This is a genomic window from Asanoa sp. NPDC049573 (genome assembly GCF_040676615.1).
In the GTDB taxonomy this organism is placed as follows: Bacteria; Actinomycetota; Actinomycetes; order Mycobacteriales; family Micromonosporaceae; genus Asanoa.
This window is the reverse complement of record NZ_JBFAPI010000016.1, coordinates 112,223-167,384: the sequence shown is the minus strand read 5'-3', so window position 1 is coordinate 167,384 and position 55,162 is coordinate 112,223. Positions and strand designations below refer to the sequence as shown.

Genomic DNA, 55,162 nt, shown 5'->3' with positions numbered 1-55,162 from the left:
AGCAAGGGCGGTGTCGACGTGAGCCGGGTGGCCGTGGCGCTCGGCGGCGGCGGCCACAAGCTGGCCGCCGGCTTCACCGGCCGCGGCACCGTCGACGAGGTCGTCGACGCGATCCGCGCCCAGCTGGGGTAGCCGCTCCGGTGTGACACCGGACACAATCGACGGATGGAGCAGTCGCGGACCGAGGTCGCGACCGATGCGCGCGGCGGCTCCGCTCCGGCGCTCCTGGTGCTCGCGTTCCTCTCGCTGGTCGGTGGCCAGTTGCCGTCGTTCACCACGCGGGCCAACCTCTACACGATCTGCCTGGGCGGCTCGCTGCTCTGGCTCGGGCTCGCCGGCCGGGGCCGGCGACCGGAGCCGGCCCGGTTGGGCCCCGGCACGGCCTGGTGGCTGGTGCCGGTCGCGATCTTCGTGCTGTTCGAGGCCAGCACGTTCGTGCTCGGCTCGATGGCCGCATACCCGACCTTCTCCAAGCTGGCCGACCCGCTGCTGGAAGACGAGGTGCTCCGGTCGGCCGCCTATTTCGCCTGGCTCACCGGCTTCTGGGCGCTGGTGCGGCGATGAGCCTGACCCGCTCGGTCGCGATCGCCGGCTTCCTCGCCGCGATCGTCGCGTTCGCGGTGGTCGAGGTGCTGGCCCGGCGCAAGGGGTCGACGATACCGACGCTCGGCGATGTGTGCACCCACGTGCTGGCCTACGAGGTGGGCCGGATCCCGGTCGGGCGGATCGGTTTCCTCGGTTTCTGGTGGTGGTTGGGCTGGCACCTGTTCGCGCGCTGAACGATCGTTCCGCCTTTTGGGAACGTGGCGCGAAATCTGGGACCTGAACGTTAGCTTGGGTGGTGACACGGCAGTAACCCGCCGTGCACCCGCGCACCGCCTCCAGGGTCCCACCAGACCCGGGGTTGACGTTGTGACGCGCTCCGCGCCGGCGATCCCGGCGCCGCCGTCCGGCGACCACCGGCCACACCGCCCTGGAAGGACCCTGCAATGAGCTCGAAGCGCAAGCACGAGAAGCAGACCGACGAGGCCCGCGAAGCCGCCCGTCGCGCCCTGCAGACGTCGATGGACACCCGCCAGTAAGGGGGTTTCCCGCACGCTCGCCCCAAGGACCTGCTGTCGCCGTTCGCCACCGTCGACGAACCGCGACAACAGGTCCTTGTGCTTTTCTCCCCTGTAAGGCACGTGTCGCGCTTGCGTTCCTTACAACGCGCATGCCACGATGCCTCCCGATGGACACCACCGCCACCGCCACCACCTCGGCCGCACCGCGCCGGATCGCCGCGCTGGCCCTGCCGGCCCTGGTCGTGCTGGCCGCCGAGCCGCTCTACGTGCTGGTCGACACCGCGGTCGTGGGGCACCTGGGCAGCGTCCCGCTGGCCGCGGTCGCGGTCGGCGGCACCGTGCTCACGATGGCCGCCTGGCTCGGCACGATCCTGGCCTACGGCACCACCGGCCGGGCCGCCCGCCGGTTCGGCAGCGGCGACCGCACCGCCGCGGTCGAAGAGGGCCTGCAGGCCTCGTGGCTGGCGTTCAGCGCCGGCCTGGTGATCGCGGTCGGCATGCAGTTCGCGGCCGGGCCGCTGGCCGAGGCGCTGGCCGGCAACCCGGAGATCGCCGGCTCGGCCGCACGCTGGCTGCGGGTCGCCGCGCTCGGCGCACCCGGCCTGCTGCTGGCCGCGGCCGGCAACGGCTGGATGCGCGGCGTGCAGGACACCCGCCGGCCGTTGTTCTTCGTGCTCGGCGCCAACGTGTTGTCGGCGGCACTGTGCCCGATCCTGGTCTACCCGGCCGGCCTCGGGCTGATCGGCTCGGCGATCGCCAACATGGTCGCGCAGACGGTGGCCGGCGCCTGTTTCGCGGTCGCCCTCTTCCGCGAGCGGATCGCCTGGCGGCCGCGCCCCAGCGTGATCGGCGAGCAACTCCGGATGGGCCGCGACCTGCTGATCCGCGGCGGCGCGTTCCAGCTCAGCTTCCTGTCGGCCACCACGGTGGCCGCCCGCTTCGGCACCGCCACCGTGGCCGGGCACCAGATCGCGATGCAGCTGTGGTTCTTCACCGCCCTGGTGCTCGACGCCGTCGCGATCGCGGCTCAGTCGCTGGTCGGCGCGGCGCTGGGTGCCGGTGACGCCGACCTCGCGCGGGCGCTGGCGCGGCGGATCGCGCTGATCGGGGTCGTCTGCGGCGTGGCGTTCGCGGTGGTCATCGCGGCCGGCACCGGGATCGTGCCGCGGCTGTTCACCTCCGACGCCGCCGTGCGCGACCAGGCCGCCGTCGCCTGGCCGTGGTTCGTGGCCATGCAGCCGATCGGCGGGCTGGTGTTCGCGCTCGACGGGGTGCTGATCGGCGCGGGCGACGTGCGCTACCTGCGGGATACCACGGTGGTGGCCGCGCTGGGGTTCTTCGTTCCGGCCATCTGGACCGCGTACGCGCTGGACTGGGGTCTGAACGGGATCTGGGCGGGGTTGACCTTGTTCGTCGTCGTCCGGTGCGTAGCGCTGCTGCTGCGGCTGCGGTCCGGGGGTTGGGCCGTGGTGGGTGCCGTCCGGTGAGCGTCTGGCAGGCTTGACCGCCGTGAGTGGTGACGGGTTGATCGTGGTCGACAAGCCGGGCGGGATGACCTCGCACGACGTCGTGTCCCGGGTGCGGCGGTTGGCGCGCACGCGGCGGGTCGGTCATGGGGGCACGCTCGACCCGATGGCCACCGGGGTGCTGATCATCGGGGTCAACAAGGCCACCCGGTTGCTGACGTACGTGATCGGCGCCGACAAGTCCTACGTGGCGACGGTTCGGATCGGGCAGGCGACCGTGACCGACGACGCGGAGGGCGAGGTTGTCTCGTCCGCCTCCGCCGCCGGAATCAGCGACGCCGCGGTCCTGGCGGCGCTGCACGCGCAGCGCGGGGAGATCGACCAGGTGCCCAGTGCGGTCAGCGCGATCAAGATTGACGGGCAGCGGGCCTACAAGCGGGTGCGGGGTGGGGAAGAGATCGCGTTGCCCGCCCGGCGAGTGACGATCTCCCGGCTGGAGGTCCTGGACGTCCGCCGGGTCGGCGATCTTGTCGACGTCGACGTGGACGTGACCTGCTCGTCCGGCACCTATATCCGGGCGATCGCCCGGGACGCGGGCATCGCACTCGGCGTCGGTGGTCACCTGACCGCGTTGCGGCGCACCGCCGTCGGCGGGTTCTCGCTGGCCGAGGCGCGCACGTTGGCGGAGCTCGAGGCCGTTTCGCCCGACGTGGTCAACCTGCCGATGGCCGATGCGGCGCGTCGTTTTCTTCCGACGCGGTCGGCCACCGACGAGGAGGCCCGGGTCCTGTCACACGGCGGCCCGCTCGTCGCCGCCGGCATCGCCGGGCCCTATGCCGTGCTCGGGCCGGCGGGTGACCTGCTGGCCGTGGTCAGCGAGCATGGAGACAAGGCCAAGCCGGAGATTGTGCTGGCGGCCAGCTGACCGGGATCCGACCCTTCGATCTAGGCTTTCCCCCATGGAGCGGTGGCGGGGTTATCAGGCTGTGCCTGGGGGGTGGGGGCGCTCTGCCGTCACTATCGGGGTGTTCGACGGGGTGCACCGGGGGCATCAGGCGATCATCGGGCACCTCGTGAAGCGGGCCCGAGATCTCGGAGTGCGGTCCGTTGTCGTGACCTTCGACCCGCATCCGGCCGAGGTGGTGCGGCCGGGGTCGCACCCGGCGGTGTTGACCGAGCCGGCCCGCAAGGCTGAGCTGATCGAGGAACTCGGGGTCGACGTGCTCTGCGTCGTGCCGTTCACGCAGGATTTCTCCCGGCTGCCGGCCGAGGAGTTCGTGCACGACGTGCTCGTGGAGAGCTTGCACTCCTCGCTCGTGGTGGTGGGGGAGAACTTCCGGTTCGGGCACAAGGCCGCCGGCGACGTTCCGCTGCTGGAGCGGCTCGGGCGCACCTTCGGGTTCGCCGTCGAAGGAGCGCCGCTGGTGTCCGCTGATGACACCGTCTTCAGCTCGACCTACATCCGCAGTTGCATCGACGCCGGCGATGTCCGGGCCGCCGCCTCCGCGCTCGGGCGACCGCACCGGCTCGAAGGGATCGTGGTTCGCGGTGACCAGCGGGGGCGGGAGATCGGCTACCCGACCGCCAACCTGAGCGTCCACCGGTATGCCGCCGTTCCGGCCGACGGGATCTACGCCGGGTGGTTGTGGCGGCGCGGCGGTGAGCGGCTGAGGGCCGCGATCTCGATCGGGACGAACCCGACTTTCTCCGGCCGAGAGCGGCGGGTCGAGGCGTATATCCTCGACTTTGACGGTGACCTCTACGGCGAGCGGGTGGCTCTCGACTTCGTCTCCCGGCTGCGCGAGACGCTCCGCTTCGACGGTGTCGACCCGCTCGTCGCGCAGATCGGCGAAGACGTCGTGCAGACCAGGGAGGCGCTGGCCGAGTGACGTCCCGGAGGCCGATCGATGCCGGGCTGGTAACCTGATAGAGACGTCGGGTCACCGACGCCCGGCCTCGCGTGCCTGCACGACGCCGCGGGTGCGAGGTTCGTCACCATCACAACGAACGCAGGAGATCATGGCGCTCGATCAGGAGCAGAAGAGCAAGATCCGCGCGGAATACGCGACCGCCGAGGGCGACACCGGTTCGCCGGAGGTCCAGGTGGCCGTTCTCACCAAGCGCATCGCCGACCTCACCGAGCACCTCAAGGTGCACAAGCACGACCACCACAGCCGGCGTGGCCTGCTGTTGCTGGTCGGCCGTCGGCGGCGGCTGCTCAACTACCTGCAGAAGACCGACATCAGCCGCTACCGGGCGCTCATCGAGCGCCTCGGCCTGCGGCGTTGACGTGTGCGGGGGAGTGACCGTCAGGTCGCTCCCCCGCTCCACAACTTCATAACCGATAACGGGCCAGCTTGACCGTCGGCGGAGATGTCGACGCACCGGTCCTCGGTAGTGGCCCCCGGGCCGGCCGGCAACGCGATTGCCGGCTCCCCCGGGCGCTTCGATCGAAGACCGGCCGTCAGAGCAGCTCCCCCTCCACGTGGGGTCGAGCCGTGCCCACGACCGAAGGAGCACAACGCACTCATGACCGAGACCAAACTCGGCGACAAGCAGAGCACCGCGGTGATCGACAACGGGAGCTTCGGCACCCGGGAGATCACCTTCACCACGGGCCGCCTCGCGAAGCAGGCGCCCGGGTCGTGCATCGCCCAGCTGGGCGACACCACCGTCCTGTCGACGACCGCGGCCGGCAAGTCGCCGCGCGACCAGTTCGACTTCTTCCCGCTGACGGTCGACGTCGAGGAGCGGATGTACGCGGCCGGGCGGATCCCCGGCTCGTTCTTCCGCCGCGAGGGCCGGCCCAGCGAGGACGCGATCCTCACCTGCCGGCTGATCGACCGGCCGCTGCGCCCGTCGTTCGTCAAGGGCCTGCGCAACGAGGTCCAGGTCATCGAGACCATCCTGGCGCTCGATCCGGCCCACCCCTACGACGTGGTCGCCATCAACGCGGCCTCGCTGTCGACCAAGCTGTCCGGCCTGCCGTTCTCGGGCCCGATCGGCGCCACCCGCATGGCGCACATCGACGGCCAGTGGGTCGCCTTCCCGACCCACGAGGAGCTCGCCCGGGCGACCTTCGACATGGTCATCGCCGGCCGGGTGCTGCCCGACGGTGATGTCGCGATCATGATGGTCGAGGCCGAGGCCACCGTGAACACCGTCAAGCTCGTCGCCGACGGTGCGACCGCGCCGACCGAGGACGTCGTCGCAGGCGGTCTCGAGGCCGCCAAGCCGGCCATCCGCGAGCTCTGCCGCGCGCAGAGCGAGCTCGCCGACATCGCCGCCAAGCCGGTCGCCGAGTTCCCGGTCTTCCTCGACTACCAGGACGACGCCTTCGAGGCCGTGTCCGGTGCGGTTCGGGGCGAGGTCGCCGAGGCGCTCAAGATCTCCAGCAAGGCGGAGCGCGAAGAGGCCCTCGACCGGATCAAGGACAAGGTCCACGAGCAGCTCGACGCCCAGTTCGAGGGGCGCGAGAAGGAGCTCTCGGCCGCCCTCCGCTCGGTGACCAAGAGCGAGGTGCGCTCCCGCGTGCTGCGCGACCAGGTCCGCATCGACGGCCGCGGCCCGCGCGACATCCGGCCGCTGTCGGCGCAGATCGACGTGCTGCCCCGGGTGCACGGCTCGGCGCTGTTCGAGCGCGGCGAGACGCAGATCCTCGGCGTCACCACGCTCAACATGCTCCGGATGGAGCAGCAGCTCGACACGCTCTCGCCCGAGAAGCACAAGCGCTACATGCACAACTACAACTTCCCGCCCTACTCGACCGGTGAGACCGGCCGGGTGGGTTCGCCGAAGCGCCGCGAGATCGGCCACGGCGCGCTGGCCGAGCGGGCGCTGATCCCGGTGCTGCCGGCCCGCGAGGAGTTCCCCTACGCGATCCGCCAGGTCTCCGAGGCGCTGAGCTCCAACGGCTCGACCTCGATGGGCTCGGTCTGCGCGTCGACCCTGGCGCTGCTCTCGGCCGGTGTGCCGCTGAAGGCACCGGTCGCCGGCATCGCGATGGGCCTGATCTCCGACGAGGTCGACGGCAAGACGCAGTACGTCACGCTGACCGACATCCTCGGTGCCGAAGACGCCTACGGCGACATGGACTTCAAGGTCGCCGGCACGCCGGAGTTCGTCACCGCGCTGCAGCTCGACACCAAGCTCAACGGCATCCCGTCCGACGTGCTGGCCGGTGCGCTCCAGCAGGCACACGAGGCCCGCACGACGATCCTCGGCGTGATGCACGACGCGATCGAGGCTCCGGCCACGATGTCCGACCACGCGCCGCGGGTGACCACGGTGAAGATCCCGGTCGACAAGATCGGCATGGTGATCGGGCCCAAGGGTCAGACGATCAACGCGATCCAGGACGAGACCGGCGCCGAGATCTCCATCGAAGACGACGGCACGATCTACGTCGGCGCGACCAACGGCCCGTCGGCCGAGGCCGCGGTCGAGCGGATCAACGCGATCGCCAACCCGACGCTGCCGAAGGTCGGCGACAAGTTCCTCGGCACCGTGGTGAAGACGGCCGCGTTCGGCGCGTTCGTCTCGCTGCTGCCCGGCCGCGACGGCCTGCTGCACATCTCCAAGGTGGGCGACGGCAAGCGGGTCGAGAAGGTCGAAGACTTCCTCAACGTGGGCGACCGGGTCGAGGTCCAGATCGCCGACATCGACCAGCGCGGCAAGATCTACCTCGACAAGGTCCGCGCCGAGGGCGAGGAATCCCCCGCCGCGGAAGAGGGTTCCGAGCGCCCGCCGGCCCGGTCCGGCGACCGCGGCCCGCGTGACCGCGGCGACCGTGACCGCGGCGACCGCGGCCCGAGCGGTGGCGATCGTCCGGGTGGCGACAGGGGTCCCCGCGGCGACGAGGGCGGCGAGGGCGGCGGCGAGCCGCGTCGGCGGCGCAACCGGCACAGCTGAGATGACGACACGTGAACGGGCCGGCGCTTCGGCGTCGGCCCGGGCCGTCACCCGCACCCTCACCACCGACCCGCTCGGTGGCACGATCCGGCGCACGGTGCTGCCATCGGGCCTGCGGATCCTGACCGAGGCGGTGCCGGCGATGCGCAGCGTCTCGTTCGGCGTGTGGGTGTCGATCGGCTCCCGCGACGAGACGCCGGCGCAGTCGGGCTGCTCGCACTTCCTGGAGCATCTGCTCTTCAAGGGCACCAAGAAGCGCAGCGCGCTCGACATCTCCGCGCAGATCGAAGCGGTCGGCGGTGAGACCAACGCCTTCACCACGAAGGAATACACCTGCTATTACGCGCGGGTGCTCGACGCCGACCTGCCGCTGGCGATCGACGTCATGTGCGACCTGATCGCCGACTCGGTGCTCGACCCGGCCGACATCGAGACCGAGCGGGCCGTCATCCTCGAAGAGATCGCGATGCACGAGGACGAGCCCGGCGACGAGGTGCACGACATTTTCGCCACCGCCGTCTACGGTCGCCACCCGCTCGGCCGGCTGATCTCCGGCACCGAGGAAACCATCTCGCCGATGACCCGGCGCCAGATCGAGACGTTCTACCGCCGCAACTACGTGGCACCGTCCATCGTGATCGCCGCGGCCGGCAACCTCGACCACACCGCGGTCGTCCGCCAGGTGCGGGCCGCGCTGGCCGGCACCCCGCTCGACACCCCGGCCGCGACGCCGGTCGGGCAGCGCCCGTCGACGCCGGCGGTGAAGCTGCGCACCGGCCAGGTCGCCGTGTCCAGCAAAGACAGCGAGCAGGCCCACGTGGTGCTCGGCGGCGCCGGCATCGCCCGGCTCGACCAGCGCCGCTTCGCGCTCAGCGTGCTCAACAACGTGCTCGGCGGCGGCATGTCGAGCCGGCTGTTCCAGGAGATCCGCGAGCAGCGGGGCCTGGCCTACTCGGTCTACTCCTACGCGAGCCAGTTCGCCGACAGCGGCCTGTTCGCGGTCTACGCCGGCTGCGCGCCCGGCAAGGTCGAGGAAGTGCTCGACCTGACCCGGACCTCGCTGGCGACGGTGGCGCGCGACGGCGTGACCGCGGCGGAGATCGCCCGCGGCAAGGGCATGGCCAAGGGCTCCTACGTGCTCGGCCTGGAAGACACCGGCTCCCGGATGAGCCGGCTGGCCAAGGGCGAGTTCCTCTACGACGACCCGCTGACCGTCGACGAGTTGCTGGCCAAGGTCGACGCGGTGACCCTCGACGAGGTCAACACGCTGGCGGCGGAGCTGTGCGGGCAACCGATGTCGCTGGCCGTCATCGGACCCTTCGAAGACGGGGACGTCCGCTTCTCATAGGGTTAGGTCCGTGACTGACGTGCGCGAACCTATCCGGGTCGGTGTGCTGGGCGCCCGCGGGCGGATGGGCGTCGAGGTCTGCAAGGCCGTCGACGCGGCCGACGACATGGAACTCGTCGCGATGATCGACCAGGGTGACGGCCTCTTCAGCGCCTCCGACGCCGGTGCCGAGGTGGTCGTCGACTTCACCACGCCCGACGTGGTGATGGACAACCTGCACTGGTGCGTCGACCAGGGCATCAGCGTCGTGGTCGGCACCACCGGTTTCACCGAGCAGCGGCTCGAGCGGGTGCGCGGTTGGCTGTCGCACAAGCCCGGCGTCGGCGTGCTGGTGGCGCCCAACTTCGGCATCGGCGCGGTGCTGATGATGCAGTTTGCGGCCAAGGCCGCGCGGCACTTCGAGTCCGTCGAGGTCATCGAGTTGCACCACCCGCGCAAGCTCGACGCGCCCAGCGGCACCGCCACCCACACCGCGCGGGCCATCGCCCGGGCGCGGGCGGAAGCCGGGCTCGGTCCGGTGCCCGACGCCACCAAGGACGAGGTCGACGGCGCCCGCGGCGCCGACATCGACGGGGTCCGGGTGCACGCCGTTCGGTCGGCGGGGCTCGTCGCGCACCAGGAGGTCTTGTTCGGCACCGTCGGCGAGACGCTGACGATCCGGCACGACTCCCTCGACCGGGTCTCCTTCATGCCGGGCGTGCTGCTCGCCATCCGCGCGATGCCCGACCGGCCGGGGCTGACGGTCGGCCTGGACCCGCTGCTCGACTGAGCGTGCCGGCTAACGCGTCGGCTCCAGGCGCAGTGTCGCCGGCAGGCCGGAGACGGTCGCCGTGCCGTCGGCCGTGACCGCCACGTCCACGGTCGCCTCGCCCACCCGGAAGCCCTTCGCGGTCACCGCACCGAGGGGTGCGCCAGCGAGCGGCGCCAGGGTCACGGTGCCGGCCGGGACGTCGGGGCGCAGGCCCGTCGCCGCGTGCAGCAGGGTGATGCCGGCCGCGGCCGCCCAGGCCTGCGGGCGGCAGGCGGCCGGGTAGGGAACCGGACGGCCCAGGGAGTCGCGGTCGTCGCCGCCGAAGAGTTCGGGGAGTTGGTAGCCGAACGACTCGGCCGCCGCCAGCAGGCCGTCGGCCAGCGTGGTCGCCGCCGCCGAGTGACCGGCCCTGGCCAGGCGGTCGACGACGATCGCCGTGTCGTGGGCCCAGACCGAGCCGCAGTGGTAGGACAGCGGGCTGAAGGCGGCGTCCTGGGTCGACATCGTGCGCAGGCCGAAGCCGCCCGACATCGCGGGCGCGGCCAGCAGGTCGGCCACCTGGGCCGACTCCTTCGCGGTCAGCAGGCCGGTGCCCAGCAGGTGGCCGATGTTGCTGGTCAGCGCGTCGACCGGGCGCTTGTCGCGGTCGAGGGCCAGCGCCGGGTAGGAACCGGCCGGGCCGTCGACCCAGAACGTGTCGCGAAAACGGGTCGCCAGCGCCTCGGCGTAGTCGCGCCACCGATCGCCGCCGGGGCGGCCGAACGCGTCCAGCAGCGCGGCGCCGTGCCGGGCCGCCTCGTAGGCGTAGCCCTGCACCTCGACCAGCGCGATCGGTGCGGCCGCGATCTGGCCGGTGTGGAAGCGGACCGAGTCGCCGGAGTCCTTCCAGCCCTGGTTGGACAGGCCGCGGCCGGTCTCGTCGATGTATTCGAGGAAGCCGTCGCCGTCGGCGTCGCCGTGGTCGGCGAGCCAGCCGAGCGCTGCCTCCAGCGCCGGCAGCAGTCGCTCGACCGACTCCGGGGCCAGGCCCCAGCGCCACGCGTCGTGCAACAACGAGATCCACAGCAGCGTGGAGTCGACCGAGCCGAAGTAGGCCGCGGGTAGCTGCACACCCGACAGCACCGTGTCGGACCTGCGCAGTTCGTGCAGGATCTTGCCCGGTGCCGAGCCCGACTCGCGGTCGACGGCCGTGCCCTGGTGGCCGGCCAGCACCCGCAGCGTGCCTTCGGCGATGCCGGTGCCGAGCGGCAGCAGCATCCGCGCCGCCCACAGGCTGTCGCGGCCGAACAGGGTCAGGAACCAGGGGACGCCGGCGCCGAGGAACGTGTCGGCCGGTGCGGAGGCCAGCACGAGGCGCAGCGACTCCAGGTCGTCGAGGGAGCGGGTGACCAGGCGGGGGAGGCGGCGGTCGTCGGCGGTCACCGCCGGGCGGGCCCACTCGACCGGCGCGGCCGGGGCGCGCACCAGCGCGGCCGGGTCGGAGACGCGCAGCCGCCAGGTCACCGACACCGACGAGCGCGGCTCGACGGTGACCGACCAGCGCAACGCGTCGCCGTCGGTGTCGTCGCCGGTCACGGTCACCGTCACGCCGCCCGCCGATGACCAGGTCAGGCCGTCGCGGGTGACGGCCGCCGCGGCGTGGCCGGCCTTGACGGCGGCGATCGGGACCAGGTCGGCGTCGAGGTCGAGCGAGACGACCGTCGAGACGGTCGTCGCCGCCGTCGAGGTCACGGTGATGGTCTCGTCGAGGCCATCGTGGACGAGGCGGCGCAGCCGGGTGACCCGCACGGTCGGGTCGGGGCCGGGGTCTCCGAGCCAGCGGGCCAATCCAACGAAGGCCGTCGCGCCGACACCAACTGGAGAATTCGCCACCGGCTCGACAGATCGCCCGTCGAGCGACAACTCGGCGCGGCTCAGCACACGTACGTCGGCGTAGAACATGCCCTGCACCCCGACCGCCCGGATCTGACCCGACGGTTCGCACAGGACGCTCGCCGGCGCCCGCACTGTCGAGATCAGATCGTGGAGCAGCGGCTGAAGGTTGCGGTCTGGCACAGAAAACTCCCCGAAGTAACGGCGCCATCTTGACAGAGCCGGGATGGCGGCGGCAGAGTGCGAAACAACCCTGCAACTTGAACGATCCAATGATGCACTTTCGACTTTGAACGTTCAAGACCGTGGAAGGTACTTAATGGCGGAGAAGGTCACCATTGCCACCGTGGCTCACCACGCCCGCGTATCCCGGCAGACGGTGTCCAACGTGCTCAACAGCCCGCACATCGTGCGGGAGGAGACCCGCCGTCGGGTCGAGGAGGCGATCGCCGCTCTCGGCTACCGGGCCAACCAGGCCGCGCGGCAGATGCGCACGGGTCGTTCGCATCTGCTCGCGGTGCGCATCGAGCCGACCCGCGACGGGATCAACGGCTCGGTGCTCGACCGGTTCCTGCACGGCTTGACGTTCGCGGCCGCCGCCGCCGGCTACCGGGTGATGCTCTACACGGCCGACGGCGACGGCGACGAGATCAAGACCTTCGACGACCTGCTCGCTTCCTACGACCTCGACGGGTTCGTGCTCACCGGCACCGACCACGGCGACGTCCGCACGTTCTGGCTCGCCGAGCACGGCGTGCCGTTCGTGACGTTCGGCCGCCCGTGGGACGCGCCCGAGCGGCACTCCTGGGTCGATGTCGACAACGCCGCCGGCACCGCACAGGCCACCCGCCGGCTGATCGAGACCGGCCACCGGCGGATCGGCTTCATCGGCTGGCCGGCCGGGTCCGGCGTCGGCGACGACCGGCGCGACGGCTGGCAGCGCACGATGAAGGCCCACGACCTGGATCCGGCCGGCCTCGACCGCGGCGCCGACGACGGGATCCCGCAGGGCGCGGAATGCGCCCGCGACCTGCTCGCCATGCCCGACGCGCCGACCGCGTTCGTCTGCGCCAGCGACTCGCTCGCGCTCGGTGCGCTGCGGGCCGGCGGCGGCTCGGCCGTCATCGGCTTCGACGATACCCCGGTCGCCCAGGCGATCGGCCTCACCAGCGTCAGCCAACCGCTCCCGGATGCGGCCGCCCGCTGCATCGACCTGCTCACCGACCACCTCGACGGCGATCCGGTCGGCACCACACAGGTGCTGCTCCAGCCGTCGCTGGTGGTCCGCACTACCGCGTAGTCCCCTTCAACCCCCTCAGGAGTATTCGACATGAGACGTACCCGGTTCCGCGGCGCTGCGGTCGCGGTTCTCGCTGCCGGCACCCTCCTCGCCAGCGCGGCCTGCGGCGGCGACAGCTTCGACGACGGCGGCGGTGCCGCACAGCAGACGTCGGGCCCGGCGTCGCTGCAGATCCTCATCGGCTCCTCCGGCGACGCCGAGACCGCGGCGGTCAAGGACGCGGCACAGGCCTGGGCGACCAAGAGCGGCAACACCGCCACGGTGACCCCGGCGCAGGACCTCACCCAGCAGCTTGGCCAGGCGCTGGCCGGCGACAACCCGCCGGACGTGTTCTACGTCGACGCCGGGCGGTTCGCCGACTACGCGAGCGTCGGCGCGCTCGAGCCCTACGGCGACAAGGTCGACAACCCGGACGACTTCTACCAGAGCCTGAAGGACACGTTCACCTTCGACGGCAAGTTCTACTGCGCCCCGAAGGACTTCTCCACCCTGGCGCTGGAGATCAACACTGACCTCTGGACGAAGGCCGGCCTGACCGACGCCGACATCCCGACCACCTGGGACCAGCTGACCAGCGTCGCCCAGAAGCTCAAGGCCAAGGGCACCATGCCCCTGGCGATCGCGGACACCCGCGACCGGGTCGGCGCGTTCTTCGTGCAGTCCGGTGGCTGGATCGTCAGCAAGGACGGCAAGCAGGCGACCGCCGACAGTGCCGAGAACGTCACCGCGCTGACCTACGTACAGTCGCTGCTCAAGGGCGGGCTGGCCGCCTACCCCAAGGCGCTCGACGCCGGCTGGGGCGGCGAGGCGTTCGGCAAGGGCAAGGCCGCGATGACGATCGAGGGCAACTGGATCAAGGGCGCGATGACCAACGACTTCCCGAGCATCAAGTACACGGTGCACGAGCTGCCGGCCGGCCCGAAGGGCAAGGGCACTCTCTCGTTCACCAACTGCTGGGGCATCGCGGCCAAGAGCAAGTTCAAGCAGCAGGCCATCGACTTCGTCAAGGCGATGACCACGGTCGACCAGCAGATGAGCTTCGCCAAGGCGTTCGGCGTGATGCCGTCCCGCCAGTCGGCGCGCGACCAGTACACGGCCGCGTTCCCGGCGGACAAGGCGTTCATCGACGGCGCCGAGTACGCGCAGGGCCCGGTCAACGCACCGAAGATGGACAGCGTCCTGGCCGACTTCGACGCCTCGCTCAACGGCCTGGCCAAGGGCGACCCGAAGCAGCTCTTGGGGACGCTCCAGAAGAACACCCAGGCGAACCTCGGCGGGTGACCAGATGTCGACGGTGACGACCGCCGCCGCGGACCGGGATGACCGGTCCGCCGGCGGCGGCCGGCCGGCCCACCGTGGCTCCGGTCGCCGCCGGCCCAGGTTCGGGCGGGGCATCCGCGGTAACGAGGCCATGGCCGGCTGGCTGTTCGTACTCCCGATCGTGGTCATCCTGGGTCTGTTCCTGCTGTTGCCGATCCTGATGGCGTTCTGGGTGAGCCTGACCGACTGGCGGGGCCAGGGCAGCCCGTTCAAGTCCGGCGTGCCGTTCGTGGGTGGCGACAACTACACCCACCTGTTCACCCAGGACGGCCTGGCCCGCCGCGACTTCATGACCAGCCTGCGCAACAACTTCTACTACGTGCTGATCGTGGTGCCGGTGCAGACGGCGCTCGCCCTCGGGCTCGCGTTGCTGGTCAACAACCGGATGCTGAAGGCGAAGGGGTTCTTCCGGACCGCGTTCTACTTCCCGTCGGTGACCAGTTCGGTCGCGATCAGCGTGGTCTTCCTGTTCATGTTCGCCAACTCGGGCGCCATCAACGGGGTGCTGTCGTGGTTCGGCATCGACGGCCCGGCCTGGTTCTCCGACTCGCGCGGGCTGATCCACCTGATCCTGGGCCTGTTCGGGGTCGACAGCGCGCCGGCGGCGCTCAACGACGGCGGGCCGCTCGGGCTGAGTTGGTGGGAGTGGCTGTCCGGGCCGAGCGTGGCGATGTGCGCGATCATGTTCCTGGTCATCTGGACCACCTCGGGCACCTTCATGCTGATGTTCCTGGCCGCGCTGCAGAGCGTGCCGGTCTCCCTCGACGAGGCCAGCGAGCTCGACGGCGCGACCAGATGGCAGCGGTTCCGCTACGTGACGCTGCCGCTGCTCAAGCCGACCATGTTCCTGGTGCTCACGCTCGGCCTGATCGGCACCTGGCAGGTGTTCGACCAGATCTACGTGATGAGCCAGGGCAACCCGGCCAAGACCACGCTGACACCGGCGTTCCTGTCCTACCGCACGGCGTTCAAGGACCTGGACTACGGCGAGGGCGCCGCGATCTCGTTCATCCTGTTCGTGATCATCATCGTGCTCACGCTCGCGCAGCGCTGGATCATGCGCGACCGCGACGAGCCGCGCCGGAGGTTCCGATGGCTACGCTGACCACCACGCCGAACAAGCGGCAGCCCAAGGGCCTGGTCACCACCATCGTCGGGTACGCCGTCCTGATCTTCTTCGCGCTGGTCTTCATCTACCCGTTCGTGATCCAGCTGACGAACTCGTTCAAGACCGAACCCGACGCGGCCGGCAACCCGCTCTCGCCGGTGCCGAACCCGGTCAGCACGGCCGGTTTCGAGCGCCTGTTCGACGGCGATTTCGGGCTCTGGATCGGCAACTCGCTGCTGGTCACCGTGGTGGTCACGGTCGGCCGGGTGTTCCTGGACTCGCTGGCCGGCTACGCGCTGGCGCGACTGCGGTTCCGCGGCCGCGGTGCGGTGTTCGCGGCCGTGGTCGCGGTGATGGCGGTGCCCGGCGTGGTGCTCTTCATCCCCAAGTTCCTCGTGCTGAACCAGTTCGGCATCTACGACACGTACGCCGCGTTGATCCTGCCGTTGCTCGTCGACGCCGCGGGCGTGTTCATCATGAAGCAGTTCTTCGAGTCGATCCCGCTGAGCCTGGAGGAGGCGGCGCGGATCGACGGCGCCAGCGTCTTCCGCACGTTCCGGTCGGTGGTGCTGCCGATGGCCCGGCCCGCGCTGATCACCCTGACCATCCTGTCGTTCCAGGGCACCTGGAACGAGTTTCCGCACACGCTGGTCGCCGTGCAGGACCCCAACCTGTTCACGCTGCCCAGAGGCCTGGCCAACCTGGTCTCCGGCTCGCTGGGGTCCGGCACGCAGTACCCGCTGAAACTAGGTGCCGCCCTGCTCGCCACGATCCCGGTGGCGATCATCTTCGCGGTCTTCCAGCGCTATTTCATCCGCGGCGCCACCGAAGGCGCGGAGAAGGGTTAACCGGCCGGGTCGGGTGCGGCCGTCAGGTCGACGTGCAGGCGGAGCTGATAGACCAGCATGTCTTCCACGTCGAGGGCCCGCCCGGCCCCGTCCGGCGCCCAGCCGGCCGAGCCGAGGAACTTGCGGGTGGCCGCGTCGCCGTCGTAGGCCCAGGCCACCGCGCTGGTGAAGCCGTCTTCGCGCCACAGGTCGACGGCCGCCGCCAGCAGCCGGCTGCCATGCCCGCGCCGGCCCCAGCGGGGCTCGACCAGCAGGTCGGTGACCGCCGCCACATCGTCCGGCAGGGCCGGCTCCTCGGGGGCCAACGCCTGCTCGTCGGCGGGTCCGGAGGCCGCAAACCCCACCAGATACGATTGTTCGGCCTGCTCGACAGCCACCAGCACCCGGTGCCTCTGTGACGGCGGCTGTGCGATCGAGGCGCTCCACCGCTCCGCGATCCACGCCTCGTCGAGGTCGTCGAGCACGTGTCGGGGCAGCATCCGGCGATATGCGACCCGCCAGGTCGCGACCTGGATGCGTGCGATCTCGCCGGCGTCTTCGGGACGCGCCGGGCGGACATACCCGAGAGCCATGAGTGGAAAGCCTACGGAGTGGGGTTACGGGGTGATCGAGGGGGCCGCGCGCCGCCAGGCGTTGATCGTCGCCGGCCTGGCCGTCGCCGTCGCCGTGTTCCTCGCGCTCTTCGCCGCGCGACACGGGTTCTTCGATCTCAAGGTCTACTACGGCGCGGTCAACTACTGGATCCACGACCACGGCATGCTGTACGACTTCCTGAAGCCGAATAGCAAATACGGCTTCACCTACCCACCGTTCGCGGCGATCGCCATGGTGCCGATGGCGGTCGTGCCCTGGGCGCTGGCGATCGTGATCAGCGTCGGGCTGTCGCTGGCGGCCACGTACGCGTTGCTGCGTTGGTTGGTGTTGCCCTTGGCGGTGCGTTCCGGTTGGACGCCGTGGTTCGCGCTTTCGGTCGCGTTCCTGCTGGTCGCGGCGTTCGAGCCCTACCGGGAGACGATCACCTTCGGTCAGGTCAACCTGCTGCTGCTCTTCCTGGTGGCGCTCGACCTGCTGGTCGGGGTGGCCGGCGGGCGGCGCTGGGCCGGGGTGGGCATCGGCCTGGCCACCGCGATCAAGCTGACACCGGGCGTGTTCATCCTCTATCTGCTGGTCACCCGGCGCTGGCGGGCGGCTCTGGTCGCGGCCGGCACCTCCGCCGTGGCCACGTTGGCCGCCGCCGCGGTCGACCCGGCCGCGTCGCGCGAGTTCTGGACGTCGGCGTTGTGGGACACCGACCGGGTGGGTTCGCTGGCGTTCATCTCGAACCAGTCGCTGCAGGGCATGGTCGCGCGGCTCAGCCCGGAGCACCCGTCGTCGCTGGCCTGGGCGGTGCTGGTGTTGCTGGCCATCGGCGCGTGGGCCTGGCGGGTGCGCGCCGCGTCGCCGGCCGAGGGGCTGGCGCTGACCGGCGTGCTGGGCTGCCTGATCAGCCCGGTGACCTGGGTGCACCACCTGGTCTGGCTGCTGCCGGCACTGATCCTGCTGGTCGCCGCGGCGGTGGAGGAGCGGCGCCGTCTCTGGTTGGGCTTCGCGATCATCGCGTACGCCGTGCTCTGCAGCCGCCTGGTCTGGGTCTGGGAGCACGGGTTCGGCGGGGTGGGCGGGTTCCTGGGCAGCAACGCGTACGTCTGGGTGAGCGTGGCCCTCCTGCTCTTCATGCCGCTGCGGTCAACTCTCGATCGTCCGGGTGTAGCGGATCTCCGGCAGCCTGAGCGTCTCGCCGCCTGACACCACGTCGTAGGTGTTGCGCTCGCCGTCGGGCTGGAAGCCGGCCTTCTCGTAGAAGCGGCGCGCTCTCGTGTTGTCTTCGAGCACCCAGAGGCGCACGGTCCGGAAGCCGCGGTCGTCGAGTTCGGCCAGGCCGGCGGCCATCAGGGTGCGGCCGAGGCCGGTGCCCACCCTGTTCGGCTCCAGGTAGATGGCCAGGACCTCGCCGACGCCGGGCACCAGGTCGGTGCGGTCCTGCTGGTTGCGGTACTGGCCGACGGTGGTGAACCCGACGATGGCCCGGTCGTCGACGGCGACCAGGGTCTCGAACTCCTTGGCTCCGTGCCACTGCCGCCGTCTCGCGGCGAAGGTGTCGGGGTCGAGGGCGTCGAGCACGTCTTTCGGGATTATCCCGGCATATCCGGCTTGCCAGGCGCGGACGTGCACGCCGGCGACCTCGGCCGCGTCGTCGAGCCGTTGCCGGCGGATCGTCACCATGCGCTGGTTTCTAGCGCACGTCGCTCGCCCTCGCCCTCTCTTTTTTGTCGGTGGGTCCGGTTAGGGTGCGAACCGTGGCACCCGAATCGTTGTCGTTGGCCCAGGCGCGCCGCATCGCGCTGGCCGCGCAGGGCTTCACCGATCCGGCGCCGGTGGGCGTGCCGACCGCCCGCCACCTGCGCCGGGTGGTGTCGCGCACCGGCCTGCTCCAGATGGATTCGGTCAACGTCCTGCAGCGGGCGCACTACCTGCCGCTCTACAGCCGGCTCGGCCCCTACCCGACGTCCCTGATCGACCGGGCCGCCTATCGGCGGCCGCGCACCTTGTTCGAATACTGGGGCCACGAGGCGTCGCTGATCCCGGTCGAGTTGCAGCCGGCGCTGCGCTGGCGGATGGCGCGCGAGCACCAGTGGGGCGGCCTGCGCAAGTTCGCCGACGAGCAGCCCGACCTGGTCAAGTGGGTGCTCGACGAGGTCCGCGCGTCGGGCCCGCTGACCGCGGCCGAGATCGAGCGCGACGAGCCGCGCGACAGGTCCAACTGGGGCTGGAACTGGTCGAGCGTCAAGCAGGCCCTCGAATACCTCTTCTGGTCAGGCGAGGTCTGCGCCGCGTCCCGCAACTCGTCCTTCGCCCGGGTCTACGACCTGCCCGAGCGGGTGCTGCCGGCTTCGGTGCTGGCCGCGCCGACCCCGACCGATATCGAGGCTTGGCGCACGCTGGTGCTGGTGGCCGCCCGGTCGCTGGGCGTCGCGGCCGAGTTCGAGTTGCGCGACTACTTCCGGTTGCCGGTGGCGGGCGCCCGGGCGGCGATCGCGTCGCTGGTCGACGACGGTTCGCTGCTCCCGGTGCGGGTCGAGACCTGGAAGCAGCCGGCCTACCTGCACCCGTCGGCCAAACTGCCCCGCCAGGTCCGCGGCGACCGGTTGATCAGCCCGTTCGACCCGCTGGTCTGGGAGCGGGCCCGCACCGAGCGGCTGTTCCACTTCACCTACCGCATCGAGATCTACGTGCCGGCGCCCCAGCGCGTCTACGGCTACTACGTGCTGCCCTTCCTGCAGGGCGACCGCTTCACCGCCCGCGTCGACCTGAAGGCCGACCGCAAGGCCGGCATCCTGCGCGTGCCGGCGGCCTGGGCCGAGCCCGGCGTCGACCGGGTCGCGACGGCGCGCGCGCTGGCCGTCGAGCTGTCGCGGCTCGCGGGTTGGCTCGGCCTGGAGTCGGTCGCGTCGCCCGAGGGCGGCGACCTCGGTGGTCCGGTTGCCGCCGCGCTGGCAAGCACGGCCGGTGTAGCGTGACGCCATGACCCCCGCGCCCAACCCGGCCTCCACACAGGCATTCCCGGGAGCGGAAGCCGACATGTCACCGGCTGGGAACGCGGCCGGGCCAACGCCCCACGCCGACGCCGCGGCGGGGCTGCACGCCGGCGACAGCGCGGTGCCGGCGCGATTTGCCGACGCACCGGCGGGCGCGGTGGCGCTGCACGCCGGTGACGGCGCCGAGCCGGCGCGGTATGCCGACGCGGGCGCGGCGGGGGTCGCCGCCGACGGCAGCGTGCCGCCGGCCTTCCTGGCGCCGTCCTACGCCGAGCCGCGGAAGGGCCGGGTCGGGCGGGCCTACCTGCGGATGCTGGAGCGGGTCCCGGGTTGGCTGGCGCCGCTGGCGGTTTTGGGCTGCATCGGGGGAGCGGTCGGCTACACGCTGATCACCAACCCGACCGACAGTGCCCCCGACGCACCGCCGACCTGCATCCTCAAGCTGACGACGGGCCTCGACTGCCCGGGTTGTGGCGGCACCCGCGCCGCGTGGTACCTGCTGCACGGCGACGTCGCCGCGGCCGCCCGCCACCACCTGGTCTTCGTCTTCGCGGTGCCCTTCGTGGTCTACCTCTACATCGCGTGGGCGGCGAAGCGCTCCTTCGGCTGGAAGCTGCCGCAACTGCGCATCCCACCGGTGGCCCTGGCCATCTTCATGGGCGCCTGGCTCGCCTTCTCCGTGCTCCGCAACCTGCCGTGGGCGCCGTTCAACTGGTTCTACGTCTAGGCCGGTCGCTTCCGCGTGCGGCCGCGAGTCCACCTTCGACGATCGCAACCGCGGGTGGCCGCACCGCATTTCGCGTCACCGCCTCGACCGGCCCGGCGAACACCGCGCTCCGCCATACATCACGAGCATCAGCGGGACCGCGGCCGGCGGAATCTCCAGCCCGAGCTCGCTGTGGTGGCTGAACACCAAGGGACCCGCCAACCGAGTTGACGGGTCCCTTGTGGGCGGTGCGGTCAGCGGTGTTGATGGCCGCCGTCGTCCCGGTCGCGGCGCATGGCCCTGGCCACGCGGACTGCCAGGTGGCGGCGGGCCGCGGCCCGGCGGATGCCGCGCTGGCGTTCGTTGGCGAGGTTGAGGAGGATCTGCGGGTTCTCGTACATGATGCAGTCCTTTCGCGGTCAGGCGCGGTGGATGTCGATGTCGCCGCTCATGGTGCGCAGCTGCAGGCTGATCTGGTTGTCGGTGGCGGCGTCGCCGTCGGGGCCCGGGGTGCTCATGTCCAGGCCGTTGCGGGTCGTGCCGGACAGGGTCTGCACGTCGAACCAGACGCCGGTGCCGGGCTGGATGCCGATGTGGACGTCGCCCGACGCGGTGCTGATCCTGGCCGTGCCGCGCTGGGCCTTGCGGATGGTCACGTCGCCCGAGGCCGACTCGACCGAGATGTCGCCGCCCACCTCTTCGACCTGGACGTCGCCGCTGGCGTATTTGCCGGTGAAGGCGCCACCGACCTGTTGGGCGCGCAGGTCGCCGGACGCGCTCTTGGTGCGCAGGTCGCCGTCGACCTGGGCCAGCCGGACGTCGCCGCTGGCCGTGCTGACGGCCGCGTCGCCGCTGACGTGGTCGGCCCGGATGTCGCCGGACGCGGCGTCCACCTGCACCGAACCGATGCGGCCGCGGCAGGTGACGTCGGCCGACGCCGACTTGCCGTTGACCGCGCTGTCCAGCGGGACGTGCACCCGGATCGCGACCGAGCCGCCGCGCAGCCGGAAGCCGTTCTGGTTGGGGGTGACGATCGACAGGGTCTGGCCCTGCAGCTCGACCGCCGTCTCGTCGGCCAGGCGCTGGGACTCGCCGCGGCGGTCGGCCGGGCCGACCTCGACGTAGGCGCTGGTGCGCTCCTCGGCCACGACGTCGACGGAGCCGGAACCGATCTTGAAGGCGACGGTGATGGGGCCGTCGACCGGGAACTCGGGCATGGGTGGCTGCTCCTTCTGAAGAAGACGAGGGGTGATCAGGCGCGGCCGTAGCCGCTGATGTGTCGGCGTCCCCGGCCGGGAGGGGTGGGCCAGCCGCCGGGTGGGGCGGGCGGCGCGGCGGCGGCACCGGCGACGGCGCTGCCGATCGCCCGGACGAGCCAGGCGTTGACCGAGATGCCCTCGCCGGCGGCGGAGCGCTCGACGGCGTCCTTGAGCCCCTCGGGAAGGCGTAGCGTGATCCGGGTGACGTCACCAGCGGCGTCAGGTGACGTCGCAGTGGCGCCCGGCGGCGTCGGAGGTGCGGGCGGCGCCGGGGGCGCGGGCGGCTGAGGCAGGTGCTCGGTGACCACCAGCTCCGGCTCGCGGCCGCGCAGTCGCAGCTCGACCGAAGCGGAGGTGAGCTTGGTCGTGACCTCGTCGGCGGCCTGCCCGAGCGCGTCGAGCAGGGCCAGCCGGGCGGCCGCGTCGATCGAGCCGGACAGCAGCTCGGCGGCGCGGGCGACGTCGGGACCACCGGGTGCGGCTGCCGCGTTGAGGTCGCGGCGGAGGCCTTCGACGAACGGTGCGATGTCCATGACGTCACTATGCCATCGAAGTGACGTCAACGCAAGACACAATGACGGCATCGTGGTGTCGCGAGCCGTCACGAGACCGCGAGGGTTAGAGTCTGCCGAGTTGCGCGAGGCAGAGGGGGCGCCGTGCCAGAGATCGTTCCGCCGCAGGTCAGGATCATCGCCTGGACCCAGTTCGAGGCGCCCGACGACGTGCCCTGGAGCACCGACGCCGACGGCGGCCAGGCGCTCGCCGAGTTCGCCGGGCGGGCCTGCTACCAGTCGTGGAAGAAGCCGAATCCGGTCACCGCGACCAACGCCGGCTATCTCGCCCACATCCTCGAGGTCGGCCACCTGTCGGTGCTGGAGCACGGCTCGGTGACGTTCTACCTGACCGGGGTGTCCCGCTCGTTCACCCACGAGCTGATCCGGCACCGGCATTTCTCGTACTCGCAGCTCTCACAGCGTTATGTCCCGGGCCGTGACGCCGCGATGGTCGAGCCCGAGGTCATCGCCGCCGACCCCGACCTGCACAAGACCTTCGTGGAGGCCGCCGAGGCCAGCGTGCGGGCCTACAACGAGCTGCTGGAGGGGCTGGAGCAGAAGTTCGCCGACGAGCCCAACGGCACGCTGCGTCGCAAGCAGGCCCGCCAGGCGGCCCGGGCGGTGCTGCCCAACGCCGCGGAGACCCGGATCGTGGTCACCGGCAACTACCGTGCGTGGCGGCACTTCATCGCGCTGCGGGCCACCGAGGCCGCCGACGTGGAGATCCGCGAGGTCGCCGTCGAGTGCCTCCGCCAGCTCCAGCGGGTCGCGCCCAACATCTTCGCCGACTTCACGATCAGCACGCTTCCGGACGGCAGCGAGGTCGCCAGCACCCCTTACGCCGAAGGGTCATAGCAGGAGAAACCAGGTGCCCCGCACCCGACCGGACGAGACCGCCGCCCACCAGGCTTCCGCTAGGTTTGTCAGCATGACGCAGGAGCATTCTGCAGCGCGGCCGTTCGGCGAGCTGATCACGGCCATGGTGTCGCCGTTCACCGCCGACGGGTCGCTCGACCTCGACGGTGTCCAGCGCCTGGCGGTCCACCTCGTCGACGAGCAGGGCAACGACGCGCTGGTGATCAACGGCACCGCCGGCGAGTCGCCGACGACCACCGACAGCGAGAAAGAGGCCCTGGTCAGGGCCGCTGTCGAGGCGGTCGGCGACCGGGCCAAGGTGCTCGCCGGGGTCGGCACCAACGACACCCGGCACACGATCGAGCTCGCTGTCGGTGCCGAGAAGGCGGGCGCGCACGGCCTGCTCGTGGTGACGCCCTACTACAACAAGCCGCCGCAGGAGGGCCTCTACCGGCACTTCACCGCGGTCGCCGACGCCAGCGGGCTGCCGATCCTGCTCTACGACATCCCGCACCGCAGCGGCGTGCCGATCGAGACCGAGACGTTGGTCCGGCTGGCCGCGCACGAGCGCATCGTCGGCGTGAAGGACGCCAAGGGCGACCTGACCGCGACCTCGTGGGTGCTCAGCCGCACCGACCTCGCGTTCTACTGCGGCGACGACGCCACGACGCTGCCGATGCTGGCGATCGGCGCGGTCGGCATCGTCGGCACCTCGACCCATTTCACCGGTCTACAGACCAAGCAGATGATCCAGGCGTACGCGCGCGGCGACGTCGCCGAGGCGCTCGCGCTGCACCGCCGGCTGCTGCCGCTGTTCACCGGTGTCTTCCGAACCCAGGGCACCATTCTGGTCAAGGCCGGGCTTGCCGCTAAGGGCCTGCCCGCCGGGCCGGTCCGGCCGCCCCTCGTCGACGCGACCGCGGAACAGGTCGCGCAACTGCGCGCCGACGCCGCCGCGTGCGGACTGGAGCTTCCTGCATGACACTGGCCCACCTCGAGCTCGAACCGCCACCGCCGCTGCCCGCGGGGGGCCTGCGGGTCACCCCACTGGGCGGCCTCGGCGCGATCGGCCGCAACATGACCGTCTTCGAATACGACGGCAAGCTGCTGATCGTCGACTGCGGCGTGCTCTTCCCCGACGTCGAACAGCCCGGCGTCGACCTGATCCTGCCCGACTTCGGCCCGATCCTGGACCGGCTCGGCGACGTTCAGGCCATCGTGCTCACCCACGGCCACGAAGACCACATCGGCGCCGTGCCCTACCTGCTGGCCCACAAGCCCGACATCCCGCTGGTCGGTTCGCAGTTCACCCTCGCGCTGGTCGAGGCCAAGCTGCAGGAACGGCGGATGGAGCCCTACACGCTGACCGTCGCCGAGGGGCAGCGGGAGCAACTCGGGCCGTTCGACGTCGAGTTCTTCGCGGTCAACCACTCCATCCCGGACGCGATGGCGGTCGCCATCCGCACGCCGGCCGGGTTGGTGCTGCACACCGGCGACTTCAAGATGGACCAGTTGCCGCTCGATGGCCGCATCACCGACCTGGCCGGCTTCGCCCGGCTCGGCTCCGAGGGCGTCGACCTGCTGCTCTCCGACTCGACCAACGCCGAGATCCCCGGCTTCGTGACACCGGAGCGGGAGATCGGCCCGGTGCTCGACGCGATCTTCGCGAAGGCCCGCGGCCGGGTCATCGTCGCGTCGTTCGCCTCCCACGTCCACCGGGTGCAGCAGGTGCTCGACGCGGCCGCGGTGCACGGCCGGCAGGTGGCCTTCATCGGCCGCTCGATGGTGCGCAACATGGGCATCGCCCGCGATCTCGGGCTGCTCCGCATCGAGCCGGGGCTGGTCGTCGGCATGGACGAGGCGATGCAGGCCCCGCCGGAGCGGATCGTGCTGATGTCGACCGGCTCGCAGGGCGAGCCGATGAGCGCGCTCGGCCGGATGTCGACCGGCGACCACCGGCACATCACGATCGCCCAGGGCGACACCGTGGTGCTGGCCAGTTCGCTGGTGCCGGGCAACGAGACCTCGGTCTACCGGGTGATCAACCAGCTCTCCCGGGCCGGCGCCAACGTGATCCACAAAGACGTCGCCAAGGTGCACGTCTCCGGCCACGCGCCGGCCGGTGAGCTGCTCTACCTGCTCAACGTCGTGCGACCGAGCAACCTGCTGCCGGTGCATGGCGAGTGGCGACACCTGCGGGCGCACGCGCGGCTCGGTGTCGAGTCCGGCATCTCGCCGGAGAACGTGGTCCTCTGCGAAGACGGCGACGTGGTCGACCTGGTCGAGGGCCAGGCCCGGCTGGTCGGGCACGTGCCCAACCGCTACATCTACGTCGACGGGTTGGCCGTCGGCGACATCGGCGAGTCGCTGTTGACCGAGCGCCGGATGCTGGGCGACGGCGGCTTCATCGCGGCCACCGTGGTGATCGACTCGGTCACCGGCAAGGTGGTCGGCGGCCCGGCCGTGTCGGCGAAGGGCTTCTCCGAGAACCCGGAGGCGTTCGACCAGGTCATCCCGTTGATCACCGAGGCGCTCAGCCGGGCGGCGGCCGACAACATAACCGACCCGCATCAGCTCCAGCAGATCGTGCGGCGGACGGTGGGCCGCTGGGTCAACGACGCCTACCGGCGCCGCCCGATGATCGTGCCGACCGTCGTCGAGGTCTGACCGGCGGTGCCGATGCACGAGGGCGAGTTCGCCGTCACCGGCGACCTCGTCACGCGGTTGGTGGCCGCGCGGTTCCCGCGCTGGGCGGGGCTACCGGTCACGCCGGTCGCATCGTCGGGCACGGTCAACGCGCTGTTCCGGATCGGCACCGATCTGGTCGTGCGGCTGCCCCGGGTGGACTGGTCGCTCGGCGACATCGAGACCGAGGCGACCTGGCTGCCGCTGCTCGCGCCGCGGCTGCCGGTGGCGATACCGGAGCAACTCGGGATCGGACTGCCGGCGGAGGGCTACCCGTGGCCGTGGGCGGTCTACCGCTGGCTGCCCGGCACCGTGCCGGTCGAAGGGACGCTGACCGACCCGCTAGGGCTGGCGGCCGACCTGGCCGGTTTCGTCCGCGCGATGCGCGCGGTCGACCCTGGCGCGAGCGGCCGCCACCGCGACGGGGCGGGCCAGGAGCCGGGCGACCCCGGCACGAGCGGCCGCCACCGCGACGGGGCGGGCCGGGCGCCGGGCGACGCCGGCACGAGCGGACGCCACCGGGACGGGGCGGGCCAGGCGCCGGGAGGCCCCGGCACGAGCGGACGCCACCGGGACGGGGCGGGCCAGGAGCCGGGCGACCCATGGCTCGATCCGCCGGCCGCATACCGGGGTGGTGGCCACTCCGCGCTCGACCCGCCGGCGCGCGAGGCGCTGGCCGGCCTGGCCGGCTTGCTCGACCCGGCGGAACTCGCGGCGATCGGCGCCGCCCTGGACGCGGACCTCGTCGCCGTGCCCGACTACGCGGGGCCGCCGGTCTGGCTGCATGCCGACCTGATGCCCGGCAACCTGCTGGTCGACCCGCGGGGCCGGCTGGCCGCCGTGATCGACTTTGCCACGCTCGGGGTCGGCGACCCCTCCTGCGACCTCATCGTCGCGTGGAACCTGCTCACGCCGGAGGCCCGCGAGGTGTTCCGGGCGGCGCTCGACGCCGACGACCAGACCTGGCGACGCGGCCGCGGTCGCGCGCTGGCGATGGCGGTGATCGCCTTGGTCTACTACCACCAGACGAATCCCGCGTTCGCCGACAACGCGCGTTATGTGATCCGCGAGGTGCTGGAAGCGTGCGACCCGACGAAGACCGGCTGACCGGCAACGTCACCGAGGGCCTGGTCCGGATCGGTGACACGGTCCGGCGCCCGGCCGGCCCGCAGACCGATGCCGTCGACGCGCTGCTCACGCATCTGCACGAGGTGGGCTTCACCGGGGCACCGCGTCCGCTGGGTCGCGACGAGCAGGGCCGCCAGGTGCTGGAGTTCGTGCCCGGGGAGATGACGATGGAGATCGACCCGCGCGACCTGCCGGACCTCGGCCGGCTGTTGCGCGACCTGCACGCGGCCACGGCCTCGTTCACGCCGCCACCGGGGGCCGGCTGGCACGTCGAGATCCCGCCGGTCGGGGTGCCGGGCTCGCCAGTCGGCGAGGTGATCTGCCATCACGACGCGGCGCCGTGGAACCTGGTTCGGGCTGCGCGCGGCTGGGTGCTGATCGACTGGGACAACGCCGGCCCGGGGTCGCGGGCCTGGGAACTCGCGTACGCCGGCCTGACCTGCTGCGGGATGCGTCCCGAGCAGCCGGTGGCGGAGTCGGCGGCCCGGCTGCGGTCGTTCGTCGACGGCTACGGGCTCGCACCCGGCCTGCGGCCGGCCCTGGCCAGCCTGCTCGGGGTCAACGCCGGCGCGATGTACGACCTGTTGGCCACCGGCGCGCGCGACGGCCGTCAACCCTGGGCCCGGATCTTCACCGAGGACGGTGCGTTCTGGCGTGGCGTCGCCGACTATCTGGGCGCCAACAGCGCCGAGTGGGCCTCAGCCCTGGGATAGCAGCAGCCCGATCTCCTTGGCCCGGTCGCCGAGCACGACACGCAGCGTCTTGGCCTGCTCCTCGGGGGTCGACAGCGCACCGAGTCCTTCGAGGACCGCCTCGTCGACGCCGTCGATCGCGGCCTTCGTCTCCGCGAAGCCGGCGTCGATCTCGGCGAACTGACCGCGCAACTGTGCGGCGACCGCCTCGTCGACGCTGGACAGCGCGGTGAGCACGGCCGAGACCTTCTGCTCCAGAGCGATCCGGGCCGCCTTGGCCACGTTGCGCTCGGTGTGGACGCTGCCGTTGCTGACCTTGAAGCTGACCGTGTCCAGATCCTGGTAGATCCCCAGGGCACGGAAGTTCGCGCTGGTCAGGGCGTCGCGGTCACGGGCCTCGAACATGTCGTCCTCCGGCTGATCGGTGAACCAGGGTTTGGTGCTGTTCTCGTGCGATTCCCTGGTGTTGAAGTGCACGTGTTCGGTGTGCGGGCTGGGACCGGTGTAGGGCCGCCAGGTGCCCAGCCCCCAGGACCGGCTGGTGATCCGCCGGTTGTAGATCACGTATTGGATCGACTCGTGCTTGAGCGCGGCGGCGATGACCTTCTGCACGTCGACGCCGTCGACGTCCATGTCCCAGGCGTCGACGGAACCGTCGCGGTCGGGGTTGTGGTCGGAACTGGTCGCCTGGTGCGCGAGGTCGCCGATGGTGCCGTCGGAGGTCCGGTCGCGGCGCGGCCAGCGGCTGTCGACCTCGTTGCGGAAGCGGGTCAACGCGGGGTTGAGGAACCAGGCCATATGCCCGAAGTTACCGGTGTGTACGGCTGCGCCAAATCCCCCAGGAGCGGGACAGGTATGAGGCTCAGGCCTGCTCGAACTCGCCCGCGAGCAGGCCGAAGATCGCTTCGTCGACGAACTCTCCGTCGACCCAGCCGTTGTCGCGCAGGGTCCCTTCACGACGGAAGCCGACCCGCTCGGCCGCGCCGATCATCGCGGCGTTGTCGGCGAGCGTCTCCAACCCCAACCGGTGCAGGCCCAGGGTCTGGAAGGCGTAGCGGCACAGCACCCGGACGGTGTCGCTGCCCAGGCCGCTGCCGCGCATCGCGGGCAGCAGCGAGATGCCCACGTGGGCCAGCCGGTTGTGCACGTCGATGCCCCACAGCAGTGCCGAGCCGGCGACGGCGTCGTCGGCCAGCCGCACCACGGTGAAGACGGCCGCCTCGTCGCTGGGCGGTTTGGGCACGAACGGCGACGAGCCGACCGGCGTCGGCCGCCAGGGCCGGGTGTCGGCCCGGGACCGGATCGCGACGTCGTCGTGCAGTGCGGCGTGCAGCGCCGGCACGTCGTCGTCGTGCCGGGCCCGCAGGAGCACCTTTTCGCCACGCAGCATGCCGTGTTCGTACCGGAGGGGCGCGAAGGTGATCAAGCGATTTATCGAACCGGCAAATCCGACATCGGTCGCGAGCCCGGCGCAATAGCCTGAACGGGTCGGACGACCGAGGAGGCCCGGATGGCGTTGCACAGGGGGAAGACGCCCGACGCCCGGCCGCCCCACCGGGCCGGCAACATCGTGGCGACGGTCGCCAACCCGGACATCGCCCGGGAGATCACGCCGCCGATCGACGCGCTCGGTGCCGACCCGGTGCCGGCCGACGTCGCCTACCAACTCATCCACGACGAGTTGCTGCTCGACGGCAACGCCGCGCTGAACCTGGCCACGTTCGTGACCACCTGGATGGAGCCGCAGGCCGGCGTGCTGATGGCCGAGTGCGCCGACAAGAACATGATCGACAAAGACGAGTACCCGCTGACCGCCGAGATCGAGCGGCGCTGCGTGACGGTCCTGGCCGACCTCTGGCACGCGCCCGACCCGGCCGACACCATCGGCTGCTCGACGACCGGGTCCAGCGAGGCCTGCATGCTCGCCGGCATGGCGCTCAAGCGGCGCTGGGCCAAGGGTGCCATGGGCGGCCGGCCCAACCTGGTCATGGGCGGCAACGTGCAGGTCTGCTGGGAGAAGTTCTGCAACTACTGGGAGGTCGAGCCGCGCCTGGTGCCGATGGAGGGCGACCGGTTCCACCTCTCCGCGGCCGAGGCGGTCGCCCGCTGCGACGAGAACACCATCGGCGTGGTCGCCGTGCTCGGGTCCACGTTCGACGGTTCCTACGAGCCGGTCGCGGAGATCGCCGCCGCGCTCGACGAGGTGCAGCGGGCGAAGGGCTGGGACATCCCGATCCACGTCGACGGCGCGTCCGGCGCGATGATCGCGCCCTTCCTGGACCCGGACCTGGTCTGGGACTTCCGGCTCGAACGGGTCACCTCGATCAACACCAGTGGTCACAAGTACGGCCTGGTCTACCCGGGCGTCGGCTGGGTGCTCTGGCGGCAGCGGCGACTGCTCCCGGAGGAGTTGGTCTTCGAGGTCAACTACCTGGGCGGCAGCATGCCTACGTTCGCGCTCAACTTCTCCCGGCCCGGTGCCGAGGTGATCGCGCAGTACTACATGTTCCTGCGGCTCGGCCGCGAGGGCTTCCGGGCGGTGCAGCAGGCGTCCCGCGACGTGGCCACCTACCTGGCCGGGAAGATCGCCGACACCGGCCAGTTCCGGCTGGTCAGCCGCGGCGACCAGCTACCGGTGTTCGCGTTCACCACGGCGCCGCACGTCACGGCGTACAACGTCTTCGATGTGTCCCGGGCGTTGCGGGAGACCGGTTGGCTGGTGCCGGCCTACACGTTCCCGAAGGATCGCACCGACCTCGCCGTGCTGCGGGTCGTGGTGCGCAACGGCTTCTCGCACGACATGGCCGATCTGCTGCTCGCCGACCTCGCGCGGGCGCTGGCCGAACTGGAGCGGCAGCCCGGGCCGCGCCGGTCGGCCGCCGACGCGTCCTCGTTCCACCACTGAAAGGGCTGTCTTCCCATGTGCCGCTGGCTGGCGTACTCCGGATCGCCGATCCCGCTCGACACCCTGCTCTACAAGCCCGAGCACTCGTTGATCGACCAGAGTCAGCACGCCGAGATGGGCGCCGAGACGACCAACGGCGACGGCTTCGGGATCGGCTGGTATCCGACCGACCCGGTCGAGGAGCAGACGCCCGGCCGGTTCCGCGGCATCCTGCCGGCGTGGAGCGACCTGAACCTGCGCGACCTGGCCGAGCACATCCGCTCACCGCTGTTCTTCGCGCACGTGCGGGCCTCTTCGGGCACGGCCGTGCAGGAGACCAACTGCCACCCGTTCCGGCACGAGCGCTGGCTGTGGATGCACAACGGGTCGGTGCGCGACTTCGCCACGATGCGGCGCGACCTGCTGCTGGCTGTCGACCCGGCGCTCTACCCGCACGTCCAGGGCACCACCGACTCCGAGGCGCTGTTCTACCTGGCGCTGACGTACGGGCTGCGCGACGACCCGGTGACGGCGGTGGAGCGGGCGGTCGGCTTCGTCGAGGCGACCGCCGCACGGCACGGCATCCAGGACCCGGTGCAGATGACCGTGGCCACCACCGAGGGGGAGCGGATCTGGGCTTTCCGCTATTCGAGCGCGCACCGGTCGCGGACCCTGTTCTACTCGCGCGACGTCACCGACCTGCGCGCGTTGCACCCGGAGGTGGAGAACCTGCGGCGCATCCCGGACGGGGCCCGGCTGGTGGTTTCAGAGCCGCTGGGCGTTCTGCCGGACGCGTTCGTCGAGGTGCCGGAGTCGAGCTATGGCGTCATCTATCGGGGTCAGGACCAGATGTCCGACTTCAACCCGCGGTAAGCCGGGTTCGCGTACTCACGAAACGGCCGCGAGATCCGTCATACGCTCGCAGGCGTGGGTTGGAAAGAGCTCGCGACCGTCTTCCTGGCTCTGCACTTCGCCTTCATGGCGTACGTGCTGCTCGGCGGTTTTCTGGCCTGGAAGTGGCCGAAGGCCATCTGGTTCCACCTCCCGGCCATCGGCTGGGGCATCGCGCTGATCGGCTTCGGCCTCAACTGCCCACTGACCTACGGGCAGAACTGGGCCCGCGGTCACGCCGGTGAGGCGCCGCTGACCAGGGGCTTCGTCGACACCTACATCGAGGGCGTGCTCTATCCGGAGCGGTTCGTGCACATCGCGCAGGCGGTGCTGGCGCTGATCGTGCTCGTCTCCTACGTGGGCTTCTTCGTGCTCCGCCGGCGCCGCGCCCGGGCCCGGGCCGACGCCGTCGGTGTCGGCCAGAAGGTGGGTTAGGGCAGCTCGGCCACGGCCGCGGCGAACGCGGTGCCGGTGGCCACCGCCGCGTTGATCAGGGCGGCCAACTGGCCGGCCGTCGCGCCGTGTTCGAGGTCGGTGGTCACGTCGCCGGCCAGCAACAGGTGGCCCTCGCCCGCGTCGTGCACGTAGGCCTTCGGCATGAGCTTGTCGTGGTTCCAGGCGTTGCAGAACTCGTAGGCCTCGGCGATCCGGGCCGCCGGCAGGCTGCGCTCGGCCACCACCCGCACCTGGAGGATCTCCTGCCGCTCGCCGAGCCGCTCGAACTGGATGTAGCTGCCGGGCCAGCGGCCGCTGACGATCCCGTCGTCGTCGACCGTGTAGCGGTCGTCGCGCTCGTCGAGCACTTCCATGATCGATTCAAGGGTCAGCGGGCTGACCGGGGTCTCGTCGAGCCGGATCGCGGCGACCGGCAGCTCGGCCAGCCAGTCGCCGACCAGCCGGGACTGGTGGTCGGTGCCGTTGCGGGCGTCGAACCGGGCGGCCAGGGTGGCCGCCACCCCCGCGAGCACGGTGCCCAGCTCGCGCACCGACAGGTCGGCGGCCGGTCGGTCGCCCCAGGTGGGCCGGTGCACCCGCCGGTCGCCCATCCCCTCCGCGGTGGCCCGCCGGCAGACCAGCGTGCCGGCCGCGGCGAAGCGCATCGCCGTCAGCTCGTCGGTCGGCTCGTCGAGGTCGCCGAGGTGGGTGGTGAGCAGGTCGACGCCGCGCCCGGCCAGCCCGGCCAGGGCGCAGAACCGCAGGTGCTCGGGGAGCAGCGGGAACGACGCCCGGTCGAGTCGGTGCCGGCGGTAGGAACGCAGGTGCGCCGCCGCCGCCTCGTCGAACCGGCCCAGGTGCAGGTAGGGGATCATCGCCGCGGCCAGCGCGCGTTCCGGCTGCTCGGGGCACGCGGCGGCGGCGCGGAGAACCGGCTCGACGGCGTCGACCGCCGCCTGCCACTCGCCCCACGCCGCGTGCAGGAAGGCCCGGTCGGCGGGGTAGCAGGCCGCGCAGAAGCCGGTGTCGCCGGCGGCCCGGTCGTCGGCGAACCACTCCGGGTCGTCGGGCGGCGGCAGCTCCGCGTCGCACTGGGCCAGCCACTTCTTGGCCGCGGCCACGTCGCCCACGTGGTCGGCCAGCTCCGCGCGCAGCCGGTACACGGCGAACAGCGGGCGCTGGTCTTCGCGGAACCGGCGTTCGAGGTCGTCGAGCAGCGCCTCGGCCTCGGCCCGGCCGACCGCGGGGGAGGCCCGGAACGTGCCGACCGCCCAGAGGTGGTAGTAGCGCAGCAGCGCGAGTTCGGTGTCGGTGAACAGCATCGGCTCGCGGTCGGCGGCCGCCCGGACCCAGGCGAACAGGCCGAGCACCCGGGCCGGCTCGCCGGCGTCGAGGCAGGCGTCGATCAGGTCCAACCGGGCCTCGAAGCCGAGCCGCACGTCGCCGGCCCGGTCGGCGGCGGACACCACCGCGTCGAGCTCGGCCACCTTCTCGGGGCCGGGCGGCAGGTCGCGGGCATCGGCCAGGGCATCGCTCACAGGGTCAAGCCTTCCAGCGCGTCGGCGAGCTGGCAGCCGCTGGTGATGCCGCAGGCGAGCAACTGGTCGAGCTGGTCGGCGCTGACGCCCTGCTCGAGGTCGGCCACCACCTCGCCCAGCACCCGGACCGTGCCGTTGTCGTTGACGTGCACAAACGCCTTCGGCCAGAGCTTGTCCTGGTTCCAGGCGTTGCAGAAGTCGTAGAGGGGCAGCACGTCGTCGATGCCGAAGACCCGGCTCACCAGCGTGCGGACCTGGAGGATCTCGCCCTGGCGGCCGAGCCGGAAGAAGTAGATCAGGTTGTCGTCCCAGCGACCCACGAGGTCACCGTCGGGGTCCTGGGCGAACGCGTAGCCATGCCCGTCGAGAACGCCCGCGATCAGGTCGTTGGTCAGGGGCAACAGCGTTCCGCCCGGCGATACCACGCCCGCGATGATAGGCGCGGCGGGTCGCGGTCAGCCACTGTTGTGAAAGCCGAGCGATTGTCGCGGCGTGGTGGCGCGCCTCGTGGCGGGGCCACCCTTACCGTGAGACCATGCCCGGCCGCGCGACGCAGACGAGCCGGCGTCGCGCCGCGACGCCGAGCCGGGCCGGCACGAGCACCCGCGGCCGCACCACCAGCACCACCCGGGCCCGCTCGACCTACCGCCGGCGACAGCCCAACGGCATGGCGGTCCTGGTGGGCCGGGCCGGGGGTGCCCTCTGGATGGGAGTCGCACACAGCGTCGGCTGGGTGGTCCGCGGCCTCGGCCGGCAGGCCGCCACCGCCCGCGACCTCGACCCCGAGCACCGCCGCGACGGCGCCGGCCTGCTCATGCTGGGCCTGTCGATCCTGACCGGCGTCGCGGTCTGGTTCTCCGCCGCCGGCCCGGTCGGCCAGCGGATCGAAGACGGCGTCCGGCTGTTCATCGGCGCGATCGCGGTCGCGCTCCCGGTGCTGCTGCTGTTCTGGGCGATCCGGCTGATGCGGCCGCTGGCCGAGCCCGAGCACCGCGGCCGCGGCCTGGTCGGCTGGGGCTCGCTGCTGCTCTCGGTCGCCGGCATCCTGCACATCGGCCAGTCGCCGATCGACACCGCGCAGCGCGACCACGCCGGCGGCCTGATCGGCGCCGGCCTCGGCACCGCGCTCGAGCGGGCGTTCACGCAGTGGGTCGCCGTCCCGCTGCTGGTGTTGCTGCTGCTCTTCGGCGTGCTGGTGGTGACCGCGACGCCGATCAACAAGGTGCCCGAGCGGCTCGGCATGCTGGTCGCGGTGCTGCTCGGCCGGCCGGCCCCGCCGTCGGCCCGCACCGACGAAGACGACGAGTTCGAGGAAGAGGAAGAGCCGCCGCCCGCCGCCCGCCGCCGGTCGACCCGGCGCCGGCAGAGCAGCAAGGTGCTGGGCCTCGGTGACGACGAGCCGGCCGAGATCGGCGACGACGAGGTCGTGCACGACACGGTCGCGCTGCCGCGCACCCCGCCGGCGAAGGTGCCCGCCGTGCGCAAGCAGCCGCCGCCGCACTCGCCGATGCCGACCCGGGCCGAGCAACTCGCGATCAACGCGATCGAGGGCGCTTATTTGCTGCCCCCGCCGAACCTGCTGCGCGGCGGCAGCGCGCCGAAGACCCGCAGCCGGGCCAACGACGAGGTGATCGCGGCGCTCCAGGGCGTTTTCGAGCAGTTCGACGTCGACGCGGCGGTCACCGGCTTCACCCGCGGCCCGACGGTCACCCGCTACGAGGTCGAACTCGGTCGCGGCACCAAGGTCGAGCGGATCACCCAGCTGTCCCGCAACATCGCCTACGCGGTCAAGTCGCCCGACGTGCGGATCCTGAGCCCGATCCCGGGCAAGAGCGCGGTCGGCGTCGAGATCCCCAACTCCGACCGGGAAGACGTCGCGCTCGGCGACGTGCTGCGCTCGCACGCGGCGACCTCCGACCCGCACCCGATGGTGGTCGCGCTCGGCAAAGACATCGAGGGCGGCTACGTGGTCGCCAACCTCGCGAAGATGCCGCACATCCTGATCGCCGGGGCGACCGGCGCCGGCAAGTCGTCGTGCCTCAACTCGCTGCTGGTCTCGATCCTGAGCCGGGCCACGCCCGACGAGGTGCGGCTGGTGCTGATCGACCCGAAACGCGTCGAGATGACGGCGTACGAGGGCATCCCGCACCTGGTCACGCCGATCATCACCAATCCGAAGAAGGCGGCCGACTCGCTCGACTGGGTCGTCCGCGAGATGGACATGCGCTACGACGACCTGGCCGCGGCCGGCGTCCGGCACATCGACGACTACAACCGCAAGGTGCGGGCCGGGCAGATCAAGCCGCCACCGGGCAGCGAGCGGGAGATCCGGCCTTATCCATACCTGCTGGTCGTCGTCGACGAGTTGGCCGACCTGATGATGGTCGCGCCGCGCGACGTCGAAGACTCGGTCGTCCGGATCACCCAGCTCGCCCGGGCCGCCGGCATCCACCTGGTGCTGGCCACCCAGCGCCCGTCGGTCGACGTTGTCACCGGCCTGATCAAGGCCAACGTGCCGTCCCGGCTAGCCTTCGCGACCTCGTCACTGGCCGACTCGCGGGTCATCCTCGACCAGCCCGGCGCGGAGAAGCTGATCGGCCGCGGCGACGGGCTGTTCCTGCCGATGGGCGCGTCCAAGCCGGTCCGGATCCAGGGCGCCTGGGTCGGCGAGAACGAGATCAACGACATCGTCAACTTCTGCAAGAAGCAGCGCGAGCCGGAGTTCCGCCCCGACGTGCTGACCAAGCCCGAAGACCCGAAGAAGAAGATCGACGAAGACATCGGCGACGACCTCGACGTGCTGATCCAGGCGATCGAGTTGGTGGTCACCTCGCAGTTCGGCTCGACCTCGATGCTCCAGCGCAAGCTGCGGGTCGGTTTCGCCAAGGCGGGCCGGCTGATGGACCTGATGGAGACGCGCGGCATCGTCGGGCCGTCCGAGGGTTCGAAGGCGCGCGACGTGCTGGTCAAGCCCGATGAGTTGGAGGAGACGCTGGCGGGTCTGCGCGTCGAATGACCCGGGCCGCCAGCGACGCCGCCGAGACGATCGCCCAGGTGCCCTCCAGCAGGAGGAACCCCCACGACTGTTGGGCCGCCGCGATCACCGCCAACACGGCGGAGCCGGCGATGTTGAGCACCAGATAGGGCACCGAATGGGCGTCGAGCCTGCCCAGTTGCGAGGCCCCGAAGGCGACGAGGATGAGCAGGGAACCGACGATCTCGACAATGTCGACAGGATGCATGATGTGGTGCGCGCCGTCTTTGCTCGGCCGGGTACGGAGCGCCACTCGTCCGGGGTAGGCGCCGAAAGCGGCGCCGCCACGCACGACCTTACTTGACCTCAACCCAGGTTCACCATCAAGGATGAGTTCGTGCCGCTGCTGTTGACCGATCCCGACGTGGCCGCCCGGCTCGACGCGTCGACCGCCGTCGCCGCGATGCGCGACGCGCTGGTGGCCGCCCACGAGGGTCGCCTGATCGCGCCGCCCCGGGCCAGCGCGGTGCTGGAGGGCGGCCGGCTGGTGATGACCGCCGGGCACCTCGCCGACGAGTGGTACGGCTTCCGTTCCTACGACACCTTCGGCCACGCCGACGGCGAACAACTCGTGGTGCTGCACGACGCCGGCGACGGGCGGATCCGGGCGATCGCGGTGGGCGAGGAGATCGGCTCCCGGCGCACCGGGGCGCTCGGCGGCGCCGCCGTCGACCTGCTCGCCCGGCCCGACGCGGGCACGGTCGGCGTGATCGGGTCCGGCCGCCAGGCCTGGACCCAGCTCTGGGCCGCGGCGGCGGTCCGGCCGCTGCGCGCCGTCAGCGTGTTCAGCCGCTCGGCGGCCCGGCGGGCGGCGTTCGCGGCCCGGGTGCGCGCCGAGTTGGGGGTGCCCGCGACGCCGGCGGAGAGCGCGGCCGAGGCGGTGCGCGGGCGCGACGTGGTGGTCGTGGCGACCACCAGCGAGCGCCCGGTGCTGGCGGCGACCGACCTGTCCCCGGGCACCCACGTCAACCTGGTCGGCTTCAAGCAGCGCGGGCGGGCCGAGTACGGGCTCGACCTGCTGGCCCGGGCCGCGGTGCTGGCCACCGACTCGCCCGCCCAGGCCGGTGCCTACGACCCGCCGCTGCTGCTGGCCGGCGACGCACCGCGCGACCTGGGCGCGATCGCGGCCGGCGCGCTGCCCGGCCGCACCACGGCCGACGAGATCAGCGTGTTCGTCTCGGTGGGGCTCGCCGGCACCGAGGTGTTCCTCCTCGACCGGGTCGCGGCGCTGCTGACGTCGGCGTCCTCGTAAGCACCCGGCGACCGGCCCGGTACCCTCGTGAGGTGTCCGCTTCCTCCTCGACTGATGCTGCCCGCCGCCGGGTCGCCCTGCTGACCCTGGGCTGTGCCCGCAACGAGGTCGACTCAGAGGAGCTGGCCGCCCGCCTGCACGGTGGTGGCTGGGAGGTGACCACCGACGGCGAGGGTGCCGACGTGGTCCTGGTCAACACCTGTGGTTTCGTCGAGAAGGCCAAGCACGACTCGATCCAGACGCTGATGGCCGCCGCCGACACCGGCGCCAAGGTGGTCGCCGCCGGCTGCATGGCCGAGCGTTACGGCCGCGAACTGGCCGACAGCCTGCCCGAGGCCCAGGCGGTGCTGAGCTTCGATGACTATCCCGACATCGCGGCCCGGCTCGACGCCGTGCTGGCCGGCGAGACGATCGACGCGCACGTGCCGCGCGACCGGCGCGAGCTGCTGCCGCTGACCCCGGTGGCCCGCCGCGCCGCTGCCGTGGTGCAGCCGGGGCACGGCGCCGTCGTCGACGAGCACACTCCGGCCCACCTGCGCGGCGTACTGCGCCGCCGGCTCGACGGTGGCCCGGTGGCGTCGCTCAAGCTGGCCAGCGGCTGCGACCGGCGCTGCACGTTCTGCGCGATCCCGGCGTTCCGCGGTGCCTTCGTCTCGCGTACGCCCGACGAACTGCTGGCCGAGGCCGAGTGGCTGGCCGGCACCGGGGTCCGCGAACTGGTCCTCGTCAGCGAGAACTCGACGTCCTACGGCAAGGACCTGGGCGACCCGCGGGCCCTGGAGAAGCTGCTGCCGCAGCTCGCGCGCGTCGACGGCATCGTCCGGGTGCGGGTGAGCTATTTGCAGCCGGCGGAGACCCGGCCCGGCCTGGTCGAGGCGATCGCGACGACCCCGGGCGTCGCGCCCTACTTCGACCTGTCGTTCCAGCACGCCAGCGAGCCGGTACTGCGCCGGATGCGCCGGTTCGGCTCGACCGAGCGGTTCCTCGAGCTGCTCGCCTCGGCCCGGTCGCTGGCGCCCGAGCTGGGAGCGCGGTCCAACTTCATCGTCGGGTTCCCCGGCGAGACCCGCGGCGACGTCGACGAGTTGGTCCGGTTCCTGACCGAGGCCCGCCTCGACGCGATCGGCGTGTTCGACTACAGCGACGAAGACGGCACCGAGGCGGCCGGCTTCGCCGACAAGGTCAAGGCCACCACGATCAAGCGGCGCTACGACAAGCTGGCCGCGCTGGCCGACGAGTTGTGCTCGCAGCGCGCCGAAGACCGCGTCGGCGGCACCGTCGAGGTGCTGGTCGACACCGTCGACGACGGGGTTGTCGAGGGCCGCGGCGAGCACCAGGCCCCCGAGGTCGACGGCTCGACCACGCTGGTCGGCGACGGCTCGGTCGACCTGGCGGCATTGCGACCCGGCGACCTCGTCCGGGCCAAGGTCCTTTCGTCCGAGGGGGTAGACCTGGTGGCCGTACCCCTGGAAATGCTGAGTGCCCGGCCGTCCTCAGCCGTCGAGACGCTGCCGCATCCCGACGCCTTGCGGTCCCCGGCGGCTCGCCGGTGACCGAGGTGGATCCCGCCCCCACCGTCGTTCCTGTCGTCAATGCCGCCAACGCCCTGACCGCCCTGCGCCTGTTGCTGGTGCCGGTCTTCGTGGCGCTGGTGGTCGCGTCGCAACTGGAGCACGCTGGCTGGCGGATCGCCGCCACGCTGACCTTCGCGGTCGCCTCCGCCACCGATCTGGTCGACGGCTGGATCGCCCGCCGCTACGGGCTGGTGACCTCGCTGGGCAAGGTGGCCGACCCGATCGCCGACAAGGCGCTGACCGGTTCGGCCCTGGTGTTGCTCTCCTGGTTCGACGCGTTGCCCTGGTGGGTGACGGTGCTGATCCTGGCCCGCGAGTGGGGCGTCACGCTGCTGCGGTTCTGGGTGATCCGCTACGGGGTGATCGCCGCGAGCCGGGGCGGCAAGCTGAAGACCGCACTGCAGATCCTGGCCATCGCCTGGTATCTGTGGCCGGTGCCCGACGCGGTCCAGCCGGTCGGTCCGTGGATCATGGGCGCGGCCGTCGTGGTGACGGTGGTGACCGGCCTCGACTACGTCTTCCAGGCGATCCGGCTGCGCCGCACCGCTCGCCGGGCCGGTTAGGCCGGGCCGCGGCCGGGCAGACTCATGGCATGAGCGTTATGTTCTCGTCCGGCCGGGAGGTTGTCGTGCCGCAGCCGAGCGACGCGGCTCCCGCCGTGCACCTGCTCGTCGAGCGCCGCGAGACGCTGGCGGTCGCGGAGTCGCTGACCGGCGGTCTGCTCGCGGCCACGATCGTCGAGGTGGCCGGGGTGAGCACGGTGTTCCGGGGCGGCCTGGTGGTCTACGCGACCGATCTCAAGGCCAGCCTGGCCGGGGTCGACGAGCGACTGCTGGCCACCCGCGGTGCGGTCGACCCCGACGTGGCTGTCGCACTCGCCGAGGGCGTCCGCCGGGTGTGCCGGGCCGACTGGGGCGTCGCCACCACCGGGGTCGCCGGGCCGGACCCACAGGACGGCAAACCGGTGGGCCTGGTGTACGTGGCCGTGGCCGGGCCGGCCGGGCAGCGGGTCGACGAGTTGCGGCTCGACGGTGGCCGGGCGGCGGTGCGGGCCGGGGCCGTTTCCCACGCCCTGGAATCGCTGGTAGCGCTGCTGCGTTCGCCCACGGCGAACAGTTCCGGCTCCTGACTGCCCGGTGTCACGGCGAGTCGCGGACAAAACGGACAACTGACGCGCTGGGCTGGTCCCGTCACCCGGCGGGGCAGGATGTCGGGGAAGCGGAGAGCGGGTACGGTTGCGGGAAGCCTTCGGCGTAGGTCGCAGGCGACGCAGGGGGAGGTGCGCAATGGTCCTGCTACGTCGGGTGATCGGCGACGCATTGCGCGCGCGCCGGCAGGGGCAGCATCGCACCCTGCGCGAGGTTTCCACCGCGGCCAATGTCAGCCTGGGCTACCTCTCAGAGATCGAGCGGGGCCAGAAGGAGGCCTCCAGCGAGCTGCTCTCGTCGATCTGCGACGCCCTCGACACCCAGCTCTCCCAGCTGCTCCTGGCGGCCAGCGAGACGCTGGCGCTGGCCGAGCAGATGGACGGCGTGCTGGCCGGCGTCGGCGACGAGGAGACGCCGCCCGAGCTCCAGCCGGCCCGCGTCGAGCCGCCCACGCCGGTGCTCGATCCGGCCAAGGCGCCGACGCCCGAGCCGGCCGCCGCACTGGCCCGTGCCGCCCGAGCGAAGGCACCGGTCCGCCAGATCGCGACCGACGGCAAGGTGTCGGTCTCGGTCCACCAGACCTCGCCGCTCAAGGCCACCCTGAAGGCCACCCGCAGCACCTCCGCGGGCCCACGCGACCGCGACGTCGTTTTCGCCGCGTAACTCCCATAGCAGCCGCTTCCCCGCGGCGCGTACTGTGATCAATAGCTGCCAAGGCAGTGACCGGCTGGCGCGCGCCTGAGACGATGGAGCGAACGGCCTTAGGCACAGACACGAGGGGATACCGCGGACATGGCGAACCCGTTCGTCAAGGGGTGGCGTTATCTGATGGCGCTCTTCGGCGCCAAGATCGACGAATACGCCGACCCCAAGGTGCAGATCCAGCAGGCGGTCGAAGACGCGCAGCGGCAGCACCAGGCTCTCGTGCAGCAGGCGGCGGCGGTGATCGGCAACCAGCGCCAGCTCGAGATGAAGCTCTCCCGGCAGATGTCCGAGGTCGAGAAGCTCGGCTCGATGGCCCGCCAGTCGCTGGTGCTCGCCGACAAGTCGCGGGCCGAGGGCAACGAGGCCGAGGCCGGGAAATACGAGCAGACCGCGCAGCAGCTCGCCTCGCAGCTGGTCTCCGCCGAGCAGGGGATGGAAGACCTCAAGAGCCTGCACGACCAGGCGATCAGCGCCGCCGGGCAGGCCCGCAAGGCGGTCGAGAACAACCAGATGATCCTCCAGCAGAAGCTGGCCGAGCGCACCAAGCTGCTCAGCCAGCTTGAGCAGGCCCGCATGCAGGAGACGGTCGCCCGCTCGCTCGAGTCGATGTCGTCGCTGACCGCCGCGCCCGGCAACACGCCCTCCTTCGACGAGGTGCGCGAGCGCATCGAGCGCCGCTACGCCAACGCGATGGGCCGCGCCGAACTCGCCTCCAACACGGTCGAGGGCCGGATGATCGAAGTGCAGCGCTCGACGCTCGACATGGCCGGCGCCGACCGGCTCGAGCAGATCCGGGCCAGCATGGCCGGCGAGAAGCTGGGCAGCGCCGCCGAGCGCCCGGCGGTCGGGCCCGCGTCCGAGGCCGCGGCCGAGGGCAACGGCGACAAGGCCGCCAGCGACCAGCAGGAGCAGACCGATGTCGCCGGGATAGCGCGACTCGACGAACTGCGCGCCAGCATGTCCAAAGACAAGAACCCCGGCGGATCGAGCGCCGCCGGCTGATCGAGGGGGTTCACGTGGCCGACGAGCGGGCCCGATACTTCCGGCGCCTCAACAGACTGCGCCGGTCCGCCCGTCGGTGGAGCGTGGTCGGCGCCGGGTTCGCCGGTGCCGCCGCCGTCCTGACCCCTTACGCCGGCCTGGGCCTGCCCGACGCCGCGTGGGCCGCCGCCGCGGGCGGCTCGCTGGTGCTGGCCGGCTGGCGCTGGGCCGACCTGCGCCGGTTCGCCGCCGTCCCGGCACCCCCGCCGCAGGATCCCGCGATCGCCGCCGAGCGCACCCGGGCCCGGCTGCTCGCCGCCGTCGAGTCGGCACCCGGTGGCCGTTCGGCCATCGCCGAGGTGCGCCGCCACCGCGGCCGCTTCGCCCTGCGGGGCAGCGCCGCCGCGAGCGGCTGGGACCGGCTCGACCGGGCGTCCGCCACGCTCGCCAACCTGGCGCCCCGGCTGACCGGCGTAGGCGGCTCCGCCGTGCTGGAAGCCCAGGTCGCCGAAGACTCGCTGCGCGACCTGGCCCAGCGGGTGTCGGGGGTGGAAAAGGCGCTGCGGTTCGCACCGGCCGAGACCAAGCCGGCGCTGAGCGAGGCGCACCGCGACCTGACCCGCCAGCTCGACGAGGGCGTGGTCGCCTACGAGCGGCTGGTCGCCGCCGCGGCCTCCTACGTGGCCGAAGACGGCCGGATCGGCTCGACCCACCCGTCCGTGTCCCGGCTCACCGAGGCCAGCGACCTGCTCCGCGGTGTCGCGTCGGGCCTGGCCGAGATGCGCACCACGACCCCCTAAGAGGTCTGCGGCCCGGGTTGGCAGCGCGGGCACCAGTAGGTGACCCGCTCGCCCTGCTCGGCCTTCTGGATCGCTGCCGCGCACCGGCGGCAGGGCTGCGCGCGGCGGCCGTACACGTAATGCGCCTCGCTCTTGCGCAGGGCGCCTGTCGTGGTCTGGAGCCAACGGCCCCGGTTGTTGGCCATCACCCGCTGGGCCAGCGAGACGAGGCCGGGCAGGTCGGGCACGGATTTCACCGGGGTCCACGGCCAGACGCCGCGCAGGAACAGCGTCTCCGACTTGTAGAGGTTGCCGATCCCGGCCAGGTTGCGCTGGTCGAGCAGCGCCTCGGCGATCGTGGCGTCGGGGTGGGCGGCCAGCCGGCGGGCCGCCTCGGCCGGGTCCCAGTCGGGGCCGAGCAGGTCCGGGCCGAGATGGCCGACCAGTTCGCTCTCCCGGGCCGTCGGCACCAGGGTCAGGTCGTGCAGGTGATAGCCGACCGCGACCGCGTCGGCCGTGCGCAGCACCACCCTGATCAGATGTGCGGGCTTGGCCGCCCAGCGCTCACCGGGCGCATAGGCCCGCCAGGCGCCGTCCATCCGCAGGTGCGAGTGGAGCGTGCGGTCGGCGCCGGCCGGGTCGCGCAGCCGCAGCAGGAGATGCTTCCCCCGGGCCGCCGACTCGAGCACCCGCCAGCCGGTCAGCCGGGTGGTCGCCAGCCGCGGCACCCGGAAGTCGGAGGCGGTCAGCTCGCTGCCGCCCAGGGCGCGTTGCAGCGCGCGGGCGGTGTTCCAGACCGTGTCGCCTTCGGGCACCGGTCAATGGTGCCTCAGCCGCCCGTGGTGATCCGCACCACGTCGCCGGGCACCACGTCGAGGGCGTCGTCCGCCGGCGCGCCGTTGGCCGCGACCGCCAGCCGTCCGGCCGAGTCGATCAGCACCACCAGCCCGCCGGCGGGCACGTCGGCGAACGTCTCGCCGACCAGCGCTTCCCGCTCGCCGATCCGCACCGGCTGGCCGACCGGCGCCGGCAGCGTCGTCGCGGCGAGTTGGACGTTGCCGAACCGGTCGACGCTGAGCACCTCGGCCGCCAGCCAGCCGTCGCCGGTCTCGACCTCGGGCTCCGGTAGCCGGGTCAGGTCGGCCGGGTCGATCGCCGGGCCGGCCTCGTGCAGCGGCGCACCGCCGGCCAGCCGGGCCGCGACCGGCGCGAAGATGTCGCGACCGTGGAAGGTGCGGGTGACCGCGGGCGCGAACCACGCCGGGTTGGTCAGCTCGACCGCGTCGGTCACCCCACCGAGCGCCTCGGCGGCCCAGATCAGCAACCCGTTGTCGGGACCGACGAGCAGGCCGCGGGGCGCACGCAGCGCGATCGACCGGCGGGCCGTGCCCACGCCGGGATCCACCACCGCCAGGTGTACGCCGGTCGGCAGGTCACCGACGGTCTGCGCGAGCACGACGGCGCCCCGCGGCACGTCGCCCGGCATGATCTCGTGGGTGATGTCGATGACCCGGGCCGTCGGCTCGATCTTCGCGATCGCGCCGTGGCAGGCGGCGACGAACCCGTCGCGGCGGCCGTAGTCGGTGGTGAAGCTGATCCACATGGTCAGGTGCTCTCGATCGCTAGCTCTAGCCGAAGCTCGTCGTGGATGGGGATGCCGTTGTCGCCGACGGCCGGGATGCTCGGCTTCATCCGCCGCGCCCGGTCGACGGCACCCGGGTCGACGCCGACGATCCGAAGCCCGCGCCGCTGGTAGAAGCGCAGGGCCCGGAGGTTGTCGTTGGTGGTGACCAGCCAGATCCGGCGTACGCCGGCCGCTGCGGCCTCGGCCACCACCGCGTCGAGCAATGCGCTGCCGACGCCGTTGCCGCTCGCGGCGGCCGCGATGCTGACCACCTCCAGGGCGTCGCCGCCGACCCGCCAGGTCAGCGCGCCGGCCAGCTTGCCGTCGGGGCCCAGCGCGACCAGGGCCGGCAGGGTGCGCAGGTCGATCGCCTCGTCGTGGGCGACGACGATCGGGCCGCCCCAGACGCTGTGGTGGAAGGCGTCGAGCGCCTCGCGGTCGCCGCCGCCGAAGGACTGGCGGATCTGCCAGCCGGTCGAGGGATGCATCGGGCTAGGTTGGCACACATGCGTTTGTGCATCTTCACCGAACCCCAGCTCGGTGCCAGCTACGCCGACCAGGTCAAGGCCGCGCGCACCACGGAGGCGGCCGGCTTCGAGGGCTACTTCCGCTCGGACCACTACCTCACGATGGGTGGCGACGGGCTGCCCGGCCCGACCGACTCGTGGGTCACGCTGGCCGGCCTGGCCCACGAGACCTCGACCGTCCGGCTCGGCACGCTGGTCACCTCGGCCACCTTCCGCTACCCGGGCCCGCTGGCGATCAGCGTGGCGCAGGTCGACGAGATGAGCGGCGGCCGGATCGAGCTCGGCATCGGCGCCGGCTGGTACGAGGCGGAGCACCAGGCTTACGCGATCCCTTTCCCGCCGGTCGGCGAGCGGTTCGACCGGCTGACCGAGCAGCTCGAGATCATCACGTCGCTGTGGGCGCTGCCGGTCGGTGAGCGCTACAGCTACTCCGGCAAGTTCTACGAGGTGCTCGACTCGCCCGGGCTGCCCAAGCCGGTGCAGTCGCCGCGCCCGCCGATCATCATGGGCGGTTCGGGACCGAAGCGGACGCCGGCGCTGGCGGCGCGGTTCGCCGACGAGTTCAACGTGCCGTTCCGCTCGGCCGCCGAGGCGTCCCGGATCTACCGCAACGTCGACGACGCCTGCGCGCTGGCCGGTCGGACCGACCTGCCGGTCAAGTCGGCCGCCGTGACCATCGTGAGTGGACGGACCGACGCCGAGGTGCGGGCCCGGTGGGGCGGCGACGTGCTCGACACCGACTCCGGTGACGGCGCGGCGATCGGCACCCTAAACAAGATCGTCAACGAGCTCGGCGCGTACGTGGAAGCCGGCGCGACCCGGCTCTTCCTGCAGCTGCGCGACCTGCGCGACATCGAGCTGATCGAGCTGATCGCCGCGGAGATCGCTCCTCAGCTGGGCTGAGCCGGCGCCTCCGGCCCGGTCGGCTCTGCCGGCTGGGCCGGTGCTGCTGGTTCTGCCGGCTGGGCCGGTGTTGCTGGTTCTGCCGGCTGGGCCGGTGTTGCTGGTTCTGCCGGCTGGGCCGGTGTTGCTGGTTCTGCCGGCTGGGCCGGTGCTGCTGGTTCTGCCGGCTGGGCCGGTGTTGCTGGTTCTGCCGGCTGGGCCGGGATCGCCGGTCTTGTTCGTTCGCCGGGCAGGACGATGTCGCGGACGGTCACGTAGACCGCGTGCACGGCGAGGATCCGCTCGACCTCGTCGAGGATCGGTGCGAAGAACTGGTGCCGCTGCTCGCCGTCGATCATCGAGTTGACCGCGAAGTACATGCTGCCGAAGCCGGCGATCACGGTGGCGTTCTTCAGCAGCGCCACCGGCACCCGGCCGACCATCTCGGGTGCCGCACCGATCCATTGCGCGGCCGTCGGCTCGGTCACCACGAGCAGGCCGAGCAGCACGAAGAAACCGAAAAGCCCCAGCCCGACCACGGCCGCCTGCACGAGCTGCCGGGTGGCCAGGATGACCAGCAGGTTGGTGACCTGGCCGTTGGTCAGCCGCACCGGCGCCAGCGGGCCGTCCGGTGCCACGTCGGCCATGTCCACCATAGACAGTGGGGTGCGCTCGCAGGCGTGGCTGAGCCGCTCCGGCCGCAGGTCGGCCTCCACCCGGCCGATCTCGTCGCGCAGCCGGCCGGCGCTGGCCAGGATGGTCACCGCCGCGAAGAGCAGCAGCACCCAGCCCACCCGGTCCCAGCCCAGCCGGTTGGTGGCCTGCCACAGCTCACCGGTGAAGAAGAAGAACAACGTGACGAACAGCAGCATGGGCAACGCCCGCCCCTGCAGTCGCACGCTGTTGCGCATGTCGTCGATCGCGTGCCGGACGGCGCTGCGCAGCAGGGGCAGCAGGCCGTAGGTGACTGCCAGGTAACCGCCGGCGGTGGCCGCCACGGCGACCAGCAGGTAGTAGGTGAACCCGCCGACCGACCACCCCTTGTTGAGCGCGGTCAGCGGCACGGCGGCGAGCAGGACGGCGTACCCGGCGAGCAGGGTCCAGGCGGTGAACAGGGACAGCCGCGGCACCCGCCGGCTCCACGCGGCCAGCAGCGGCCAGGCCGCGATCCCGGCGACGACGGCGGCGAGGCCGATCAGGTCGTGCGTGCGGCCCTCGGCGCCGGCGGCCAGCGAGCCGAACCAGGCGATGTCGACGAACGCCACCAGGGCCAGGTAGGGCACCATGCGCGGCAGCACGTGCCGGCGGAACTCGTATCGGGCGATCATCTGCGGCACGCCCCGCCGCACGAACCAGCGCTCGGTCTGCCGGACGAGGGCGCGGGATGCGGTGAGCGGCACGGATAGATGGTGCCAGGTGCGCGCCCCCCACGTTCGTGTGGTGGAGGCCGCGGCGCCAAGTGGAGTAGCTTGAGCCGCGTGGAGCACGCGCACGTGGTTGACGACGTGGCCGAGGTCCTCGCGACCGAAGACGAGATCGCCGCCCGGGTGGGCGCGCTGGCGGCCGAGATAGAGCGTGACTACGCGGGCCGCGACCTGCTCCTGGTGGGCGTGCTCAACGGGGCGGCCACCGTGACGGTCGACCTGGCCCGGGCGCTGCACCGGCACGTGGAGATCACCTGGATGGGCATCACCTCGTACGGTGCCGGCCAGGGCGGTTCCGGCGCGGTGCGGCTGCGCAAAGACATCGACGTCGACGTGGCCGGCCGCGACGTGCTGGTCGTCGACGGCGTGCTCGACACGGGCCTGACGGCAGCCTGGCTGATGACCAACCTGCGCGCCCGCGGGCCGGCCTCGCTGGAGTTCTGCGGCCTGTTCCGCAAGCCCGGCGCCCAGGCGCTGCCGGTGCCGATCCGCTATGTGGGCTTCGACGTGCCGGCCGGCGTGGTGGTCGGCTACGGGCTCGACTACCAGGGCCGCTATCGCAACCTGCGGTGTTGCGCCCGGCTCGCGCCACACGTCTACGAACCGGTCCCGCTGCGGCTGTCCGCCTCCGGCGGTTAGGGCCCGCCGGCGCCGCGACGACCCGGCGGCTGATCAATTCGCTATCGACGGAATGCTATCTTCTGGTTGCCGGTTGGTGCGGAACGCGGGGGAGTGGCGACTTGGCGATGGCGGATGGCACCGGTGACCTGGAGGCGACGCTCGCCCAGGCCCGGCGGATGCTCGACAGTCTCGCGGCCGGCGACGCCGCGGCCGAACCGGTCACCGGCGAGGGCAGCGCGCTCGACGGCCTGGTGACGGTGCGGGCGACCGGCGGTGGCCGGATCGAGTGGGTCGAGATCGACCCGCGGGCCGGGCGGGTGCCGCTCGACCAACTCGCGGAAGCGATCACCGAGGCGGTCAACGCGGCGCTGGCCGAGGCGTCCGGCAGCGGCGCGCTCCCCGTCGACTTCGGCGCGCTGGCCGGTCAGGTGCGGCAGATGCAAGACGACAGCCTGCGGCAGATGGCCCGGTTCACCGGCGCGCTCGACGAGGCGATGGACCGGCTGGGAAAGCGGCCGTGACCGGGTTCGCCGTGGTGCCGGAGACGGTGCGGGCCGGCGGCTCGACCATCGGCGGCGCGGCCGACGCCTTCTCGGCCCGGGTGCGGGGACTGATCGCGGAACTGTCCGGGTTCGAGGGCGGGTTCGGCGACGACACGATCGGGATGCTGGTCGGCACGGCGTACGACGCGGTGTCGCAATGGGCCTTCGAGTGTCTCCAGGATTGCGCCGACGACCTGCTCGACGCGGCCGACGACCTGATGCTGATGGCCGACAGCTACGAGGAGTCCGACCGCGACGCCCTCGACCGGTTCCAGGGCCTGCACGGCCGGATCGCCTAGTCATGGGGCTGACGCTGCCGGGGGAGCTGGTCTCCGTACTCGGGATGATCGGTTATGACTGGCCGACCTCCGACGAGGAGAAGCTGTTCGGCATGGGGCAGGCGTGGCTGGCCTTCGCCGGCGACGTGGAGCAGGCCTCTGCGGCCGTCGGGGTGGGCGCCCAGCAGGTGACCGGCGTCAACGCGGGGCCCGCGGTGGAGGCGTTCCAGGGCTGGTGGTCGGGCCCGGAGAACGCGCCGCAGACCCTGTCCGGTGCCAGCACCGGCGCCGTCGTGCTGGGCGCGGGCCTGATCGTCTGCGCGGCGATCGTGCTGATGCTCAAGATCCAGGTGATCATCCAGCTGGTCCTGCTGGCGATCCAGATCGCCCAGGCGATCGCGACGGCGGTGGCGACGTTCGGCGCCTCGTTGCTGGAGATACCGGTGTTCAAGATGATCACCCAGACCGTCGTGGGGCTGCTCCAGGACCAGGCGATCAACGCGGTGCTGAGCTGACGTGGCCGGCAAGCCGCGCCGGTCCGGAGGGCGGAAGCTCAAGCTGCCACCGGCCGTCGAGACCAAGCTGGGCCGGGCGATACCCGGGTTCCGCTCCCCGTCGGCCCGCGGCGGCGGTGGCGGCGGCGCACCACCCGGTGGCGGGCCGCGCGGTGGCCCGCCGGGCAGCTCGCCGGGCGGTCCCCGCCGCGGTCCCGGCGGCGGTGGGCCGCCCGGTGGTGGCGGGCCGCCGCGCGGCACCTCCGGCAGCGCCCCGGACCCGGATCACTTCAACTCGGTCACGCCCGGCTGGGACCGGGTCCACCGCGCGGACGCGCCACAGTCCGTGCGGGACGCGTCGAACGGTTTCCAACCGCGGGTCGAGGGCGACCGGCGGCCCACGTCCGGAAGCTATCGCAGCACCGGCGACACCGGTTCCACTCCGATCTCGTCCGGCACGGACCCGGGCCTGAGCCAGGATCTGGACCACAGCCGGATCACCGGCCCGAGCGGCCGGCCGCTGCCCGTGGCGCCGATGGCGTTCGACCACGCCGAGGCCCGGCCGGCGAGCCAGATGCGCGCCGACGGTCGCGACACGGAGGTGGTGGTCGACAACAGCACGTGCGGGTCCCGCGCGTTCGACGCCGGCAGCCCGCTGAGCTGCGACACCCTGCTGCCGGGAATGATTCCGGAGGGGTCCCGGATGACGGTCTGGGGCACTGTCGACGGTGGTCAGACCTTCTTCAGGAGGGTCATCGAGGGTACGGGTAGCCTCATCCGGTGACGTACGTGATGACCGACATCAACGCGAGCGAGCAGACGGTCGCGGGGGCTGCCCAGGCCGGCGAGCTGTTCGACCTGTCGATCCAGCGCGCGGCACCGTTCGGTGGCTTCGGGCAGTCGCTCTGGTTCGGTCCGGTCGGCAGCGACGACGAGTTGCGGGTCGACATCGACGTCCTGGCCGACCGGGCGTCGGTGACCTGGTTGCCCGACGGCCGCTACGCGGTCGAGTTGCCGGCCGACCAGCCGCTGACGGTGCAGTGGTCGGTCGACGCCGCACCGGTCGAGATCCCCCCGGAGTTGGTCCGCGTCTCGACCGCGACGGCCCGCCGCCTGGTCACCGACTACGTGGCCACCGGCCAGCGGCCCAGCGCTGACTGGGTTGCCAACCCCTAGCCCTTCTTGACCGCCGCGGCGACCACCTTGAGGTCGTCGACCAGGCCGTTGAAGGCGCCGTCGCGGTCGTCGGCGCGGAGCACCGCCGACGGGTGGATGGTGGCGACCAGCTTGCCGGGCGGCACCTCGATGCCACCCTCGATGGGTGCGACGCGGAAGTCGTCGGGGTGCTGGGCCGAGTCGGGCCAGGGCAGCACCTTGCCGCGCTCGCGGGTGACCCGGAAGGACGGGCCGAGCAGCGCCTTGGCCGCGGTCGCGCCGAGCACGACGACGACCCGGGGCCGCAGCAGCGCGAACTCGGACACCAGCCAGGGCCGGCAGGCCTCGATGTGCTGGCGCTCGGGCGTCTGGTGGATCCGTCGCTTGCCGCGCATCTCGAAGCGGAAGTGCTTGACCGCGTTGGTGATGTAGAGCGTGGCCGGGTCGATGCCGGCCTCGTCGACCGCGCGGCGCAGCAGGTGGCCGGCGGGGCCGACGAAGGGTAGGCCCTGCTGGTCCTCGATGTCACCCGGCTGCTCGCCGACCATCACGATCTTGGCGTGCGCGTCGCCGCGGCCGAAGACCACCTGGGTGGCGTTCTCGTACAGCTCGCAGCCGTGACAGCCCGGCGCGGCCCGCTTCAGCTCGTCGAGAGTGTGCGAGTCGTCGGGGATGAACGATTCCGCCCCGGGTGGGGTCTCCGTCGGCGCCATTCGGACTTTCTACCCCTTCCGCGCCACCCCCTCAAGCTGAGAACGATCGTGGCGCCGTGCCGCGGACGACCTGGGCCACCGCTGAGGCCAGCGGCTCGATCCGGTCGTCGTCGAGCCGGCTGACCGTGATCCGGATGCCGGCCGGCGCGCCGATCCGGTAGAGCGAGCCCGGCGCGACCGCGTAGCCGGCGTCGCGCAGCGCGGTGACCGCCGAGGTCTCGTCGGGCACCGGCACCCAGATGTTGATCCCGGTGCGGCCCTGGCTCGGCACGCCGTGCGCGTCGAGTGCGCGTCGCAGTGCGCCGCGCCGCCGCTCGTAGCTGTCGCGGGCGGTCGCCACCCGCTCGGCCACGCCGGGGTCCGACCAGAGTTCGGCGACCAATCGCTGGAGCAGGGTGGACACCCAGCCCGAGCCGAGCCGCATCCGGCCGGCCACCCGCGCGATCGTCGCCTCGTCGCCGGCCAGCACGGCCAGCCGCAGGTCGGGACCGTAGGGCTTGCTGGCCGAGCGCAGGACGGCCCAGTTGCGGGTGGCCTTGGCCAGCGTGTGCAGGGGCACCGTGGACAGCTCGGCCGAGTGGTCGTCTTCGATCAGCAGCACGTCGGGGTGGTCGGCCAGCACCCGCCGCAGGTCCGCGGCGCGGCGCCTGGTCACCGCGGCCCCGGTCGGGTTGTGCGCCCGGCTGGTGACGATGAACGCCCGCACCCCGGCCGCGAGCGCGAGGTCGGTGCCCGACGGGGTCGGTCCCTCGTCGTCGACCGGCACGCCGACGATCTCCAGGCCCTGCGCGGCGACCAGGTCGATCACGTGCGCCCAGCCGGGGTCTTCGACCGCGACCTTGTCGCCCGGCCGCAGGTGCGCGGTGAGCAGGCGGTCGATGCCGCCGAGGGCGCCGCTGGTGACCGTGACGTGTGCGGCGTCGACGCCGTCGGCGGCGAGCCGGGCGGCGGCCGACTCGGCCAGGTCGGGGTGCATGCCGTCGTGGTTGTAACCGACCGGGTCGGCCTCGGCGAGCCGGCGCAGGTGCGGGCCCAGTGGTGGCAGCAGGCGCAGGTCGGGTTCGCCGGAGACCAGGTCGAGCACGCCGGTCGGGGGCGGCACGACCAGCGCCGCGCGGCCGCCGCTGACCGGCGGGCGGGGGCGCACCCGGGTGCCGTTGCGGCCGGCGGTCTCGATCACGCCGCGCGAGCGCAGCGTCTGGTAGGCCTTCGCGACCGTGCCCGCGCTGACACCGAGCCCGTCGGCCAGGCCGCGGACCGGCGGCAGCGGGGTGCCGGGTGCGAGCGCGCCCGTGCGTACGCCGGTCTCGATACTCGAAGAAATCTCGGCCGCCGTCGCGCCGACGATCTGATAATGTACTGCCACAGTTTCAAGAATGTACTAGAACAAAGCCCAGGGAGGCAACGTGTACGCGCCGACGGCACGCACCACGGCGACACGGGAACGCGAGCGGATGGCGTACGACCCGGCGGTCGTACACAGCATTCTCGACGAGGCCTTCCACTGCGCCATGGGTTTCGTCGTCGACGGCGAGCCGCGGGTGCTTCCCACACTGCACGTCCGTGTCGGCGACACGCTCTACCTGCACGGCTCGACCGGCAGCCGCCCCCTCCTCGCGGCCCGCGGCGACGGCCTGCGGGTCTGCGTCACGGTCACGCTGCTCGACGGGCTGGTCCTGGCCCGGTCGCAGTTCAACCACAGCGCCAACTACCGCTCGGTGGTCGCACACGGCGTCGCGACGCTGGTGCGCGACGAGGAGACCAAGCGGTCGGTGCTGACCGCGCTGGTGGAGAAGGTGGGCGCCGGTCGCTCGGCCGAGACCCGGCCCCCGACGAAGCGTGAACTGGCCGAGACCGCGGTGCTGGCGCTGCCGCTCGTCGAGGTCTCCGCCCGCCAACGCAGTGGCGGCGTCATCGACGACGAAGATGATCTCTCGCTGCCGCACTGGGCCGGTGTGCTGCCGCTGCGGCTGACCCCCGGTGTCCCCGAGCCCGACGCGGCGGTCGCGGTGGCGACGCCCGCTTACCTGCGACCGGCCGGCTCGCCGTGGCTCGACCCGGCCGTGATGCGGGGTTCGCGGGTGCTGCTGGAACCGCTGGACCTGTCCCACGCGGACGACCTGTTCAAGGCGACGGCCGACCCGCAGGTCTGGCAACACCTGACGGCGCGCCAGCCGCGGGACCGGGACGAGATGGCGGCGTACGTGGCCGGCGCCCTGGCCGAACACCACCGCGGCGAGCGGGTGCCGTGGGTGCAGCGCTCCGCCGTCACCGGCGAGGTGCTCGGGACGACGTCGTTCTACGAGGTCGAGCCCGGCCGCCGGTCGCTGGCCATCGGCCACACCTTCCTGGGCCGCTCGGCCTGGCGCACGGGCGTCAACCCGGAGGCCAAGTTGCTGCTGTTGACCCGCGCATTCGAGACGCTGGGCGCGGAGCGCGTGGTCTGGCACACCGACATCCGCAACACCCGCTCCCAGGCCGCGATCGAACGCCTGGGCGCCACCCGCGAGGCGGTCCTCCGCCACCACCGCATCCGCCCCGACGGCACCTGGCGCGACACGGTCCAGTACGCGATGCTCGCCGAAGACTGGCCCGCGGCCGCGACCGTCCTCCGAAACCGCTCAATCTGACCGGCCCGCGGTCGGCCAGCGACCGCGCCCGGGCGGGGCCGCATCGGCCGCGTCTGGTCTGAGCGCTCCGCACCGCGGAGGTGGATTCTCCGGCGGGAGCGGCGATCCGGACCACGGCGGACCCGGGAGAAATGGCCCTGTTTGAGGCTCTTTGTCTGGTCCCTCGATTTCGCCGCGTGTTTCTGTCACACCCCTAGGGCACGATTGGTGCGTGGCGGTGATGGAGCAGTTCGGGCCGGCGACCAGGGAGTGGTTCGCCGCCGCCTTCGCCGCGCCCACCGACGCACAGGCGGGGGCGTGGAAGGCGGTCGGCGCGGGGCGCAACGCGCTGGTCGTGGCGCCCACGGGGTCCGGCAAGACGCTCGCCGCGTTCCTCTGGTCGCTCGACAAGCTGGCCCGCGAGCCGCTGCCGGCCGAGCGGCGCCAGCGCTGCCGGGTGCTTTATGTCAGCCCGCTCAAGGCGCTCGCCGTCGACGTCGAGCGCAACCTGCGGGCGCCGCTCGCCGGCATCCGGCACGCCGCGTCGCGGCTGGGCCTGCCGCCGCCCGACATCACCGTGGGCATGCGCACCGGCGACACGCCCGCCGACGAGCGGCGCACGTTCGCGCGCACCCCGCCCGACATCCTGATCACCACGCCCGAGTCGCTGTTTCTGCTGCTCACGTCGGCGGCGCGCGACTCGCTGCGGGGCGTCGAGACGGTGATCGTCGACGAGGTGCACGCGGTCGCCGCCACCAAGCGCGGTGCTCACCTGGCGCTGTCGCTCGAGCGGCTCGACGAGTTGCTGCCCAAGCCGGCCCAGCGGATCGGGCTGTCCGCGACCGTGCGGCCGGTCAGCGAGGTGGCGCAGTTCCTCGGCGGGGCGCACCCGGTCGACGTCGTGCGGCCGGCGACCGCCAAGACGATCGAGGTCAGCGTCGAGGTGCCGGTCGAAGACATGACCCGGCTCGACGAGGTCGAGGAGCCCGGCGGCGACGAGCCCGGCCGGCCCCGGCGGGCGTCGATCTGGCCGGCGGTGGAGGAGCGGGTCTACGACCTGATCACCCGACATCGGTCGACGATCGTCTTCACCAACTCCAGACGCAGCGCCGAGCGGCTCTGCGCCCGGCTCAACGAACTCGCGGTCGAGGCGGTCGACGAGATCGCCGCGGGCGGGTCGGCACGGTTGCCGGCCGAGATCATGGCGCAGGCGGGCGCCGCGGCCGGTGCGGCGCCGGTGATCGCGCGCGCCCACCACGGCAGCGTCTCCCGCGAAGAGCGGAAAAACACCGAAGAGGCGCTGAAGTCGGGCGCGCTGCCCGCGGTGGTCGCGACCTCCAGCCTGGAGTTGGGCATCGACATGGGCGCGGTCGATCTGGTGATCCAGATCGAGGCACCGCCGTCGGTGGCCGCCGGGCTGCAGCGCGTCGGCCGGGCCGGCCACCAGGTCGGCGCCGTCTCCCGCGGTGTCGTCTTCCCCAAGCACCGCGGCGACCTGGTGTCGTGCGCGGTGGTGGCCGACCGGATGGGCGAGGGCGCGATCGAAGAGCTGCGCTACCCGCGCAACCCGCTCGACGTGCTCGCCCAGCAGGTCGTCGCGATGGTGGCGCTCGACCCGTGGGCGGTCGGC

The 55,162-nt window shown here is 72.0% G+C and carries 59 protein-coding genes and 1 riboswitch (2 of these 60 cut by a window edge); of the genes, 42 read left to right on the top strand and 17 right to left on the bottom strand.

The annotated features are described in order from the left end of the window. From AB0J74_RS29910 to dapB, 10 genes are all read left to right on the top strand, one after another. On the top strand, positions 1–132 hold the final stretch of the coding sequence (locus tag AB0J74_RS29910) for a bifunctional oligoribonuclease/PAP phosphatase NrnA (RefSeq protein WP_363453797.1). It extends 903 nt beyond the left edge of the window; the window shows 132 of its 1,035 coding nt (coding positions 904–1,035); the start codon falls outside the window, past its left edge; its stop codon occupies positions 130–132. A gap of 33 nt (positions 133–165) precedes the next feature. After that, positions 166–564: a hypothetical protein gene (locus AB0J74_RS29905; protein ID WP_363453795.1), complete on the top strand. Its 399-nt coding sequence runs from the start codon at positions 166–168 to the stop codon at positions 562–564. Further along, positions 561–779 (top strand): DUF6186 family protein, encoded by a 219-nt coding sequence (locus AB0J74_RS29900; protein WP_363453793.1) that lies wholly within the window; start codon positions 561–563, stop codon positions 777–779. The genes AB0J74_RS29905 and AB0J74_RS29900 overlap by 4 nt, the downstream gene beginning before the upstream one ends. Positions 780–1,231: 452 nt before the next feature. Then, on the top strand, positions 1,232–2,551 hold the full coding sequence (locus AB0J74_RS29895) for an MATE family efflux transporter (RefSeq protein ID WP_363453791.1): 1,320 nt from the start codon (positions 1,232–1,234) through the stop codon (positions 2,549–2,551). Between the two features lie 22 nt (positions 2,552–2,573). Then, positions 2,574–3,455, top strand: coding sequence for a tRNA pseudouridine(55) synthase TruB (gene truB, locus AB0J74_RS29890; RefSeq protein ID WP_363453789.1), 882 nt, complete (start codon positions 2,574–2,576; stop codon positions 3,453–3,455). 34 nt (positions 3,456–3,489) lie between these two features. Next, complete coding sequence (locus AB0J74_RS29885) at positions 3,490–4,419, top strand: bifunctional riboflavin kinase/FAD synthetase (protein ID WP_363453787.1); 930 nt, start codon at positions 3,490–3,492, stop codon at positions 4,417–4,419. 130 nt (positions 4,420–4,549) lie between these two features. After that, on the top strand, positions 4,550–4,819 hold the full coding sequence (rpsO, locus tag AB0J74_RS29880; protein WP_089254609.1) for a 30S ribosomal protein S15: 270 nt from the start codon (positions 4,550–4,552) through the stop codon (positions 4,817–4,819). A 240-nt stretch (positions 4,820–5,059) separates the two neighbouring features. Then, positions 5,060–7,441: a polyribonucleotide nucleotidyltransferase gene (locus tag AB0J74_RS29875; RefSeq protein WP_363453785.1), complete on the top strand. Its 2,382-nt coding sequence runs from the start codon at positions 5,060–5,062 to the stop codon at positions 7,439–7,441. A gap of 1 nt (position 7,442) precedes the next feature. Next, positions 7,443–8,789: a pitrilysin family protein gene (locus tag AB0J74_RS29870; protein ID WP_363453783.1), complete on the top strand. Its 1,347-nt coding sequence runs from the start codon at positions 7,443–7,445 to the stop codon at positions 8,787–8,789. A 10-nt stretch (positions 8,790–8,799) separates the two neighbouring features. Then, positions 8,800–9,558 carry a 4-hydroxy-tetrahydrodipicolinate reductase gene (gene dapB / locus AB0J74_RS29865; protein ID WP_363453781.1) on the top strand — a complete coding sequence of 253 codons (759 nt, stop codon included), beginning with the start codon at positions 8,800–8,802 and terminating at the stop codon, positions 9,556–9,558. 9 nt (positions 9,559–9,567) lie between these two features. Here the strand turns inward: dapB and AB0J74_RS29860 are convergent, their stop codons facing one another. After that, the gene (locus AB0J74_RS29860) at positions 9,568–11,595 is read right to left on the bottom strand and encodes a glycogen debranching N-terminal domain-containing protein (RefSeq protein WP_363453779.1); all 2,028 of its coding nucleotides are present in this window, start codon (positions 11,593–11,595) and stop codon (positions 9,568–9,570) included. A 163-nt stretch (positions 11,596–11,758) separates the two neighbouring features. On the opposite strand from AB0J74_RS29860, the gene AB0J74_RS29855 reads away from it, so the two are divergent. From AB0J74_RS29855 to AB0J74_RS29840, 4 genes are read left to right on the top strand one after another with little or no spacing between them, the layout of a single operon-like run. Then, the gene (locus AB0J74_RS29855) at positions 11,759–12,712 is read left to right on the top strand and encodes a LacI family DNA-binding transcriptional regulator (RefSeq protein ID WP_363453777.1); all 954 of its coding nucleotides are present in this window, start codon (positions 11,759–11,761) and stop codon (positions 12,710–12,712) included. A gap of 30 nt (positions 12,713–12,742) precedes the next feature. Beyond that, positions 12,743–13,993, top strand: a complete 1,251-nt coding sequence (locus AB0J74_RS29850; protein WP_363453775.1) for an extracellular solute-binding protein — start codon at positions 12,743–12,745, stop codon at positions 13,991–13,993. A gap of 4 nt (positions 13,994–13,997) precedes the next feature. Continuing rightward, positions 13,998–15,137 carry a sugar ABC transporter permease gene (locus AB0J74_RS29845; RefSeq protein WP_363453773.1) on the top strand — a complete coding sequence of 380 codons (1,140 nt, stop codon included), beginning with the start codon at positions 13,998–14,000 and terminating at the stop codon, positions 15,135–15,137. Continuing rightward, on the top strand, positions 15,125–15,988 hold the full coding sequence (locus AB0J74_RS29840; RefSeq protein ID WP_363453771.1) for a carbohydrate ABC transporter permease: 864 nt from the start codon (positions 15,125–15,127) through the stop codon (positions 15,986–15,988). The genes AB0J74_RS29845 and AB0J74_RS29840 overlap by 13 nt, the downstream gene beginning before the upstream one ends. On the opposite strand, the gene AB0J74_RS29835 is transcribed toward AB0J74_RS29840, so the two are convergent. Next, positions 15,985–16,560 carry a GNAT family N-acetyltransferase gene (locus tag AB0J74_RS29835; protein WP_363453769.1) on the bottom strand — a complete coding sequence of 192 codons (576 nt, stop codon included), beginning with the start codon at positions 16,558–16,560 and terminating at the stop codon, positions 15,985–15,987. The two genes, AB0J74_RS29840 and AB0J74_RS29835, sit on opposite strands and share 4 nt — an antisense overlap. 31 nt (positions 16,561–16,591) lie before the next feature. Between AB0J74_RS29835 and AB0J74_RS29830 the strand changes: the two genes are divergently transcribed. Next, a complete protein-coding gene (locus tag AB0J74_RS29830; protein WP_363453847.1) occupies positions 16,592–17,773 on the top strand; it encodes a glycosyltransferase 87 family protein in 1,182 nt (393 codons plus the stop codon). Here AB0J74_RS29830 and AB0J74_RS29825 read toward each other — a convergent pair. Next, a complete protein-coding gene (locus AB0J74_RS29825; RefSeq protein WP_363453767.1) occupies positions 17,714–18,250 on the bottom strand; it encodes a GNAT family N-acetyltransferase in 537 nt (178 codons plus the stop codon). The genes AB0J74_RS29830 and AB0J74_RS29825 overlap by 60 nt on opposite strands. Before the next feature lie 74 nt (positions 18,251–18,324). Here AB0J74_RS29825 and AB0J74_RS29820 point away from each other — a divergent pair, with 74 nt between their 5' ends. Further along, positions 18,325–19,545: a crosslink repair DNA glycosylase YcaQ family protein gene (locus tag AB0J74_RS29820; protein ID WP_363453765.1), complete on the top strand. Its 1,221-nt coding sequence runs from the start codon at positions 18,325–18,327 to the stop codon at positions 19,543–19,545. 4 nt (positions 19,546–19,549) lie between these two features. Next, a complete protein-coding gene (locus AB0J74_RS29815) occupies positions 19,550–20,290 on the top strand; it encodes a DUF2752 domain-containing protein (RefSeq protein ID WP_363453763.1) in 741 nt (246 codons plus the stop codon). Between the two features lie 233 nt (positions 20,291–20,523). Here the strand turns inward: AB0J74_RS29815 and AB0J74_RS29810 are convergent, their stop codons facing one another. The 3 genes from AB0J74_RS29810 to AB0J74_RS29800 are packed head-to-tail and all read right to left on the bottom strand — an operon-like array spanning position 20,524 to position 22,061. Further along, positions 20,524–20,670 carry a hypothetical protein gene (locus AB0J74_RS29810; protein WP_363453761.1) on the bottom strand — a complete coding sequence of 49 codons (147 nt, stop codon included), beginning with the start codon at positions 20,668–20,670 and terminating at the stop codon, positions 20,524–20,526. 18 nt (positions 20,671–20,688) lie between these two features. Beyond that, on the bottom strand, positions 20,689–21,486 hold the full coding sequence (locus AB0J74_RS29805; protein ID WP_363453759.1) for a DUF4097 family beta strand repeat-containing protein: 798 nt from the start codon (positions 21,484–21,486) through the stop codon (positions 20,689–20,691). 35 nt (positions 21,487–21,521) lie between these two features. Further along, positions 21,522–22,061 (bottom strand): hypothetical protein, encoded by a 540-nt coding sequence (locus AB0J74_RS29800; RefSeq protein WP_363453757.1) that lies wholly within the window; start codon positions 22,059–22,061, stop codon positions 21,522–21,524. A 132-nt stretch (positions 22,062–22,193) separates the two neighbouring features. On the opposite strand from AB0J74_RS29800, the gene thyX reads away from it, so the two are divergent. The 5 genes from thyX (at position 22,194) to AB0J74_RS29775 (ending at position 27,463) form a co-directional block, all read left to right on the top strand. Then, a complete protein-coding gene (gene thyX, locus AB0J74_RS29795; protein WP_363453845.1) occupies positions 22,194–22,937 on the top strand; it encodes an FAD-dependent thymidylate synthase in 744 nt (247 codons plus the stop codon). Between the two features lie 73 nt (positions 22,938–23,010). Continuing rightward, positions 23,011–23,919: a 4-hydroxy-tetrahydrodipicolinate synthase gene (gene dapA / locus AB0J74_RS29790; protein ID WP_363453755.1), complete on the top strand. Its 909-nt coding sequence runs from the start codon at positions 23,011–23,013 to the stop codon at positions 23,917–23,919. Beyond that, a complete protein-coding gene (locus AB0J74_RS29785; protein ID WP_363453753.1) occupies positions 23,916–25,604 on the top strand; it encodes a ribonuclease J in 1,689 nt (562 codons plus the stop codon). Before dapA ends, AB0J74_RS29785 begins: the two co-directional genes overlap by 4 nt. A gap of 12 nt (positions 25,605–25,616) precedes the next feature. After that, complete coding sequence (locus tag AB0J74_RS29780; RefSeq protein WP_363453843.1) at positions 25,617–26,729, top strand: aminoglycoside phosphotransferase family protein; 1,113 nt, start codon at positions 25,617–25,619, stop codon at positions 26,727–26,729. Next, positions 26,705–27,463, top strand: a complete 759-nt coding sequence (locus tag AB0J74_RS29775) for a phosphotransferase (protein ID WP_363453751.1) — start codon at positions 26,705–26,707, stop codon at positions 27,461–27,463. The genes AB0J74_RS29780 and AB0J74_RS29775 overlap by 25 nt, the downstream gene beginning before the upstream one ends. Here the strand turns inward: AB0J74_RS29775 and AB0J74_RS29770 are convergent. Then, positions 27,449–28,240 (bottom strand): hypothetical protein, encoded by a 792-nt coding sequence (locus tag AB0J74_RS29770; RefSeq protein WP_363453749.1) that lies wholly within the window; start codon positions 28,238–28,240, stop codon positions 27,449–27,451. The two genes, AB0J74_RS29775 and AB0J74_RS29770, sit on opposite strands and share 15 nt — an antisense overlap. A 64-nt stretch (positions 28,241–28,304) precedes the next feature. Next, entirely contained in the window at positions 28,305–28,832 is a 528-nt protein-coding gene (locus tag AB0J74_RS29765; RefSeq protein WP_363453747.1) for a GNAT family protein, read from the bottom strand. A gap of 120 nt (positions 28,833–28,952) precedes the next feature. Here AB0J74_RS29765 and AB0J74_RS29760 point away from each other — a divergent pair, with 120 nt between their 5' ends. The 3 genes from AB0J74_RS29760 to AB0J74_RS29750 are packed head-to-tail and all read left to right on the top strand — an operon-like array spanning position 28,953 to position 31,652. After that, on the top strand, positions 28,953–30,347 hold the full coding sequence (locus tag AB0J74_RS29760) for a glutamate decarboxylase (RefSeq protein WP_363453745.1): 1,395 nt from the start codon (positions 28,953–28,955) through the stop codon (positions 30,345–30,347). Between the two features lie 15 nt (positions 30,348–30,362). Continuing rightward, a complete protein-coding gene (locus AB0J74_RS29755) occupies positions 30,363–31,199 on the top strand; it encodes a class II glutamine amidotransferase (RefSeq protein ID WP_363453743.1) in 837 nt (278 codons plus the stop codon). Positions 31,200–31,253: 54 nt separating this feature from the next. Then, positions 31,254–31,652, top strand: coding sequence for a DUF2784 domain-containing protein (locus AB0J74_RS29750; protein WP_363453741.1), 399 nt, complete (start codon positions 31,254–31,256; stop codon positions 31,650–31,652). Here the strand turns inward: AB0J74_RS29750 and AB0J74_RS29745 are convergent. After that, positions 31,649–33,190 carry a YbjN domain-containing protein gene (locus AB0J74_RS29745; RefSeq protein ID WP_363453739.1) on the bottom strand — a complete coding sequence of 514 codons (1,542 nt, stop codon included), beginning with the start codon at positions 33,188–33,190 and terminating at the stop codon, positions 31,649–31,651. The two genes, AB0J74_RS29750 and AB0J74_RS29745, sit on opposite strands and share 4 nt — an antisense overlap. Then, positions 33,187–33,615 (bottom strand): YbjN domain-containing protein, encoded by a 429-nt coding sequence (locus AB0J74_RS29740; protein WP_363453737.1) that lies wholly within the window; start codon positions 33,613–33,615, stop codon positions 33,187–33,189. The genes AB0J74_RS29745 and AB0J74_RS29740 overlap by 4 nt, the downstream gene beginning before the upstream one ends. A gap of 110 nt (positions 33,616–33,725) precedes the next feature. Between AB0J74_RS29740 and AB0J74_RS29735 the strand changes: the two genes are divergently transcribed. Further along, positions 33,726–36,206, top strand: coding sequence for a DNA translocase FtsK 4TM domain-containing protein (locus tag AB0J74_RS29735; protein ID WP_363453735.1), 2,481 nt, complete (start codon positions 33,726–33,728; stop codon positions 36,204–36,206). Here AB0J74_RS29735 and AB0J74_RS29730 read toward each other — a convergent pair. Next, positions 36,157–36,432 carry a hypothetical protein gene (locus AB0J74_RS29730; RefSeq protein WP_363453733.1) on the bottom strand — a complete coding sequence of 92 codons (276 nt, stop codon included), beginning with the start codon at positions 36,430–36,432 and terminating at the stop codon, positions 36,157–36,159. The genes AB0J74_RS29735 and AB0J74_RS29730 overlap by 50 nt on opposite strands. Before the next feature lie 7 nt (positions 36,433–36,439). Then, positions 36,440–36,512, bottom strand: a riboswitch (guanidine-III (ykkC-III) riboswitch). A 49-nt stretch (positions 36,513–36,561) separates the two neighbouring features. On the opposite strand from AB0J74_RS29730, the gene AB0J74_RS29725 reads away from it, so the two are divergent. The 7 genes from AB0J74_RS29725 (at position 36,562) to AB0J74_RS29695 (ending at position 42,684) form a co-directional block, all read left to right on the top strand. Next, positions 36,562–37,476: an ornithine cyclodeaminase family protein gene (locus AB0J74_RS29725; protein ID WP_363453731.1), complete on the top strand. Its 915-nt coding sequence runs from the start codon at positions 36,562–36,564 to the stop codon at positions 37,474–37,476. Positions 37,477–37,508: 32 nt separating this feature from the next. After that, positions 37,509–39,029: a 30S ribosomal protein S12 methylthiotransferase RimO gene (rimO, locus tag AB0J74_RS29720; protein WP_363453729.1), complete on the top strand. Its 1,521-nt coding sequence runs from the start codon at positions 37,509–37,511 to the stop codon at positions 39,027–39,029. Positions 39,030–39,034: 5 nt separating this feature from the next. Next, a complete protein-coding gene (gene pgsA, locus AB0J74_RS29715; RefSeq protein WP_363453727.1) occupies positions 39,035–39,613 on the top strand; it encodes a CDP-diacylglycerol--glycerol-3-phosphate 3-phosphatidyltransferase in 579 nt (192 codons plus the stop codon). Positions 39,614–39,651: 38 nt separating this feature from the next. Next, positions 39,652–40,179, top strand: coding sequence for a CinA family protein (locus AB0J74_RS29710; protein WP_363453841.1), 528 nt, complete (start codon positions 39,652–39,654; stop codon positions 40,177–40,179). Between the two features lie 157 nt (positions 40,180–40,336). Further along, positions 40,337–40,861 (top strand): helix-turn-helix transcriptional regulator, encoded by a 525-nt coding sequence (locus AB0J74_RS29705; RefSeq protein WP_363453725.1) that lies wholly within the window; start codon positions 40,337–40,339, stop codon positions 40,859–40,861. Between the two features lie 129 nt (positions 40,862–40,990). After that, the gene (locus AB0J74_RS29700; RefSeq protein ID WP_363453723.1) at positions 40,991–41,905 is read left to right on the top strand and encodes a PspA/IM30 family protein; all 915 of its coding nucleotides are present in this window, start codon (positions 40,991–40,993) and stop codon (positions 41,903–41,905) included. A gap of 14 nt (positions 41,906–41,919) precedes the next feature. Beyond that, a complete protein-coding gene (locus AB0J74_RS29695; protein WP_363453721.1) occupies positions 41,920–42,684 on the top strand; it encodes a hypothetical protein in 765 nt (254 codons plus the stop codon). Here AB0J74_RS29695 and AB0J74_RS29690 read toward each other — a convergent pair. The 3 genes from AB0J74_RS29690 to AB0J74_RS29680 are packed head-to-tail and all read right to left on the bottom strand — an operon-like array spanning position 42,681 to position 44,775. Further along, positions 42,681–43,478: a DNA-formamidopyrimidine glycosylase family protein gene (locus AB0J74_RS29690; protein WP_363453719.1), complete on the bottom strand. Its 798-nt coding sequence runs from the start codon at positions 43,476–43,478 to the stop codon at positions 42,681–42,683. The genes AB0J74_RS29695 and AB0J74_RS29690 overlap by 4 nt on opposite strands. A gap of 14 nt (positions 43,479–43,492) precedes the next feature. Continuing rightward, positions 43,493–44,266: an SAM-dependent chlorinase/fluorinase gene (locus tag AB0J74_RS29685; protein ID WP_363453717.1), complete on the bottom strand. Its 774-nt coding sequence runs from the start codon at positions 44,264–44,266 to the stop codon at positions 43,493–43,495. Positions 44,267–44,268: 2 nt separating this feature from the next. Next, complete coding sequence (locus tag AB0J74_RS29680) at positions 44,269–44,775, bottom strand: GNAT family N-acetyltransferase (RefSeq protein WP_363453715.1); 507 nt, start codon at positions 44,773–44,775, stop codon at positions 44,269–44,271. 18 nt (positions 44,776–44,793) lie between these two features. Between AB0J74_RS29680 and AB0J74_RS29675 the strand changes: the two genes are divergently transcribed. Further along, positions 44,794–45,717, top strand: coding sequence for an LLM class F420-dependent oxidoreductase (locus tag AB0J74_RS29675; protein WP_363453713.1), 924 nt, complete (start codon positions 44,794–44,796; stop codon positions 45,715–45,717). Here AB0J74_RS29675 and AB0J74_RS29670 read toward each other — a convergent pair. Next, a complete protein-coding gene (locus AB0J74_RS29670) occupies positions 45,705–47,096 on the bottom strand; it encodes a hypothetical protein (RefSeq protein WP_363453711.1) in 1,392 nt (463 codons plus the stop codon). The genes AB0J74_RS29675 and AB0J74_RS29670 overlap by 13 nt on opposite strands. 78 nt (positions 47,097–47,174) lie before the next feature. Here AB0J74_RS29670 and AB0J74_RS29665 point away from each other — a divergent pair, with 78 nt between their 5' ends. From AB0J74_RS29665 to AB0J74_RS29640, 6 genes are all read left to right on the top strand, one after another. Beyond that, positions 47,175–47,759 carry a phosphoribosyltransferase family protein gene (locus tag AB0J74_RS29665; protein ID WP_363453709.1) on the top strand — a complete coding sequence of 195 codons (585 nt, stop codon included), beginning with the start codon at positions 47,175–47,177 and terminating at the stop codon, positions 47,757–47,759. A 107-nt stretch (positions 47,760–47,866) separates the two neighbouring features. Further along, positions 47,867–48,262: a YbaB/EbfC family nucleoid-associated protein gene (locus tag AB0J74_RS29660; RefSeq protein WP_363453839.1), complete on the top strand. Its 396-nt coding sequence runs from the start codon at positions 47,867–47,869 to the stop codon at positions 48,260–48,262. Continuing rightward, a complete protein-coding gene (locus AB0J74_RS29655; protein WP_363453707.1) occupies positions 48,259–48,582 on the top strand; it encodes a hypothetical protein in 324 nt (107 codons plus the stop codon). Before AB0J74_RS29660 ends, AB0J74_RS29655 begins: the two co-directional genes overlap by 4 nt. A 2-nt stretch (positions 48,583–48,584) precedes the next feature. Further along, positions 48,585–49,076, top strand: coding sequence for a hypothetical protein (locus tag AB0J74_RS29650; RefSeq protein WP_363453705.1), 492 nt, complete (start codon positions 48,585–48,587; stop codon positions 49,074–49,076). A 1-nt stretch (position 49,077) separates the two neighbouring features. Then, the gene (locus tag AB0J74_RS29645; RefSeq protein WP_363453703.1) at positions 49,078–49,839 is read left to right on the top strand and encodes a DddA-like double-stranded DNA deaminase toxin; all 762 of its coding nucleotides are present in this window, start codon (positions 49,078–49,080) and stop codon (positions 49,837–49,839) included. Then, positions 49,836–50,231 (top strand): hypothetical protein, encoded by a 396-nt coding sequence (locus AB0J74_RS29640; RefSeq protein ID WP_363453701.1) that lies wholly within the window; start codon positions 49,836–49,838, stop codon positions 50,229–50,231. Before AB0J74_RS29645 ends, AB0J74_RS29640 begins: the two co-directional genes overlap by 4 nt. On the opposite strand, the gene AB0J74_RS29635 is transcribed toward AB0J74_RS29640, so the two are convergent. Together AB0J74_RS29635 and AB0J74_RS29630 are read right to left on the bottom strand one after the other, a co-directional pair. Continuing rightward, on the bottom strand, positions 50,228–50,923 hold the full coding sequence (locus AB0J74_RS29635; RefSeq protein ID WP_363453699.1) for a UdgX family uracil-DNA binding protein: 696 nt from the start codon (positions 50,921–50,923) through the stop codon (positions 50,228–50,230). The genes AB0J74_RS29640 and AB0J74_RS29635 overlap by 4 nt on opposite strands. Positions 50,924–50,954: 31 nt before the next feature. Further along, a complete protein-coding gene (locus AB0J74_RS29630) occupies positions 50,955–52,289 on the bottom strand; it encodes an aminotransferase class I/II-fold pyridoxal phosphate-dependent enzyme (RefSeq protein ID WP_363453697.1) in 1,335 nt (444 codons plus the stop codon). A 40-nt stretch (positions 52,290–52,329) separates the two neighbouring features. Here AB0J74_RS29630 and AB0J74_RS29625 point away from each other — a divergent pair, with 40 nt between their 5' ends. Together AB0J74_RS29625 and AB0J74_RS29620 are read left to right on the top strand one after the other, a co-directional pair. Further along, complete coding sequence (locus AB0J74_RS29625; RefSeq protein WP_363453695.1) at positions 52,330–53,553, top strand: bifunctional pyridoxamine 5'-phosphate oxidase family protein/GNAT family N-acetyltransferase; 1,224 nt, start codon at positions 52,330–52,332, stop codon at positions 53,551–53,553. 220 nt (positions 53,554–53,773) lie between these two features. Further along, positions 53,774–55,162, top strand: the beginning of a protein-coding gene (locus AB0J74_RS29620) for an ATP-dependent helicase (RefSeq protein ID WP_363453837.1). 3,180 nt of this gene lie beyond the right edge of the window; 1,389 of the gene's 4,569 nt are visible here — the first part of the coding sequence; the start codon lies at positions 53,774–53,776; its stop codon lies off the right edge, out of view.

Bases quoted from the DNA above. Each gene is read 5' to 3' on its own strand.
- AB0J74_RS29735 (WP_363453735.1), top strand. From the start codon at position 33,726: ATGCCCGGCCGCGCGACGCAGACGAGCCGGCGTCGCGCCGCGACGCCG.
- AB0J74_RS29850 (WP_363453775.1), top strand. From the start codon at position 12,743: ATGAGACGTACCCGGTTCCGCGGCGCTGCGGTCGCGGTTCTCGCTGCC.
- rpsO (WP_089254609.1), top strand. From the start codon at position 4,550: ATGGCGCTCGATCAGGAGCAGAAGAGCAAGATCCGCGCGGAATACGCG.
- AB0J74_RS29845 (WP_363453773.1), top strand. From the start codon at position 13,998: ATGTCGACGGTGACGACCGCCGCCGCGGACCGGGATGACCGGTCCGCC.
- AB0J74_RS29660 (WP_363453839.1), top strand. From the start codon at position 47,867: ATGGCGGATGGCACCGGTGACCTGGAGGCGACGCTCGCCCAGGCCCGG.
- dapA (WP_363453755.1), top strand. From the start codon at position 23,011: ATGACGCAGGAGCATTCTGCAGCGCGGCCGTTCGGCGAGCTGATCACG.
- AB0J74_RS29825 (WP_363453767.1), bottom strand. From the start codon at position 18,250: ATGGTGACGATCCGCCGGCAACGGCTCGACGACGCGGCCGAGGTCGCC.
- AB0J74_RS29710 (WP_363453841.1), top strand. From the start codon at position 39,652: ATGTTCTCGTCCGGCCGGGAGGTTGTCGTGCCGCAGCCGAGCGACGCG.
- AB0J74_RS29905 (WP_363453795.1), top strand. From the start codon at position 166: ATGGAGCAGTCGCGGACCGAGGTCGCGACCGATGCGCGCGGCGGCTCC.
- AB0J74_RS29700 (WP_363453723.1), top strand. From the start codon at position 40,991: ATGGCGAACCCGTTCGTCAAGGGGTGGCGTTATCTGATGGCGCTCTTC.
- AB0J74_RS29680 (WP_363453715.1), bottom strand. From the start codon at position 44,775: ATGCATCCCTCGACCGGCTGGCAGATCCGCCAGTCCTTCGGCGGCGGC.
- AB0J74_RS29840 (WP_363453771.1), top strand. From the start codon at position 15,125: ATGGCTACGCTGACCACCACGCCGAACAAGCGGCAGCCCAAGGGCCTG.
- AB0J74_RS29765 (WP_363453747.1), bottom strand. From the start codon at position 28,832: ATGCTGCGTGGCGAAAAGGTGCTCCTGCGGGCCCGGCACGACGACGAC.
- AB0J74_RS29650 (WP_363453705.1), top strand. From the start codon at position 48,585: ATGGGGCTGACGCTGCCGGGGGAGCTGGTCTCCGTACTCGGGATGATC.
- AB0J74_RS29800 (WP_363453757.1), bottom strand. From the start codon at position 22,061: ATGGACATCGCACCGTTCGTCGAAGGCCTCCGCCGCGACCTCAACGCG.
- AB0J74_RS29685 (WP_363453717.1), bottom strand. From the start codon at position 44,266: ATGTGGATCAGCTTCACCACCGACTACGGCCGCCGCGACGGGTTCGTC.
- AB0J74_RS29785 (WP_363453753.1), top strand. From the start codon at position 23,916: ATGACACTGGCCCACCTCGAGCTCGAACCGCCACCGCCGCTGCCCGCG.
- AB0J74_RS29870 (WP_363453783.1), top strand. From the start codon at position 7,443: ATGACGACACGTGAACGGGCCGGCGCTTCGGCGTCGGCCCGGGCCGTC.
- AB0J74_RS29755 (WP_363453743.1), top strand. From the start codon at position 30,363: ATGTGCCGCTGGCTGGCGTACTCCGGATCGCCGATCCCGCTCGACACC.
- AB0J74_RS29875 (WP_363453785.1), top strand. From the start codon at position 5,060: ATGACCGAGACCAAACTCGGCGACAAGCAGAGCACCGCGGTGATCGAC.
- AB0J74_RS29730 (WP_363453733.1), bottom strand. From the start codon at position 36,432: ATGCATCCTGTCGACATTGTCGAGATCGTCGGTTCCCTGCTCATCCTC.
- AB0J74_RS29705 (WP_363453725.1), top strand. From the start codon at position 40,337: ATGGTCCTGCTACGTCGGGTGATCGGCGACGCATTGCGCGCGCGCCGG.
- AB0J74_RS29770 (WP_363453749.1), bottom strand. From the start codon at position 28,240: ATGGCCTGGTTCCTCAACCCCGCGTTGACCCGCTTCCGCAACGAGGTC.
- AB0J74_RS29805 (WP_363453759.1), bottom strand. From the start codon at position 21,486: ATGCCCGAGTTCCCGGTCGACGGCCCCATCACCGTCGCCTTCAAGATC.
- AB0J74_RS29900 (WP_363453793.1), top strand. From the start codon at position 561: ATGAGCCTGACCCGCTCGGTCGCGATCGCCGGCTTCCTCGCCGCGATC.
- AB0J74_RS29780 (WP_363453843.1), top strand. From the start codon at position 25,617: ATGCACGAGGGCGAGTTCGCCGTCACCGGCGACCTCGTCACGCGGTTG.
- AB0J74_RS29885 (WP_363453787.1), top strand. From the start codon at position 3,490: ATGGAGCGGTGGCGGGGTTATCAGGCTGTGCCTGGGGGGTGGGGGCGC.
- AB0J74_RS29895 (WP_363453791.1), top strand. From the start codon at position 1,232: ATGGACACCACCGCCACCGCCACCACCTCGGCCGCACCGCGCCGGATC.
- AB0J74_RS29675 (WP_363453713.1), top strand. From the start codon at position 44,794: ATGCGTTTGTGCATCTTCACCGAACCCCAGCTCGGTGCCAGCTACGCC.
- AB0J74_RS29815 (WP_363453763.1), top strand. From the start codon at position 19,550: ATGACCCCCGCGCCCAACCCGGCCTCCACACAGGCATTCCCGGGAGCG.
- AB0J74_RS29810 (WP_363453761.1), bottom strand. From the start codon at position 20,670: ATGTACGAGAACCCGCAGATCCTCCTCAACCTCGCCAACGAACGCCAG.
- AB0J74_RS29760 (WP_363453745.1), top strand. From the start codon at position 28,953: ATGGCGTTGCACAGGGGGAAGACGCCCGACGCCCGGCCGCCCCACCGG.
- AB0J74_RS29635 (WP_363453699.1), bottom strand. From the start codon at position 50,923: ATGGCGCCGACGGAGACCCCACCCGGGGCGGAATCGTTCATCCCCGAC.
- AB0J74_RS29835 (WP_363453769.1), bottom strand. From the start codon at position 16,560: ATGGCTCTCGGGTATGTCCGCCCGGCGCGTCCCGAAGACGCCGGCGAG.